At 60.5% G+C, this 57671-nt stretch carries 51 protein-coding genes (1 of these 51 cut by a window edge); 19 read left to right on the forward strand and 32 right to left on the reverse strand.

The genetic code is table 11. The features are described 5' to 3' along the window. Window positions 1-122: 122 nt before the first annotated feature. The 7 genes from phaC to E3W21_RS10805 form a co-directional block, all read right to left on the reverse strand. A complete protein-coding gene (gene phaC, locus E3W21_RS10775) occupies window positions 123-1796 on the reverse strand; it encodes a class II poly(R)-hydroxyalkanoic acid synthase (protein WP_256661542.1) in 1674 nt (557 codons plus the stop codon). 257 nt (window positions 1797-2053) lie between these two features. Further along, window positions 2054-2431 (reverse strand): gamma-butyrobetaine hydroxylase-like domain-containing protein, encoded by a 378-nt coding sequence (locus E3W21_RS10780; RefSeq protein WP_008149540.1) that lies wholly within the window; start codon window positions 2429-2431, stop codon window positions 2054-2056. A gap of 154 nt (window positions 2432-2585) precedes the next feature. Continuing rightward, window positions 2586-3929 (reverse strand): ATP-dependent protease ATPase subunit HslU, encoded by a 1344-nt coding sequence (hslU, locus tag E3W21_RS10785; protein WP_129439172.1) that lies wholly within the window; start codon window positions 3927-3929, stop codon window positions 2586-2588. A gap of 55 nt (window positions 3930-3984) precedes the next feature. Next, on the reverse strand, window positions 3985-4515 hold the full coding sequence (hslV, locus tag E3W21_RS10790) for an ATP-dependent protease subunit HslV (RefSeq protein WP_007899242.1): 531 nt from the start codon (window positions 4513-4515) through the stop codon (window positions 3985-3987). Window positions 4516-4768: 253 nt separating this feature from the next. Then, entirely contained in the window at window positions 4769-5473 is a 705-nt protein-coding gene (locus E3W21_RS10795) for an SPOR domain-containing protein (RefSeq protein ID WP_134419662.1), read from the reverse strand. 1 nt (window position 5474) lies between these two features. Further along, window positions 5475-7211, reverse strand: coding sequence for an arginine--tRNA ligase (gene argS / locus E3W21_RS10800; protein WP_134419664.1), 1737 nt, complete (start codon window positions 7209-7211; stop codon window positions 5475-5477). 221 nt (window positions 7212-7432) lie between these two features. After that, entirely contained in the window at window positions 7433-9652 is a 2220-nt protein-coding gene (locus tag E3W21_RS10805) for a primosomal protein N' (protein WP_134419666.1), read from the reverse strand. A 290-nt stretch (window positions 9653-9942) separates the two neighbouring features. On the opposite strand from E3W21_RS10805, the gene rpmE reads away from it, so the two are divergent. The 3 genes from rpmE (at window position 9943) to E3W21_RS10820 (ending at window position 12443) form a co-directional block, all read left to right on the forward strand. Next, window positions 9943-10176 carry a 50S ribosomal protein L31 gene (rpmE, locus tag E3W21_RS10810; protein WP_028621753.1) on the forward strand — a complete coding sequence of 78 codons (234 nt, stop codon included), beginning with the start codon at window positions 9943-9945 and terminating at the stop codon, window positions 10174-10176. A gap of 14 nt (window positions 10177-10190) precedes the next feature. Further along, on the forward strand, window positions 10191-10991 hold the full coding sequence (locus E3W21_RS10815; protein WP_134419668.1) for a thermonuclease family protein: 801 nt from the start codon (window positions 10191-10193) through the stop codon (window positions 10989-10991). A 183-nt stretch (window positions 10992-11174) separates the two neighbouring features. Then, window positions 11175-12443: a malic enzyme-like NAD(P)-binding protein gene (locus tag E3W21_RS10820; RefSeq protein ID WP_033055361.1), complete on the forward strand. Its 1269-nt coding sequence runs from the start codon at window positions 11175-11177 to the stop codon at window positions 12441-12443. Between the two features lie 241 nt (window positions 12444-12684). Here the strand turns inward: E3W21_RS10820 and E3W21_RS10825 are convergent, their stop codons facing one another. Further along, the gene (locus E3W21_RS10825; protein ID WP_371927075.1) at window positions 12685-15126 is read right to left on the reverse strand and encodes a penicillin-binding protein 1A; all 2442 of its coding nucleotides are present in this window, start codon (window positions 15124-15126) and stop codon (window positions 12685-12687) included. A gap of 219 nt (window positions 15127-15345) precedes the next feature. Between E3W21_RS10825 and E3W21_RS10830 the strand changes: the two genes are divergently transcribed. From E3W21_RS10830 to hemE, 11 genes are all read left to right on the forward strand, one after another. Continuing rightward, complete coding sequence (locus tag E3W21_RS10830) at window positions 15346-16410, forward strand: pilus assembly protein PilM (RefSeq protein ID WP_129439160.1); 1065 nt, start codon at window positions 15346-15348, stop codon at window positions 16408-16410. Next, the gene (locus tag E3W21_RS10835; protein ID WP_134419670.1) at window positions 16410-16976 is read left to right on the forward strand and encodes a PilN domain-containing protein; all 567 of its coding nucleotides are present in this window, start codon (window positions 16410-16412) and stop codon (window positions 16974-16976) included. Before E3W21_RS10830 ends, E3W21_RS10835 begins: the two co-directional genes overlap by 1 nt. Next, on the forward strand, window positions 16973-17596 hold the full coding sequence (pilO, locus tag E3W21_RS10840; RefSeq protein ID WP_134419672.1) for a type 4a pilus biogenesis protein PilO: 624 nt from the start codon (window positions 16973-16975) through the stop codon (window positions 17594-17596). The genes E3W21_RS10835 and pilO overlap by 4 nt, the downstream gene beginning before the upstream one ends. Next, window positions 17593-18120, forward strand: a complete 528-nt coding sequence (locus tag E3W21_RS10845; RefSeq protein WP_008149568.1) for a pilus assembly protein PilP — start codon at window positions 17593-17595, stop codon at window positions 18118-18120. The genes pilO and E3W21_RS10845 overlap by 4 nt, the downstream gene beginning before the upstream one ends. Before the next feature lie 13 nt (window positions 18121-18133). Then, on the forward strand, window positions 18134-20224 hold the full coding sequence (gene pilQ, locus E3W21_RS10850) for a type IV pilus secretin PilQ (protein WP_134419674.1): 2091 nt from the start codon (window positions 18134-18136) through the stop codon (window positions 20222-20224). 4 nt (window positions 20225-20228) lie between these two features. Beyond that, window positions 20229-20747: a shikimate kinase AroK gene (gene aroK / locus E3W21_RS10855; protein WP_010464421.1), complete on the forward strand. Its 519-nt coding sequence runs from the start codon at window positions 20229-20231 to the stop codon at window positions 20745-20747. Between the two features lie 151 nt (window positions 20748-20898). After that, entirely contained in the window at window positions 20899-21999 is a 1101-nt protein-coding gene (aroB, locus tag E3W21_RS10860) for a 3-dehydroquinate synthase (RefSeq protein WP_123366938.1), read from the forward strand. Between the two features lie 10 nt (window positions 22000-22009). After that, on the forward strand, window positions 22010-23605 hold the full coding sequence (locus E3W21_RS10865; RefSeq protein WP_129439152.1) for an SPOR domain-containing protein: 1596 nt from the start codon (window positions 22010-22012) through the stop codon (window positions 23603-23605). Window positions 23606-23957: 352 nt separating this feature from the next. Beyond that, window positions 23958-28403, forward strand: a complete 4446-nt coding sequence (gene gltB, locus E3W21_RS10875; RefSeq protein ID WP_129439150.1) for a glutamate synthase large subunit — start codon at window positions 23958-23960, stop codon at window positions 28401-28403. 33 nt (window positions 28404-28436) lie between these two features. After that, on the forward strand, window positions 28437-29855 hold the full coding sequence (locus tag E3W21_RS10880; protein ID WP_134419676.1) for an FAD-dependent oxidoreductase: 1419 nt from the start codon (window positions 28437-28439) through the stop codon (window positions 29853-29855). A 266-nt stretch (window positions 29856-30121) separates the two neighbouring features. Continuing rightward, complete coding sequence (gene hemE / locus E3W21_RS10890; protein ID WP_129439148.1) at window positions 30122-31189, forward strand: uroporphyrinogen decarboxylase; 1068 nt, start codon at window positions 30122-30124, stop codon at window positions 31187-31189. A gap of 187 nt (window positions 31190-31376) precedes the next feature. Here hemE and E3W21_RS10895 read toward each other — a convergent pair whose 3' ends face one another. Then, on the reverse strand, window positions 31377-32651 hold the full coding sequence (locus E3W21_RS10895) for an MFS transporter (protein ID WP_134419678.1): 1275 nt from the start codon (window positions 32649-32651) through the stop codon (window positions 31377-31379). Window positions 32652-32769: 118 nt separating this feature from the next. Here E3W21_RS10895 and E3W21_RS10900 point away from each other — a divergent pair, with 118 nt between their 5' ends. Both E3W21_RS10900 and E3W21_RS10905 read left to right on the forward strand, forming a co-directional pair. After that, the gene (locus E3W21_RS10900; protein ID WP_134419680.1) at window positions 32770-33672 is read left to right on the forward strand and encodes a LysR family transcriptional regulator; all 903 of its coding nucleotides are present in this window, start codon (window positions 32770-32772) and stop codon (window positions 33670-33672) included. A gap of 511 nt (window positions 33673-34183) precedes the next feature. Next, the gene (locus E3W21_RS10905) at window positions 34184-34450 is read left to right on the forward strand and encodes a DUF6124 family protein (protein ID WP_134419682.1); all 267 of its coding nucleotides are present in this window, start codon (window positions 34184-34186) and stop codon (window positions 34448-34450) included. A gap of 101 nt (window positions 34451-34551) precedes the next feature. On the opposite strand, the gene E3W21_RS10910 is transcribed toward E3W21_RS10905, so the two are convergent. The 20 genes from E3W21_RS10910 to E3W21_RS11010 all read right to left on the reverse strand — a co-directional run bounded on the left by E3W21_RS10910 (window position 34552) and on the right by E3W21_RS11010 (window position 52939). Next, window positions 34552-35778, reverse strand: coding sequence for a beta-ketoacyl-ACP synthase (locus E3W21_RS10910; protein WP_134419683.1), 1227 nt, complete (start codon window positions 35776-35778; stop codon window positions 34552-34554). Beyond that, window positions 35778-36506 (reverse strand): 3-oxoacyl-ACP reductase FabG, encoded by a 729-nt coding sequence (gene fabG / locus E3W21_RS10915; protein WP_134419685.1) that lies wholly within the window; start codon window positions 36504-36506, stop codon window positions 35778-35780. The genes E3W21_RS10910 and fabG overlap by 1 nt, the downstream gene beginning before the upstream one ends. After that, complete coding sequence (locus E3W21_RS10920; RefSeq protein WP_008149597.1) at window positions 36503-36964, reverse strand: hotdog family protein; 462 nt, start codon at window positions 36962-36964, stop codon at window positions 36503-36505. The genes fabG and E3W21_RS10920 overlap by 4 nt, the downstream gene beginning before the upstream one ends. Further along, the gene (locus tag E3W21_RS10925) at window positions 36961-38157 is read right to left on the reverse strand and encodes a beta-ketoacyl-[acyl-carrier-protein] synthase family protein (protein WP_134419687.1); all 1197 of its coding nucleotides are present in this window, start codon (window positions 38155-38157) and stop codon (window positions 36961-36963) included. Before E3W21_RS10925 ends, E3W21_RS10920 begins: the two co-directional genes overlap by 4 nt. Next, window positions 38154-38774: a hypothetical protein gene (locus E3W21_RS10930; protein WP_256661543.1), complete on the reverse strand. Its 621-nt coding sequence runs from the start codon at window positions 38772-38774 to the stop codon at window positions 38154-38156. The genes E3W21_RS10925 and E3W21_RS10930 overlap by 4 nt, the downstream gene beginning before the upstream one ends. Beyond that, window positions 38774-39499, reverse strand: coding sequence for a class I SAM-dependent methyltransferase (locus tag E3W21_RS10940; RefSeq protein ID WP_134419689.1), 726 nt, complete (start codon window positions 39497-39499; stop codon window positions 38774-38776). The genes E3W21_RS10930 and E3W21_RS10940 overlap by 1 nt, the downstream gene beginning before the upstream one ends. Beyond that, entirely contained in the window at window positions 39496-40743 is a 1248-nt protein-coding gene (locus E3W21_RS10945) for an NAD(P)/FAD-dependent oxidoreductase (RefSeq protein ID WP_134419691.1), read from the reverse strand. Before E3W21_RS10945 ends, E3W21_RS10940 begins: the two co-directional genes overlap by 4 nt. Continuing rightward, the gene (locus tag E3W21_RS10950; RefSeq protein ID WP_134419693.1) at window positions 40730-41890 is read right to left on the reverse strand and encodes a sodium:proton antiporter; all 1161 of its coding nucleotides are present in this window, start codon (window positions 41888-41890) and stop codon (window positions 40730-40732) included. The genes E3W21_RS10945 and E3W21_RS10950 overlap by 14 nt, the downstream gene beginning before the upstream one ends. After that, on the reverse strand, window positions 41887-44226 hold the full coding sequence (locus E3W21_RS10955; RefSeq protein WP_134419695.1) for an MMPL family transporter: 2340 nt from the start codon (window positions 44224-44226) through the stop codon (window positions 41887-41889). Before E3W21_RS10955 ends, E3W21_RS10950 begins: the two co-directional genes overlap by 4 nt. After that, the gene (locus E3W21_RS10960) at window positions 44210-44779 is read right to left on the reverse strand and encodes an outer membrane lipoprotein carrier protein LolA (RefSeq protein ID WP_134419965.1); all 570 of its coding nucleotides are present in this window, start codon (window positions 44777-44779) and stop codon (window positions 44210-44212) included. Before E3W21_RS10960 ends, E3W21_RS10955 begins: the two co-directional genes overlap by 17 nt. A 155-nt stretch (window positions 44780-44934) precedes the next feature. After that, window positions 44935-45360 carry a thioesterase family protein gene (locus tag E3W21_RS10965; RefSeq protein WP_033055401.1) on the reverse strand — a complete coding sequence of 142 codons (426 nt, stop codon included), beginning with the start codon at window positions 45358-45360 and terminating at the stop codon, window positions 44935-44937. Further along, entirely contained in the window at window positions 45353-46897 is a 1545-nt protein-coding gene (hutH, locus tag E3W21_RS10970) for a histidine ammonia-lyase (protein WP_134419697.1), read from the reverse strand. Before hutH ends, E3W21_RS10965 begins: the two co-directional genes overlap by 8 nt. Continuing rightward, window positions 46878-47825, reverse strand: a complete 948-nt coding sequence (locus E3W21_RS10975; RefSeq protein ID WP_134419699.1) for a glycosyl transferase — start codon at window positions 47823-47825, stop codon at window positions 46878-46880. Before E3W21_RS10975 ends, hutH begins: the two co-directional genes overlap by 20 nt. Continuing rightward, a complete protein-coding gene (locus E3W21_RS10980) occupies window positions 47822-48556 on the reverse strand; it encodes a glycosyltransferase family 2 protein (RefSeq protein WP_134419701.1) in 735 nt (244 codons plus the stop codon). Before E3W21_RS10980 ends, E3W21_RS10975 begins: the two co-directional genes overlap by 4 nt. Before the next feature lie 131 nt (window positions 48557-48687). Further along, a complete protein-coding gene (locus E3W21_RS10985) occupies window positions 48688-50370 on the reverse strand; it encodes an acyl-CoA synthetase family protein (protein ID WP_134419703.1) in 1683 nt (560 codons plus the stop codon). Next, window positions 50367-50912 carry a membrane protein gene (locus E3W21_RS10990; protein WP_008149624.1) on the reverse strand — a complete coding sequence of 182 codons (546 nt, stop codon included), beginning with the start codon at window positions 50910-50912 and terminating at the stop codon, window positions 50367-50369. The genes E3W21_RS10985 and E3W21_RS10990 overlap by 4 nt, the downstream gene beginning before the upstream one ends. Further along, a complete protein-coding gene (locus E3W21_RS10995) occupies window positions 50909-51163 on the reverse strand; it encodes an acyl carrier protein (RefSeq protein WP_007992314.1) in 255 nt (84 codons plus the stop codon). The genes E3W21_RS10990 and E3W21_RS10995 overlap by 4 nt, the downstream gene beginning before the upstream one ends. Before the next feature lie 9 nt (window positions 51164-51172). After that, complete coding sequence (locus E3W21_RS11000) at window positions 51173-51448, reverse strand: phosphopantetheine-binding protein (RefSeq protein ID WP_129439118.1); 276 nt, start codon at window positions 51446-51448, stop codon at window positions 51173-51175. Then, the gene (locus tag E3W21_RS11005; RefSeq protein ID WP_134419705.1) at window positions 51426-52238 is read right to left on the reverse strand and encodes a 1-acyl-sn-glycerol-3-phosphate acyltransferase; all 813 of its coding nucleotides are present in this window, start codon (window positions 52236-52238) and stop codon (window positions 51426-51428) included. Before E3W21_RS11005 ends, E3W21_RS11000 begins: the two co-directional genes overlap by 23 nt. Further along, window positions 52214-52939: a beta-ketoacyl synthase chain length factor gene (locus E3W21_RS11010; protein ID WP_129439116.1), complete on the reverse strand. Its 726-nt coding sequence runs from the start codon at window positions 52937-52939 to the stop codon at window positions 52214-52216. Before E3W21_RS11010 ends, E3W21_RS11005 begins: the two co-directional genes overlap by 25 nt. A gap of 354 nt (window positions 52940-53293) precedes the next feature. Between E3W21_RS11010 and E3W21_RS11015 the strand changes: the two genes are divergently transcribed. Then, window positions 53294-54064: a ParA family protein gene (locus E3W21_RS11015; RefSeq protein ID WP_134419707.1), complete on the forward strand. Its 771-nt coding sequence runs from the start codon at window positions 53294-53296 to the stop codon at window positions 54062-54064. Between the two features lie 34 nt (window positions 54065-54098). On the opposite strand, the gene trxC is transcribed toward E3W21_RS11015, so the two are convergent. Then, on the reverse strand, window positions 54099-54533 hold the full coding sequence (gene trxC / locus E3W21_RS11020) for a thioredoxin TrxC (RefSeq protein ID WP_134419709.1): 435 nt from the start codon (window positions 54531-54533) through the stop codon (window positions 54099-54101). Window positions 54534-54728: 195 nt separating this feature from the next. Here trxC and E3W21_RS11025 point away from each other — a divergent pair, with 195 nt between their 5' ends. Then, window positions 54729-55025 carry a type II toxin-antitoxin system HigB family toxin gene (locus E3W21_RS11025; protein WP_134419711.1) on the forward strand — a complete coding sequence of 99 codons (297 nt, stop codon included), beginning with the start codon at window positions 54729-54731 and terminating at the stop codon, window positions 55023-55025. Further along, window positions 55022-55423 (forward strand): type II toxin-antitoxin system HigA family antitoxin, encoded by a 402-nt coding sequence (locus E3W21_RS11030; RefSeq protein ID WP_134419713.1) that lies wholly within the window; start codon window positions 55022-55024, stop codon window positions 55421-55423. Before E3W21_RS11025 ends, E3W21_RS11030 begins: the two co-directional genes overlap by 4 nt. Before the next feature lie 6 nt (window positions 55424-55429). On the opposite strand, the gene selO is transcribed toward E3W21_RS11030, so the two are convergent. Next, window positions 55430-56893 carry a protein adenylyltransferase SelO gene (gene selO / locus E3W21_RS11035; RefSeq protein ID WP_134419715.1) on the reverse strand — a complete coding sequence of 488 codons (1464 nt, stop codon included), beginning with the start codon at window positions 56891-56893 and terminating at the stop codon, window positions 55430-55432. Between the two features lie 48 nt (window positions 56894-56941). Next, window positions 56942-57671: the end of a mechanosensitive channel MscK gene (gene mscK, locus E3W21_RS11040; protein ID WP_134419717.1), read on the reverse strand. 2621 nt of this gene lie beyond the right edge of the window; the window shows 730 of its 3351 coding nt (coding positions 2622-3351); its start codon lies off the right edge, out of view; its stop codon occupies window positions 56942-56944.

Genomic DNA, 57671 nt, shown 5'->3' on the forward strand with positions numbered 1-57671 from the left:
ATCCCCTGTGGGAGCGGGCTTGCTCGCGAATGCGTCAGGTCAGTAGACATCACTGTTGAATGATCAATCGCTTTCGCGAGCAAGCCCGCTCCCACAGGAGGGCGAGGTGTGTCAGTTATCGCTCATGCACATAGGTGCCCGGTGCAGCTTCGCCCGCCGGATAAGCCTTGTTGCCCAAACTGCCCGGAGACTTCTTCAGCTTGCCNCGAACGCTCGGCTTGCCATGCCTGCCAGTGCAGCCACCAGGAATCGGTGTGCTTGGTGGAGTTCTCTTGCCACTCCTCAGCCTTGACCGGCATCTCTGTGCTGGTCATGTAGCGCGATTTCGGATTGCCCGGCGGGTTCAGAATGCTCTGGATATGCCCGCTGCTGGACAGCACGAATTCAACCTTGCCACCGAACAGTTGCGCCGACTTGTAGCAGGACTTCCACGGGGTGATGTGGTCGTTGGTGCCGGCCAGGGAGAAGATGTCGGCAGTGACCTGCTTCAGATTGATCGGTGTGCCGCACACTTCCAGTGCATCAGGACGGATTAAAGGGTTAGTTTTGAACAACTCGATCAGGTCGCCGTGGAACGCTGCGGGCAACCGTGTGGTGTCGTTGTTCCAGAACAGGATGTCGAAAACCGGCGGTTCGTTGCCCAGCAGGTAATTGTTGACCCAGTAGTTCCAGATCAGGTCGTTGGGGCGCATCCAGGCGAAAACTTTCGCCATGTCACGGCCTTCCAGTACGCCGGCCTGATAAGAGTGGCGCTTGGCGGATTCGAGGGTTTGCTCGTCGACGAACAGTGCCACGTCGCTGTCCAGGGTGGTATCCAGCACACTGACCAGCAGCGTCAGGGCGTTGACCTTGTTCTCGCCGATCGCGGCGTAGTGGCCCAGCAGGGCAGTGCAGGTGATGCCGCCAGAGCAGGCGCCGAGCATGTTGATGTCTTTGCTGCCGGTGATCGCGGTGACCACGTCGACCGCTTCCTTGAGCGCTTCGATATAGGTCGACAGACCCCACTCGCGCTGCTCCTTGGTCGGGTTGCGCCAGCTGACGATGAACGTCTGCAGATTGTTGCGCAGGCAGAAGCGCGCCAGGCTCTTGTCCGGGCTCAGGTCGAAAACATAGAACTTGTTGATCTGCGGTGGCACCACCAACAGTGGGCGCTCATGCACCTGCTCGGTGGTCGGCCGATAGTGGATCAATTCCAGCACGTCATTGCGAAACACCACCGCGCCTTCGGTGACGCCAAGGCTCTTGCCGACCTCGAACGCGCCCATGTTGACCTGGCTCGGCATACCGCCGTTGTGCACCAGGTCCTTGGCCAGATGGGACAGGCCGTCGAGCAGGCTTTTGCCGCCGGTTTCGAAGAAGCGTTTGACCGCCGCCGGGTTGGCCGCACTGTTGGTCGGGGCCATGGCTTCGGTCATGAGGTTGATCACGAAATGCCCGCGAGCGACGTCCTTGGGCGAGAGGTTGCTGTCGCCGATCCAGTCGTGGAGTTCCTTGCGCCACGCCAGGTAAGTCTGCAAGTAACGTTTGTAGAGCGGGTTCTGGCTCCAGGCCGGATCGGCGAAGCGACGGTCATCGCTTGTCGGTAGAAGCTCGGATTTTCCGAACAACACGTTCTTCAGTTCAAGACCGAAATGGGCGACATGCCTGGCGCTGTGAATCGGTTGTCGGATGGCCTGCCTTAGCACCATTCGAGCAGAAGCCAGTAGATCCTTTCCACGCAGCCCAACGACAGGATTCAGCCCCAAGGTGTTTTCCGAGGCCTGATACTTCAAGTCATCGTTATTCTTGTTACTCATCTACGACGCTCCATTGTCCTGAGACGAGTACCTGGGTCCAGCTGTGCAGTCCACAGCCAATGCCAGGTACTACTGCTCGGGTGACCGTTAATTCTGCATCGCTGCTTTTTAGTTCAGAGAGCACTGCAGGTACCTTGCCAGCTCCATTGGTTACCCGAGTTTAATTTTTTTCGCAAGCAGGCCAATCGTCGGCCCGGAAGCGGAGCATTCAAACAGATGGAATTAGAAAATGCCCTCTAATGAGCGAAAGGCCTGAGCTAGAGCATCAGCTTGACGATGGATTCGTTCGGATCGCGGGTCTTTCCAGCGGCTTTGAGTTCGGCAAGATAATCGTTCCACAGATCCTCTTGGCGCACGCCCAACTGGTACAGATATTCCCAGGTGAACAGGCCGCTGTCGTGGCCGTCGTCGAAGGTCAATTTCAGTGCGTACTGACCGGCCGGTTCTACCTTGGTCAGGCCTACGCCGATCTTGCCAAATTGCAGGATAGGTTTGCCGTGGCCCTGGACCTCGGCGGAAGGAGAGTGCACGCGCAGGAACTCGGCGGGCAGGTGATGTTCCTCACCGGACGCGTATTTCAGCGACAGGGTTTTCGAGGCTTTGTGCAGTTTGATATCGGTGGGGAGTTGGGTCATGACCGGCAATCCATTTGTGTGGGCGAGCTCGGTTCAAATGTGGGAGCGGGCTTGCTCGCGAAGGGGCCATAACATTCAACATCAATGTTGAATGTCAGACCGCTTTCGCGAGCAAGCCCGCTCCCACAGGTCCGCGCTCACTTGTAAGTATGGCTTACAGGATATAACGGGACAGGTCTTCGTTCTGCGCCAATTCGCCCAAGTGGCTGTTGACGTAATCGGCGTCGATCAGGATCGCCTTGTCGTCGTGGGCGCTGGCCAGATCACCGGCGCTGAACGACACCTCTTCAAGCAGACGCTCAAGCAGCGTGTGCAGGCGACGGGCACCGATATTCTCGGTCTTCTCGTTGACCTGCCAGGCGATCTCGGCAATACGCTTGATGCCGTCCGGCAGGAATTCGATCACCAGGCCTTCGGTTTTCAGCAGGGCACAATACTGCTCGGTGAGCGACGCGTGCGGCTCGCTGAGAATGCGTTCGAAATCTTCAGGCGTCAGCGCCTTGAGTTCGACACGAATCGGCAGGCGACCTTGCAGCTCAGGCACCAGATCGCTCGGCTTGCTCAGGTGGAACGCACCGGACGCGATGAACAGGATGTGGTCGGTCTTGACCATGCCCAGTTTGGTGTTGACGGTGCAGCCTTCGATCAGCGGCAGCAAGTCGCGCTGTACACCCTCACGGGACACGTCGACACCACCGGTGTTGCCGCGCTTGGCGACCTTGTCGATTTCGTCGATGAACACGATGCCGTGCTGCTCGACCGCTTCCAGCGCCTTGGCCTTCAACTCTTCTTCGTTGACCAGGCGGCCGGCTTCTTCGTCACGCACCAGTTTCAGTGCTTCCTTGACCTTGATCTTGCGGCTCTTGCGTTTGCCCTTGCCCATGTTGGCGAACAGGCTCTGCAGCTGGTTGGTCATCTCTTCCATGCCCGGTGGCGCGGAGATATCGACACCGGTCACTTCGGCGACTTCGATTTCGATCTCTTTGTCATCCAGCTGACCTTCGCGCAGGCGCTTGCGGAACAGCTGACGGGTGTTGGAGTCGGCCGACGGTGCGGCGTCGTCGTTGCTGCTGAAGCCCATGCGTGCCGGGGGCAGCAGGGCGTCGAGGATGCGTTCTTCGGCGGCGTCTTCGGCGCGGTGGCGAACCTTGGTCATTTCCTGTTCGCGCAGCAGCTTGATCGCTGCGTCGGCCAGGTCACGAATGATCGATTCAACGTCGCGGCCGACATAGCCGACTTCGGTGAACTTGGTCGCTTCGACCTTGATGAACGGTGCGTTGGCCAGTTTGGCCAGGCGACGAGCGATCTCGGTTTTACCGACACCGGTCGGGCCGATCATCAGGATGTTTTTTGGCGTGACTTCAACGCGCAGCTCTTCAGGCAGCTGCATCCGGCGCCAGCGGTTACGCAGCGCGATGGCGACGGCGCGCTTGGCATCGTCCTGGCCGATGATATGGCGATTGAGTTCGTGGACGATTTCACGGGGAGTCATGGACATAGTAATTGGCGGTCCTCAGGTAAAAGTGAGCCGTGGCGTGGTGGCCAAAACAGGCTTACTCAGCGAGGTCCTGCTCCTCAATGGTGAAGGTGTGGTTGGTGAATACACAGATGTCGCCGGCGATGCCGAGGGCGGTTTCGACGATTTCCCGGGCCGACAGATCGGTTTTCTTCAGCAGCGCGCTGGCGGCGGCCTGGGCGTAACCGCCGCCGGAACCCATGGCGATCAGACCTTCTTCAGGTTCGACCACGTCGCCGTTGCCGGTGATGATCAGAGAGGCGTCTTTGTTCGCGACCGCGAGCATGGCCTCGAGGCGGCTGAGGGAGCGGTCAGTGCGCCATTCTTTGGCGAGTTCGACAGCGGCGCGAACCAGGTGGCCCTGATGTTTCTCAAGCTGGCCTTCGAAACGCTCGAAGAGGGTGAAGGCGTCAGCGGTGGCCCCGGCAAAGCCGGCGATCACCTGGCCGTGGTACAGGCGGCGAACTTTCTTCGCGTTGCCTTTCATCACGGTATTGCCGAGAGAAACCTGGCCGTCGCCGCCCATGACGACTTTGCCGTGGCGGCGAACTGAAACGATGGTGGTCAAGGGAGAGTCTCCACGCAGCGGGGCGAAAATGCCTTATGCCAACTCATATGGGGGTGGTGGAGCGTATTTCAACTGTAGGAAGGGAGAGGGGACGAATGGTGCGAGGCGCGTAGGAGCTGCCGAAGGCTGCGATCTTTTGATCTTGGTCTTGATGATGGGTAAGACGGAACACCCTGCAAACCTTGAAAAGATCGCAGCCTGCGGCAGCTCCTACAGGATTCGTGTCTCCTGCGGGAGCTGCGGTGGCAGAGGGTTAGCGGCTTTGGCGTTGTTGTAACAACAGGTTGCTGAACCCTGCGCCGGACAGTTGTTTCTGAGCGGTGGTCAGTTGCTCGCGGTTGCTGAACGGTCCGACCAATACCCGATACCAGGTTTCGTCTTTCACGGTGCCGGATTCAACCGCCACAGCCTGACCGAGCAAGATGATCTGCGCCCGAACCTTGTCCGCGTCAGCTTCCTTGCGGAACGAACCGGCCTGCAGGAAGAACTTGGTCACTGGCGCCGCTTTGGACACCGGTGGCGCAGGTGGCGGAGTAATCCCGGCCAGTGCTGCCTGAGCGCGCGCGGTATCGATCTTCGCCGCTTGCTCTGGCGTAACCGGCGTCGTCGGAATGGCCGGCACTTGTGGCGTCGGCAGGGTTTTCTCCGGCACGGCATCCGGCGGCACGATGACTTCCGATTCCGGCAGCAACGTGTAGAAGTCGTACTTCGGCTTCACCGGTTGCGTCGGGCTCGGCGGGGTCTTGTTGGCCTCGACAATCTTTGCTTTCTGCTGCTCGATCTTCTCGCGCTTGACGCTCTCGCTGCCCTTGCCCGGTTCCAGTTTCATCAGGAAAACGATGAACGCGCCGACCGTCAGGCCGATGGCCATCCACAGCCAGCCCGGGATCGGTTGCTTTGCAGGAGCTTGGTAACGGCTGGCGCCACGCTTGGGTGCAGGTTTTTTCTTGGCAGCCAACTTACATACGCTCCAGAGTTTCCAGACCCAAGAGTTCCAGGCCTTGCTTGAGTGTGCGACCGGTCAGCGCGGCGAGGCGCAGACGACTCTGCATTTGCGCCGGGGTGTCGGCGCTGAGGATCGGGCAGTTCTCATAGAAACTGGAGAACAGGCCGGCGACATCGTACAGGTAGGTGCACAGGATGTGCGGCGTGCCTTTGTCGGAAACGTTGTTCAACACTTCGCCGAACTGCGCGAGCTTCGCCGCCAATTCGTGTTCGTGCGCCGCTTCGAGGACGATCTGGCCTTCGACTTCGCTGAAGTCCTTGCCAAGTTTGCGGAACACACCGGCCACGCGGGTGTAGGCGTACAGCAGGTACGGCGCGGTGTTGCCTTCGAAGTTCAGCATCAGGTCGAAGTTGAAGCTGTAGTCGCTGGTGCGGTGCTTGGACAGGTCGGCGTATTTCACCGCGCCAATGCCCACGACTTTGGCGATGTTGCGCAATTCGTCATCGGCCAGTTCCGGGTTCTTTTCTTTCACCAGCGTGTAAGCGCGTTCCTGAGCTTCGGTCAGCAGGTCGATCAGCTTCACGGTGCCGCCGTCACGGGTCTTGAACGGACGGCCATCTTTACCGTTCATGGTGCCGAAGCCCATGTGTTCCATGTCCATCGGGTGCGTCACGAAGCCGGCCAGGCGCGCGACCTGGAATACTTGCTGGAAGTGCAAGGCCTGACGCTGGTCGACGAAGTACAGCGCGCGATCAGCCTTCAACTTGCCGCTACGGTAACGCACGGCCGCCAGGTCGGTGGTGGCGTAGAGGTAACCGCCGTCAGCCTTGACGATGATCACCGGCAGCGGGTCGCCGTCGGCGTTCTTGAACTCGTCGAGGAACACGCACTGGGCACCGTTGCTCTCGACCAGCAGGCCAGCGGCCTTGAGGTCGTTGACCACGTTGATCAGGTCGTCGTTGTAGGCGCTTTCGCCCATCACGTCGTCCATGGTCAGTTTGACGTTGAGCAGCTCGTAGATTTTCTGGCAGTGGGACAGCGAGATGTCCTTGAACTTGGTCCACAGCGCCAGGCAGTCCGGGTCGCCAGCTTGCAGCTTGACCACCAGGCCACGGGCGCGATCTGCGAACTCTTCGGATTCGTCGAAGCGTTGCTTGGCGGCGCGGTAGAAGTTTTCCAGGTCCGACAGCTCGTCGCTGGTGATCGGGTTTTCCTGAAGGTAAGCCATCAGCATGCCGAACTGGGTGCCCCAGTCGCCGACGTGGTTCTGCCGGATGACTTCGTCGCCGAGGAACTCCAGCACCCGGGCAACGCCGTCGCCGATGATGGTCGAGCGCAAGTGGCCGACGTGCATCTCTTTGGCCAGGTTCGGTGCCGACAGGTCGACGACAGTGCGCTGCGCCGGGCCGGCCTTGCGCACGCCGATGTGGGCGTCGGCCAGGGCGGCGTCCAGGCGAGTGGCCAGGGCTTGGGTGTTCTGGAAGAAGTTCAGGAAGCCGGGACCGGCGATTTCGGTCTTGGTGACGTTTTCATCAGCCGGCAGCGCGGCGATGATTTTCTCTGCCAGGTCGCGCGGCTTCATGCCGGCCGGTTTGGCCAGCATCATCGCGATGTTGCTGGCGAAATCGCCGTGAGTCTTGTCACGGGAGTTTTCCACCTGGATCGCCGGCGACAGGCCTTCAGGCAACACACCTTCGTTGACGAGTTGGGTGATGGCTTGTTGGATCAGCTGGCGAATGGTGTCTTTCATGGTGTTCTCTTTCGACCGCAAGCGCGGCGGCGCCTGGATGCGCTAGTGGAAAAACTGGGCATTATCCGTTGCGAAGACGGGCTTGCCAACTATAGCGGGCAGGTTATGGATATGTGGTGACTATTAGGGCCTCTTCGCGAGCAAGCTCGCTCCCACATTGATCGGGTGAGCGCCGCAGATCCCCTGTGGGAGCGAGCTTGCTCGCGATAGCGATCGACCAATCAATACAAATCCACGGGATCGACATCCAGCGACCAACGCACCGCCCGCCCGCTCGGCATCTGCTCCAACACCAGCAGCCAGCTGCTTAATAGTCGATGCAGCGGCGCCCGAGCCGTCGCTTGCAGCAACAACTGCGCACGATAACGCCCGGCCCGGCGTTCCATCGGTGCAGGCACCGGCCCGAGCAGTTCGATACCGGTCAGGTTCTGTTCGGCCAGCAAACGCTCGGCCTCGCTGCACGCCTCATCAAGAAAACCTTCAGCTTGCCCCGGTTTGTGCGCTTCGGCCCGCAGCAGCGCCAAGTGCGCAAACGGTGGTAACCCCGCCGAGCGACGTTCGCTCAACGCCTGTTCGGCAAAGGCGAAATAACCCTGTTCAGTCAATTGCACCAGCAGCGGATGGTCGGCCAAGTGGGTCTGGATGATCACTTTGCCCGGCTCTTCAGCCCGGCCCGCGCGTCCGGCAACCTGGACGATCAACTGCGCCATGCGCTCACTGGCGCGGAAGTCGCCGGAAAACAGCCCGCCGTCGGCATCGAGAATCGACACCAGCGTCACCCGCGGGAAGTGATGCCCTTTGGCAAGCATTTGCGTGCCCACCAGAATGCAGGGCTGGCCCTTCTGAATGGTCGCGAACAGTTGATTCATGGCGTCTTTGCGCGAAGTGCTATCGCGGTCGACCCGCAGCACCGGGACGTCCGGAAACAAAATCCCCAATCGTTCTTCGGCGCGCTCGGTGCCGGCGCCGACAGGCCGCAAATCGACCTTGCCGCACTTCGGGCAATGCCGAGGGACGCGTTCGACGTAGCCACAATGGTGACAACGCAGTTCGCCTGAGCGCTGGTGCACGGTCATTCGCGCATCGCAGCGCTGACACTCTGACATCCAGCCACAGTCATGGCACAGCAGCGTGGGCGCAAAACCTCGACGGTTGAGGAACACCAACACTTGTTGGCCAGCGGCCAGCGTCTGACCGATGGCCTGCTGCATCGGCCCGGAAATGCCGCTGTCCAGCGGACGACTTTTCACGTCCAGGCGCAGGAACCGCGGCTGTTTGGCGCCACCGGCACGCTCGTTCAAGCGTAAGAGTCCGTATCGACCGGTGTAGGCGTTGTGCAGGCTTTCCAGCGAAGGCGTGGCGGAGCCGAGGACAATCGGGATGTTTTCTTGGCGTGCGCGGACCAATGCCAGGTCGCGGGCGTGATAGCGCAGGCCTTCCTGCTGTTTATAGGAGCCGTCGTGCTCTTCATCGATGATGATCAGGCCGGGGTTCTTCATCGGCGTGAACAGCGCCGAACGGGTGCCGATAATAATGTCGGCGTCACCGTCCCGGGCGGCGAGCCAGGCTTCGAGGCGTTCGCGGTCGTTGACCGCCGAGTGGATCAGCGCGATGCGTGCATTGAAGCGCTGCTCGAAACGCGCCAGGGTCTGCGGGCCGAGGTTGATCTCCGGGATCAGTACCAGCGCCTGCTTGCCGGCCTCAAGGGTTTCGCGGATCAGTTGCAAATAGACTTCGGTCTTGCCGCTGCCGGTGACGCCGGCCAGCAGGAACGCGTGATAACTGTCGAACCCTGCGCGAATCGCCTCATAGGCCGCACGCTGCTCGGGGTTGAGCGGCAATTCCGGTTGCGCCAGCCAGTGTTCGTGGCGGGCGTCGGGGGCGTGTTTGCGGATTTCGACTTGCACCAGATCCTTGGCCAGCAGCAAATCCAGGCTGTCCTTGCTCAGCATCAGTTTGCTCAACAACTGATGGGCGACGCCGTGGGGATGCTGGGCCAGAGTCGCCAGTGCCTCCCGTTGACGCGGGGCGCGAGCGATGCGCGGGTCATCAAGGCTGGCGCCGGGCGCGGCGGACCAGAAGCGCTCCTGCCGTGCTTCGGCCAGTTCACCCTGACGCAGCAATACCGGCAGCGCCCAGCTCAAGGTGTCGCCGAGGCTGTGCTGGTAGTACTGAGACGTCCACAGGCACAGTTTGAACAGCGCTGGCGGCAGGGGCGGCGTGGCATCGAGCAGTGCCAGGGCCGGCTTGAGCTTCTCTGCCGGGACTTCACTGGTGTCGGTGACCTCCACCAAAATCCCGATCATCTCCCGCCGGCCGAACGGCACCCGCAAGCGCATGCCGGGGTGCAACTGGGCGCGCAGGACACCGGCCGGGGCACGGTAGTCGAACAGGCGGCGCAGGGGCGAAGGCAAGGCGAGGCGCAGAATGGCGTTGGGCACGCGGGGGGATCTCGATAAGCGGGCAGTAAAAGAAGTCGGACGCCTATTAATTGTGGGAGCGGGCTTGCTCGCGAATGCGGTGGATCAGACACATCATCGTTGCCTGACACACCGTATTCGCGAGCAAGCCCGCTCCCACAAAGGGCGCGTATTAGGCCGGGAGCCTAGCAGACGGTCGGTCTCAGTGACAGCTTGCGTGATTGGCATTGTCTGGTAGAATCCGCGGCCTAATTATGTGCGGTATTCAACAATAGTGTTGAGTGGCGGCACACTAGCCTGAGGAATACACCATGAAAGCCGATATCCATCCAGCGTACGAAACCATCGAAGTAACTTGCAGCTGCGGCAACAAGTTCGAAACTCGTTCGAACCTGTGCAAGCCACTGGGTACTGACGTATGCAACGAGTGCCACCCGTTCTACACCGGTAAGCAGAAGACTCTGGATACTGGCGGCCGTGTACAGCGCTTCGCAGACCGTTTCGGTGCTTTTGGCAAAGCCAAAGCTCCTGCTGCTGCAGAGTAAGGTTGCAAAGCCCCATGGGCTTTACCTTGCTGATGAAAAAGGCGTCCCTTGCGGGCGCCTTTTTTATGTCTGCGATATGGCTTTCCGCTGCCCAGGCCTTCTGCCCGGCGCCGAGCGGGCTGACACCCGTTGTGGTGCAACGGGTGGTGGATGGTGACACGCTGCGTCTGAGCGATGGTCGCAGCGTGCGCATGATCGGTTTGAATACGCCGGAACTGGGCAAGAAAGGCCGCTCCGACGAGCCGTTCGCGGTGGCGGCACGCCAACGCCTGGAAGCACTGGTGGCTGCCAGCGACGGACGGGTCGGTTTATTGCCCGGTAAAGAAAGCACAGACCATTACGGCCGTACCTTGGCCCATGTCTACAGCGCCGATGGCGCCAACCTTGAAGCGCAGATGCTCGCTGAAGGACTCGGTTTCCAGGTGGCAGTCGCGCCGAATGTCGATCTGGTCGACTGCCAGCAAGCGGCGGAACACAGCGCCCGTCAGGCCGGACTCGGGTTGTGGCGTCAATCCCCTGTACTGAAAGCGGAGCAGATCAGCGCTTCCGGTTTCGCTGTGCTCAGCGGTCGTGTGAGCAAGGTTCAGCGCAATCGCGGCGGGGTTTGGATCGAGTTGCAGGATTCGGTTGTACTGCGCGTTGCACCCAATGTGTTGGGCCAGTTCGATATTGCGAATCTTGAGCGGTTGAAGGGCAAGCAGATAGAGGCGCGCGGCTGGGTACTGGACCGTTCGCGGCGTGGCGGACTGAAAGAAGGGCAGGCGCGCTGGCTTCTGCCATTGACCGACCCGGCGATGCTTCAGATGGCGCAGTGATAAAAAATTGTAGACATTTTTAATGTAGATTGTAAACAGTCAATCCCTTGTGTTCCGCGGCTCTTGGTCCAAAGTCGTAGGGCCGGGTGCTTGACAGGGGTGACCGGTCAGTCTTGTAGGGACTTTGCGACACGAGTATCCTCGGCGGTCCGTCTGTCCCACAGTAAAAAGCGGAATGCCCATATGTCTGATTTGAAAACTGCCGCTCTCGAATATCATGCCCATCCTCGTCCAGGGAAGCTGAGCGTCGAGCTCACCAAAGCCACCGCTACCGCCCGCGACCTGTCGCTGGCCTACAGCCCCGGTGTAGCCGAACCAGTCCGCGAAATCGCCCGCGACCCTGAACTCGCCTACAAGTACACCGGCAAGGGCAATCTGGTTGCAGTCATTTCCGATGGCACCGCAATTCTCGGCCTGGGTAACCTCGGCCCATTGGCTTCCAAACCAGTGATGGAAGGTAAAGGCGTGCTGTTCAAGCGCTTCGCCGGCATCGACGTTTTCGACATCGAAGTCGACTCCGAAAGCCCGCAAGCCTTCATCGACACCGTCAAGCGCATCTCCATCACCTTCGGTGGCATCAATCTGGAAGACATCAAGGCGCCTGAGTGCTTTGAGATCGAACGCGCTCTGATCGAGCAGTGCGACATTCCGGTATTCCACGATGACCAGCACGGCACCGCGATCGTTACTGCGGCCGGCATGATCAACGCCCTGGAAATCGCTGGCAAAACCCTCGCTGACGCCAAAATCGTTTGCCTGGGCGCCGGTGCTGCCGCCATCTCCTGCATGAAATTGCTGGTGAGCATGGGTGCCAACATCGAAAACATCTTCATGGTTGACCGTACCGGCGTGATCCACTCCGGCCGTGACGACCTGAACCAGTACAAGGCTGTTTTCGCTCACGCGACTGAAAAACGCACACTGGCCGACGCCCTGAAAGGCGCGGACGTGTTCGTTGGTCTGTCCGGCCCGAACCTGCTGAGCGCTGAAGGCCTGAAGTCCATGGCGGCCAGCCCGATCGTGTTCGCGTGCTCCAACCCGGACCCGGAAATCTCCCCGGAGCTGGCTCACGCCACTCGTGATGACGTGATCATGGCGACCGGCCGTTCGGACTACCCGAACCAGGTCAACAACGTGCTGGGCTTCCCGTTCATCTTCCGTGGTGCCCTGGACGTTCGCGCCAAGCGCATCAACGAAGAAATGAAAGTGGCTGCGGCCAACGCCCTGCGTGAACTGGCCAAGCTGCCGGTTCCACAGGAAGTGTGCGACGCCTACGGCGGCATCAAATTGGAATTCGGTCGTGAGTACATCATTCCGAAACCAATGGATGCCCGTCTGATCACCGTGATCTCCGATGCCGTGGCCAAGGCTGCGATCGAGACCGGCGTAGCGACCCTGCCGTATCCGAAGAACTACCCGCTGAAAAGCGTGGATGACGTGTTCAACGGCTAAGTCGTTGTAGCGCTTCAACACAAAGCCCCGGCTCTTGCGAGTCGGGGCTTTTTTTTGCCTGTGGGTTTTGCAGCGGTTGTGCTGGCCTCTTCGCGAGCAAGCCCGCTCCCACAGGGGTACGCATTCCAATGTGGGAGCGAGCTTGTTCCGGGCGGCGATCCGACGATGGCGGTCTGACAGGCGCCACAATAAAAAGCCCCGCTCTTCTTTCGAAGGTGGGGCTTTTTGCAGCTTCAGGCGATCAGAACAAATCGATCGGCGCCGCTTCATCCGCAGGCAGTGGGCTGCCCGGCGCAGTGCCGTTGCCCAGCTCGTTCGCTGACGGTGGCGTGTCTTCGGCCTTGAACAGCTCGAAGTAGGCGCCTGGCGTGCCTGGGGTGGCTGCACGGCCGCTGACCGGGTCGACTCGCAGGCTGAGGATGCCTTCCGGCTCTGCCTGCGTATGGGGCGGCAGGCCTTTGAGTGCGGCGCCCATGTAACTCATCCAGATCGGCAGGGCGACGGTGCCGCCGAATTCCTTGCGGCCCAGGCTTTCAGGCTGGTCGAAACCGGTCCAGACAGTGGTCACATAATCGGCGTTGTACCCAGAGAACCAGGCGTCCTTGGACTCGTTGGTGGTACCGGTCTTGCCCGCAATGTCGCTGCGGCCCAAGGCCAGGGCGCGGCGGCCGGTGCCGAGTTTGATCACGTCCTCGAGCATGCTGTTGAGGATGTAAGTGGTACGGCCATCGACGATGCGTTCGGCCACGGCCGGCGTTTGTGGCGCTGGCTGAGCGGTCAAGGCTTCGCCCGGGGTTGCGTTGACGGTGAAAGCGTTAGCCGCGACAGGGGCGGCGATGCCGTCGGTGGCGACGTTGCCTTTCGGGACGCTCGGCGGGTTGGCGACGAACAGCGTGTCGCCATTGCGGCTTTCGATCTTGTCGATGATGTAGGGGCTGATCTTGTAGCCGCCGTTGGCGAAGGTGCTCCAGCCGGTGGCGATTTCCATTGGCGTCAGCGTCGCGGTGCCCAGGGCCAGGGACAGGTTGCGCGGCAGGTCCTGCTTGTTGAAGCCGAACTTGCTGATGTAGTCGATGGTGCGGTCAACGCCCAGCGCCTGCAGCAAGCGGATCGACACCAGGTTGCGCGACTTGTAGAGCGCCTCACGCATACGGATCGGGCCGAGGAAGGTGTTGGTGTCGTTCTTTGGACGCCAGACCTTGTCCAGGTACTCGTCGACGAACACGATCGGTGCGTCGTTCACCAGGCTGGCGGCGGTGTAGCCGTTATCCAGTGCGGCACTGTAGACGAACGGTTTGAAGCTCGAACCCGGCTGACGCTTGGCCTGCATGGCGCGGTTGTAGTTGCTCTGTTCAAAGGCGAAGCCGCCGACCAGGGAGCGAATGGCACCGTTTTGCGGATCAAGGGAAACCAGTGCGCCCTGAGCCTGCGGGATCTGGCTGAATTTCAGCGAGTTGTCCGGCTGGCGTTGCACACGAATCAGGTCGCCGACCTGGGCGACGTCCGAAGGCTGCTTCGGGTTGGCACCCATGCTGTTGGTGTTGAGGAATGGGCGCGCCCATTTCATGCTGTCCCAGCCGACGTGTTCGTCACCGGTACGGGTCATCACTTGCAGGCCGGTCTTGTCGACCTGGGTGACGATGGCAGGTTCAAGGCTGCTGATGGTGCGCTGTTTGGTCAGCTCGGTTGTCCAGGCCTCGCGAGTCTTGCCCGGCAGGCGCGACTCGGGGCCGCGATAACCATGACGCTGGTCGTAGGTCATCAAGCCTTCGTGGACCGCGGTGTTGGCCATTTCCTGCAGGTTGCTCGGCACCGTGGTGGTGACGCGGAAACCCTCGGTATAGGCGTCGCTGCCATAACGGCCGACCATTTCGGCGCGGGCCATTTCAGCGATGTACGGCGCATTCACTTCCGGGGTCGGCACGTGATAACTGGCGTTCAGCGGCTCGTTGATCGCGGTGGTGTAGTCGGCTTCGGTGATTTTGCCGAGCTTGTACATGCGCCCAAGGATCCAGTCGCGACGTTCCTTGCTGCGGGCCGGATTGGCCAGCGGGTTGAAGCGCGAAGGGGCTTTTGGCAGGCCGGCGATCATCGCCATCTGCGCCAGGCTGACGTCACGAATCGACTTGCCGTAGTAAACCTGCGCGGCGGCCTCGATGCCGTAGGCGCGGTTGCCCAGATAGATCTTGTTGACGTACAGCTCAAGAATCTCGTCCTTGGTCAGCTGCCGTTCAATCTGCAGAGCCAGGAGGATTTCGGTGGTTTTGCGCGAGAAGCTGCGTTCGCTGGTCAGGAAGAAGTTCTTCGCCACCTGCATGGTGATGGTGCTGCCGCCGGACTGAATGTGTCCGCTTTTTACCAACTGGGTGGCCGCGCGCATCAGACTGCTGGGGTCGACACCGTAGTGATTGGCGAAGTTGTCGTCCTCAGCACTTAGTAACGCATTAATGAAATTGGGGGGAATGTCGGCGAACCGGATCGGTGTGCGGCGCATTTCGCCAAATTCTGCGATCAGCTTGTTGTCGCTGCTGAAGACCCGCAAAGGAATCTGCAACTGGATGCTTCTCAGCGCCTCCACGGATGGCAAACCCGGACTAAGGTAGAGAAAGGCGCCGCTAAGACCGAGGAGCAGTCCGCAGAAAACGGCGACGATGGACCAACCGAAAAATTTCAGCAGACGAATCAAGGCTTTTGGACATCCAGGGCAAAGAATGAATTTGGCATCAGGGTTCAGATAAACAGGGAACGACCCGCGCTTGAAAGTAAAAACCGGAAAAAAACGCTGGGCATTATAAGCATTTTTCCGTCGAGGGCGTCATTTGCGCTGCTGTCAAGACGGGTGGTTTGAACGCAACGGATATTACAGAGTCCGTAAGACACGGATAGTCATAGGGAATTGGTAGTGCTAGGACTCTTCAATAAAAAGGCCAACACGCTTCTGGGGATCGACATCAGCTCCACGTCGGTCAAGCTTCTGGAGCTAAGCCGCCAAGGCGACCGCTATCGGGTCGAGGCCTATGCGGTGGAACCTTTGCCCACCAACGCGGTGGTCGAGAAAAATATCGCCGAGCTCGAAGGCGTAGGGCAGGCACTCGCGCGCGTGCTGCTCAAGGCCAGAACCAACCTCAAGAACGTCGCCGTGGCCGTGGCCGGTTCGGCGGTGATCACCAAGACCATCGAGATGGACGCCGGTCTTTCCGACGACGAAATGGAAAACCAGCTGAAGATCGAGGCCGATCAATACATCCCTTATCCATTGGACGAAGTGGCCATCGACTTTGAGGTCCAGGGCGTTTCTGCGCGCAACCCCGAGCGAGTCAATGTGCTGCTGGCGGCCTGTCGCAAGGAAAACGTCGAGGTGCGGGAAGCGGTCCTGGCCCTGGCCGGCCTGACAGCCCGCGTGGTCGACGTCGAGGCCTATGCGCTGGAGCGTTGCTACGGATTGCTGGCGAGCCAACTGGCTGCTTCTCAGGAGCGTCTGACGGTAGCGGTGGTCGATATCGGCGCCACCATGACCACCCTGAGCGTGCTGCACCAGGGGCGGATCATCTACACCCGCGAACAATTGTTCGGCGGTCGTCAGCTGACGGAGGAAATCCAGCGACGTTATGGCCTGACCCTTGAACAGGCGGGGCTGGCGAAGAAACAGGGTGGTTTGCCGGACGATTACGTCAGCGAGGTGTTGCAGCCGTTTCGCGATGCGCTGGTGCAGCAGGTGTCGCGTTCATTGCAGTTTTTCTTCGCCTCCGGTCAGTACAACTCGGTTGATCACATTCTGCTGGCCGGCGGTACCGCGTCGGTCCCGGGGCTTGATCGGTTGATCGAGCAACGATTGGGTACACCAACGCAAGTGGCCAACCCATTCTCCGACATGACCTTGGGCAGCAAGGTCAACGCCGGTGCCCTGGCCAGCGATGCGCCGGCACTGATGATCGCCTGCGGGCTGGCCCTCAGGAGTTTCGACTGATGGCGCGGATCAATCTTTTACCCTGGCGCGAAGAGCAGCGTGAAGTCCGCCGCAAACGCTTTTTGCTGGTGTTGGTCGGTGTGCTGGTGGGGTCAGTGGGGGCGGTGCTGATCGCGAACCAGGCCATCAGTGGCGCTATCGATCGGCAAGTGGCTCGTAACGATTACATCGGCAAACAGATTGCCATGGTCGATGAGCGGATTAAACAGATCAGCGATTTGAAGGCCCGTCGCCAGCAACTGGTCGAGCGCATGCGCATCATCCAGGACCTGCAAGGCAACCGGCCGATCAGCGGGCGTATTTTTGATCAACTGGCACGTACGCTGCCTGACGGCGTGTATTTCACCGAGGTGAAAATGGCCGGCAAGTCCTTGTCCATCACTGGAGCGGCGGAGTCCAACAATCGTGTGTCAGACCTGATGCGCAATCTGGATGCGTCCGATTGGTTTGATGCGCCCACCCTCACGGAAGTCAAAGCGACGACCGCCGGTCAGCTGGATCAGGCCAACGTCTTTCAGCTGACCGTTCGTCAGACTCAGCCCGCCGCTGCGGAGGGCGGCAAATGAGGCTGTCTGACTGGTTCGAAGGCCTGCGCAAGATCGACATCAACGACCTGGACACCAATAACATGGGTTCCTGGCCGCCAGCCATAAAGGCACTGGCGGGAGTCCTGCTCATGATCCTGGTGCTTTCGCTGGGCTACAGTTTTTCCATCAGCGACCTTCAAAGCCACCTCGAACTCAAGCGCGAGGAAGAGTCGACCCTCAAGGAGCAATTCGCCAACAAAGCCCATATGGCGGCGAATCTGGAGCTGTATACGCAGCAGATGAAGGAAATGGAGAACTCCTTTGGCGTACTGCTGCGGCAATTGCCCAGTGACACCGAAGTGCCCGGTCTGCTGGAGGACATCACTCGCACCGGCCTGGGCAGTGGCCTGGAGTTCGAAGAGATCAAACTGCTGTCGGAGAACACGCAGCAGTTCTACATCGAGTTGCCGATCCAGATCACCGTCACCGGTGCCTATCACGACCTTGCCACCTTCGTCAGCGGCGTCGCCGGGCTGCCAAGGATTGTCACCCTGCATGACTTCGACCTTGCGCCGGCCAACCCGGAGGGTGGTCCGAAGTTGCGTATGAGCATCCTCGCCAAGACCTACCGCTACAACGACAAGGGGCTGCAAAAATGAGCCCGATTCGTTGTTTTTCGATGGTTGTGTTGGTCGCAGGCCTGGCTGGTTGCGGCAGCGACAATGACTTCAGCGACCTGGACGCGTACATGAACGAAATGCGTTTACGTGCGCCCGGCAAGATTGAACCAACGCCGACATTTCGGTCTTACCCAACATTCACCTACAGTGCCGCCAACCTGCGAAGCCCGTTTTCCCGACAGATCAGAGTCGATCTGGCCGGCCAGAAACACGGCTCGCGCAACGTCAAACCTGATCCGAATCGGGTCAAGCAGTACCTCGAAGGTTTCAACATCGAGCAGTTTGAAATGGTCGGAACGATCGCCAATGCGACCGGCTCCTTTGCGCTGTTGCGCGGGGCGGGCGGGGTGCATCGGTTGAAAGTCGGCGATTACCTGGGGCGTAACGATGGGCGGATCGTCGCCATCAGTGGCTCGCAGGTCGATGTGGTCGAAATCGTTCCCGACGGCGAAGGCGCCTGGCTGGAACGGCCGCGGACCATCCCTTTGAAAGAGCACTCATAGTGGAACTCGAATAATGAACAGGATTTTCTCAACCTTCGGTATTTCGCTATGGATAGCGTTGCTGTCGCCGATGGTACTAGCGGCCAACCTCAAAGCGCTGGATGTCGCCGCGCTGCCGGGAGACCGCGTCGAGTTGAAGTTGTCGTTCGATGGGCCGCCACCGCCGCCCCACGGTTACACCACGGAATCGCCTGCACGGATCGCGCTGGATCTGCCTGGCGTCGTCAGTCAGCTAAAAAGCAAAAATCGTGACCTGGGCGGCGGAAATGCCCGTAGCGCCACGGTGGTGGAAGCCAAGGACCGTACGCGACTGATCATCAATCTGACCCAGTTGACGCCGTATAACGCACGGGTCGAAGGCAACACGCTGTTCGTGGTGGTCGGCCAAGGTGCCAACAAAACGGCCTCCAGCCCGGCGCCCAAAACACCGCGCGCCGCGACGGCAACGCCAGCCCCGGCGAAAGCCTATACGCCAGTGGGCAAGGCCATCCGGGGTGTGGATTTCCAGCGCGGCACTCAGGGCGAAGGCAATGTGGTCATCGATCTGTCGGATCCCTCCATCGCCCCGGACATTCAGGAGCGCGACGGCAAGATCATCCTCGGTTTCGCCAGGACTCAATTGCCTGAGCCGTTGCGTGTACGTCTGGACGTCAAGGATTTCGCCACGCCGGTGCAGTTCGTCAACGCCAGCGCCACGGGCGATCGGGCCACGATCAGCATTGAGCCCAGCGGCGCCTTCGATTATTCGACTTACCAGACCGACAACAAGCTGACCGTCAGCATCCGGCCGATGACCGTCGATGACTTGCAGAAACGCAACACCGAGCGTTTCGCCTACACCGGCGAAAAGCTCTCGCTGAATTTCCAGGACATCGACGTGCGTTCGGTGCTGCAACTGATTGCCGATTTCACCAACCTCAATCTGGTGGCCAGCGACACAGTGCAGGGCGGCATCACGCTGCGTTTGCAGAACGTACCGTGGGATCAGGCACTGGATCTGGTGTTGAAAACCAAGGGCCTGGACAAGCGCAAGATCGGCAACGTTTTGCTGGTGGCGCCGGCCGATGAAATCGCTGCCCGCGAGCGCCAGGAGCTTGAGTCGCAGAAGCAGATTGCTGACCTGGCGCCCCTGCGTCGCGAATTGTTGCAGGTCAACTACGCCAAAGCTGCCGATATCGCCAAGCTGTTCCAGTCGGTGACCAGTGCCGAGGCAAAAGCCGACGAGCGGGGCTCGATCACGGTGGATGAGCGGACCAACAACATCATTGCCTACCAGACCCAGGATCGCCTCGATGAGCTGCGCCGTATCGTCGCGCAACTGGATATCCCGGTGCGTCAGGTGATGATCGAGGCGCGCATCGTCGAAGCCAACGTCGACTATGACAAAAGCCTCGGCGTGCGTTGGGGTGGTTCGTTGCAGAACAAGGGCAACTGGAACACCTCGGGCGTCAGCAATAATGGGGCTAATGCTTCGTCGACCATCGGTACGCCTGGCAGCACCAGCACCAACTCGCCGTTCGTCGACCTGGGTACCGCCGCCAACACCTCGGGGCTCGGCATCGCGTTCATCACCGACAATGTGCTGCTGGATCTTGAGCTGACGGCGATGGAGAAGACCGGCAACGGCGAAATCGTCTCGCAGCCCAAGGTGGTCACCTCGGACAAGGAAACCGCGAAAATCCTCAAGGGCACGGAGATTCCCTATCAGGAAGCCAGCTCCAGCGGCGCTACCTCGGTGTCGTTCAAGGAGGCTTCGCTGTCTCTGGAGGTGACGCCGCAGATCACCCCGGACAACCGGATCATCATGGAGGTCAAGGTCACCAAGGACGAACCGGACTACCTGAACAAGGTGCAGGATGTACCGCCGATCAAGAAAAACGAGGTCAATGCCAAGGTCCTGGTCAACGACGGTGAGACCATCGTGATTGGCGGGGTTTTCTCAAATACTCAGAGCAAGGTTGTAGATAAGGTGCCATTTCTCGGTGATGTGCCGTATCTTGGCCGCCTTTTCCGGCGTGACGTGGTTTCGGAGAAAAAATCCGAGCTGCTGGTATTTCTCACTCCGCGTATCATGAATAACCAGGCGATTGCTGTGAGTCATTGATTCTGTGCGAAATTTGATTCTTGTTGGACCGATGGGGGCTGGAAAAAGCACCATCGGCCGGTTGCTGGCCAAAGAGCTGCGCCTGCCGTTCAAAGATTCCGATAAGGAAATTGAATTGCGCACGGGCGCCAATATCCCGTGGATTTTCGATAAGGAAGGCGAGCCGGGCTTTCGTGACCGCGAGCAGGCGATGATTGCCGAGCTGTGCGGCTGCGACGGCGTGGTGCTGGCGACCGGTGGCGGCGCGGTGATGCGCGAGGCCAATCGTCGGGCGCTGCACGCTGGGGGGCGGGTGGTCTATCTGCATGCGTCTGTCGAGCAGCAGGTGGGTCGCACTTCCCGTGATCGCAATCGACCCCTGTTGCGTACTGCCGATCCGGCCAAGACCCTTCGGGATCTGCTGGCGATCCGCGATCCGCTTTATCGGGAAATCGCCGATCTGGTGGTGGAAACCGATGAGCGGCCGCCGCGAATGGTCGTACTCGATATTCTTGAACGCTTGCAGCAGCTACCTCCCCGTTAAAGCGCAGCGCGAAATGCGCTATCCTCGGCGTCCTGTCATGGCCGCTCAAGGTTGTGGCGGATGGCTACCGAACGGCGTCACACCAGCAGACGCCGTGGACATTCGTTAACTCAAGGCAGGACGCCTGATTCCATCTTCACTGTGGGGACACATGCAGACACTCAAGGTCGATCTAGGCGAGCGCAGCTACCCGATTCATATTGGCGAAGGTTTGTTGGATCAGCCTGAGCTGCTGGCCCCGCATATACGCGGACGGCAAGTGGCGATCATCTCCAACGAGACCGTTGCGCCGCTCTATCTCGAGCGTCTGACCCGCAGCCTCGCACAGTTCTCGGTGGTTTCCGTGGTGCTGCCGGACGGCGAAGCCTTCAAGACCTGGGAAACCCTGCAGCTGATTTTCGACGGTCTGCTGACCGCGCGGCACGACCGCCGTACCACGGTCATCGCCCTCGGTGGCGGTGTGATTGGTGACATGGCCGGTTTTGCGGCCGCCTGCTACCAGCGTGGTGTCGATTTCATCCAGATCCCGACCACGCTGCTGTCGCAAGTCGACTCTTCGGTGGGCGGCAAGACCGGGATCAACCATCCGCTGGGCAAGAACATGGTTGGCGCTTTCTATCAGCCGAACGTGGTGCTGATTGATACCGCTACCCTCAATACCCTGCCGGCCCGCGAACTGTCCGCCGGGCTTGCTGAAGTCATCAAGTACGGGCTGATCTGCGACGAGCCGTTCCTGACCTGGCTTGAAGACAACGTCGATCGTCTGCGCGCCTTGGACCAGGTCGCCCTGACTTATGCCATCGAGCGCTCTTGCGCGGCCAAGGCTGCGGTGGTGGGTGCCGACGAACGGGAGACCGGTGTTCGCGCCACGCTCAACCTGGGTCACACCTTCGGTCACGCCATCGAAACCCACATGGGCTATGGTGTCTGGCTACATGGTGAGGCGGTCGCTGCTGGCACCGTAATGGCCTTGGAAATGTCCGCGCGCCTGGGCTGGATCAGCGAGCAAGAGCGCGATCGCGGCATTCGTCTGTTCCAGCGTGCCGGCCTGCCGGTCATCCCGCCTGAAGAGATGACTGAAGCCGATTTTCTCGAACACATGGCAATTGACAAGAAAGTGATCGACGGTCGTTTGCGCCTGGTGCTGTTGCGCCACATGGGCGAAGCGGTGGTGACCGACGATTATCCGAAAGAGGTTTTACAGGCCACGCTGGGAGCGGATTACCGCGCTCTGGCTCAGCTTAAAGGTTAATAAGATCCCGATGACTAGTTTGCACGCCGACGAGGCTTTCCTCGGCCATTACCAGTTGAGTCATGACCCTTTTTCTCCACGGGTGCCTGGCTTCAAATTCTTCCCGGCCCAGCGCAAACCGGTGCTGGGGCAACTGCATCACCTGGCACGCTACAGTCAGTTGCTGCTGGTCGTCACCGGCCCGCAAGGCAGTGGCAAGACGCTGTTGCGTCAGGCCCTGGTGGCCAGCACCAACAAGCAGTCGGTGCAGAGCGTGGTGGTTTCCGCCCGTGGTGCCGGTGATGCGGCCGGCGTGCTGCGTCAGGTGGCTCAGGCGCTGAACGTTGCCCAGGCCGAGATCGGCGCGATTCTGGCTCAAGTGGTGCAACTTGCGTTGACGGGGCAGGAAGTCTATTTGCTGGTGGATGACGCCGAGCAACTCGACGAATCCGCGCTGGAAGCCTTGCTGGCCCTGGCCGCTGGTGCACCGGAAGGTCGCCCGCATGTGTTCCTGTTCGGCGAGTCGTCGCTGATTGCTCAACTGGAGGCGCTGAGCCTCGAGGAAGAGCGTTTCCACGTCATCGAATTGCAGCCTTACACCGAAGAAGAAACCCGCGAATATCTGGACCAGCGGCTCGAAGGCGCCGGCCGGGGTATCGAACTTTTCACCGCAGATCAGATCTCTGATATTCACGAAAGCTCCGACGGTTGGCCTGGCACCATCAACCAGGTTGCCCGCGATGCAATGATCGAAGCCATGATTGCCAGCCGCTCAGCGGTGAAGCGTCCAAGTATGGGGTTCAACATGCCGAAGAAACACGTATTGGCGATTTCCGCCGTTGTCGTGGTCGCGGTAGCCGCCGCCTGGTTGATGCCGGGTCGCAGCAAAGCACCGACCACTGGCGCACCTGTCAACGAACAGGCGCAACTGCCGCTCGGCCAGGGCACGCCGCAACCTAACAGCGGCGGCGCGCCTGCCGTCGAATTCGCCGGTAACTCGCAACCGATGCCATTGCCGCTGGTCGGCAACTCGCAGCCGGTCATGCGTGGTCCGTTGGCCGAAGCCGCCGGTGGCATCACCGAAGGCGACGACGGCGTGCCGGTCGAAGGTTCGAGCGCTACACCGCCGACCGTGACCACTACCGCGCCTCCAGCAGGTCTGTCGGCCGGTCCCGCACCGACGCCAGCCACCAAACCTGTGCCTGCGCCGACTCAGGTCGCGACTGCCAAGCCAGCCCCGGTTGCGCCTGCCGTGAAGCCAGCTCCAGCGCCAGCCAAGCCCGCCGCCGCGGCTGCTGCCAAGCCTGCCGAGAAACCAGCCGCTGTGGCCAAAGCCGCTGGCGGCACCTGGTACGCAGGGCAAGCACCGGGTAACTACGTGGTGCAGATCCTCGGCACCAGTTCCGAAGCGGCCGCGCAATCCTTCGTCAAGGAGCAGGGCGGCGAGTACCGTTATTTCAAGAAAGTCCTCAACGGTAAGCCGCTTTACGTCATCACTTACGGTAGCTTCGCCAACCGCGATGCAGCCGTTACCGCCATCAAGGCCTTGCCAGCGAAGGTTCAGGCTGGTAAACCTTGGCCTCGCTCCGTCGCCAGCGTCCAACAGGAACTGGCTACAGCTCGCTGATGATTCGGCGGCCTTACCCAGGCCGCCTCTCCCGGCACCTCAAAATTTTCCGCAAGTAGCATGCTGTCTCTACAGACCGCGTGCCTTGTGGTGTCTGCGTCACAGTAGTCTTTGAGTCGTTGCGGTCAAAATTAAAAAAGTTTTGACTAGCACAGCATATCGCTTTAAACCTTTCACAAATGCGACATAGATTTGCGACATTTCGTCGTCAAATTTGTGAGCCTCTGTGTCGGTGTGTACAATGACCTCCCTTTTGCCCCCGCAAAGCTGGCGTACGTTCGGCGCGGATGGTAAGTGGTTGAATTGAAAAGAAATTTGCCTCGACAAGAGGCAGCCTGGTGAGAAAGTGTCTATGAAAGCAGGTCTGTACCAACCAGATGAATTCAAGGATAACTGCGGTTTCGGCCTGATAGCCCATATGCAGGGCGAGCCCAGTCATACCCTTTTGCAAACGGCCATCGAGGCCCTGACCTGCATGACCCACCGCGGTGGGATCAACGCCGACGGCAAGACCGGTGACGGTTGCGGTCTGCTGATTCAAAAGCCGGATGTGTTCCTGCGAGCCATCGCCCAGGAAACCTTCGGCGTCGAACTGCCCAAGCAATATGCGGTGGGCATGGTCTTCTTCAACCAGGACCCGGTCAAAGCCGAAGCCGCTCGCGAGAACATGAACCGCGAGATCCTCGCTGCTGGCCTGACCCTCGTCGGCTGGCGCAAAGTGCCGATCGACACCAGCGTCCTCGGTCGCCTGGCCCTTGAGCGCCTGCCGCAGATCGAGCAAGTGTTCATCGCCGGTGATGGCCTGAGCGATCAGGACATGGCCGTCAAGCTGTTCACCTCCCGTCGTCGCTCGTCTGTGGCCAACGCCGCCGACGCCGATCACTACGTCTGCAGCTTTTCGCACAAGACCATCATTTATAAAGGCCTGATGATGCCGGCGGATTTGACCGCCTTCTATCCAGACCTCAGCGACCAGCGCCTGCAAACCTCGATTTGCGTGTTCCACCAGCGCTTCTCGACCAACACCCTGCCGAAATGGCCGCTGGCTCAGCCGTTCCGCTTCCTCGCCCACAACGGCGAGATCAACACCATCACCGGTAACCGCAACTGGGCCGTGGCCCGTCGCACCAAGTTCACCAACGATCTGATGGATCTGGAAGAACTCGGCCCGCTGGTCAACCGTGTCGGTTCTGACTCCTCCAGCATGGACAACATGCTCGAGTTGATGGTCACCGGTGGTATCGACCTGTTCCGTGGCGTGCGGATGATCATTCCGCCTGCGTGGCAGAACGTCGAAACCATGGACCCGGACCTGCGTGCGTTCTATGAATACAACTCGATGCACATGGAACCGTGGGACGGCCCGGCCGGCGTGGTAATGACCGACGGTCGCTACGCAGTGTGCCTGCTCGACCGTAACGGTCTGCGTCCGGCGCGTTGGGTCACCACCAAAAACGGCTTCATCACCCTGGCCTCGGAAATCGGTGTCTGGAACTACCAGCCTGAAGACGTGATCGCCAAGGGCCGCGTTGGCCCGGGCCAGATCTTCGCCGTGGACACTGAAACCGGCCAGATCCTCGACACCGATGCGATCGACAACCGCTTGAAGTCCCGTCATCCGTACAAGCAATGGCTGCGCAAGAATGCCCTGCGCATTCAGGCGACCATGGAAGACAACGACCACGGTTCGGCGTTCTACGACGTCGATCAGCTCAAGCAGTACATGAAGATGTACCAGGTCACTTTCGAAGAACGTGATCAGGTGCTGCGTCCGCTCGGCGAGCAAGGCTACGAAGCCGTTGGCTCGATGGGCGATGACACGCCGATGGCCGTGCTGTCCCAGCGCGTGCGCACGCCGTACGACTATTTCCGTCAGCAGTTCGCGCAGGTCACCAACCCGCCGATCGACCCGCTGCGTGAAGCCATCGTCATGTCGCTGGAAATCTGCCTCGGTGCCGAGCGCAACATTTTCCAGGAGTCGCCGGAACACGCCTCGCGCGTGATCCTCAGCTCGCCGGTCATTTCCCCGGCCAAGTGGCGCTCGCTGATGAACCTCGATCGTCCGGGCTTCGAGCGCGCGATCATCGACCTCAACTACGACGAAAGCGTCGGCCTCGAAGCGGCGATCCGCAACGTCGCCGATCAGGCTGAAGAAGCCGTGCGCTCCGGTCGTACCCAGGTCGTGCTGAGTGACCGTCACATTGCCCCGGGCAAGTTGCCGATCCACGCCTCCCTGGCCACCGGCGCGGTGCACCACCGCTTGACCGAAAAAGGCCTGCGTTGCGATTCCAACATCCTCGTGGAAACCGCCACCGCTCGCGACCCGCACCACTTTGCAGTGTTGATCGGTTTCGGCGCCTCGGCGGTCTATCCGTTCCTGGCGTACGAAGTGCTGGGCGATCTGATCCGCACCGGTGAAGTCCTGGGCGACCTCTACGAAGTGTTCAAGAACTACCGCAAAGGCATCACCAAAGGTCTGCTGAAGATCCTGTCGAAGATGGGTATCTCGACCATCACGTCTTACCGTGGTGCGCAGTTGTTTGAAGCCATTGGCCTGTCTGAAGAAGTCTGCGACCTGAGCTTCCGTGGCGTGCCAAGCCGCATCAAGGGCGCGCGTTTCGTCGACATCGAAGCCGAGCAGAAAGCCCTGGCCGCCGAAGCCTGGAGCCCGCGCAAGCCGATCCAGCAAGGTGGTTTGCTGAAATTCGTCCACGGCGGCGAATATCACGCCTACAACCCGGACGTGGTCAGCACCCTGCAAGCCGCTGTGCAGCAGGGCGACTACAGCAAGTTCAAGGAATACACGGCGCTGGTGGACAACCGTCCGGTGTCGATGATCCGTGACATGTTCAAGGTCAAAACCCTGGACACGCCGCTGGACATCAGCGAAATCGAACCGCTGGAGTCGGTGCTCAAGCGCTTTGACTCCGCGGGCATCTCCCTCGGCGCCTTGTCGCCGGAAGCTCACGAAGCCCTGGCCGAAGCCATGAACCGCCTCGGTGCGCGTTCCAACTCCGGCGAAGGCGGCGAAGACCCGGCGCGTTACGGCACCATCAAGAGCTCGAAAATCAAACAGGTTGCGACTGGCCGTTTCGGTGTGACCCCGGAATACCTGGTCAACGCTGAAGTGTTGCAGATCAAAGTCGCTCAGGGCGCCAAGCCCGGCGAAGGTGGTCAGCTGCCAGGCGGCAAGGTCAACGGTCTGATCGCCAAACTGCGTTACGCAGTGCCGGGCGTGACCCTGATCTCGCCTCCACCGCACCACGATATCTATTCGATCGAAGACTTGTCGCAGCTGATTTTCGACCTGAAACAAGTCAACCCGAAGGCGCTGGTTTCGGTGAAGCTGGTTGCAGAAGCGGGCGTCGGCACCATCGCCGCCGGTGTGGCCAAGGCCTACGCGGACTTGATCACCATCTCCGGCTACGACGGCGGCACCGGTGCATCGCCGCTGACCTCGATCAAATACGCGGGCGCTCCGTGGGAACTCGGCCTGGCCGAAACTCACCAGACCCTGCGCGGCAACGACCTGCGCGGCAAAGTGCGGGTACAAACCGACGGCGGCCTGAAAACCGGCCTCGACGTGATCAAGGCTGCCATCCTCGGCGCTGAAAGCTTCGGCTTCGGCACCGCGCCGATGATCGCGCTGGGCTGCAAATACCTGCGTATCTGTCACCTGAACAACTGCGCCACCGGCGTCGCGACTCAGAACGAGAAGCTGCGCAAGGATCACTACATCGGCACCGTCGACATGGTGGTGAATTTCTTCACCTACGTCGCCGAAGAAACCCGTGAGTGGCTGGCCAAGCTGGGCGTGCGCTCCCTCGAAGAGCTGATCGGTCGTACCGATCTGCTGGACATCCTCGAAGGCCAGACCGCCAAGCAGCAACACCTGGACCTGACGCCATTGCTGGGCAGTGATCACATCCCGGCAGACAAACCTCAGTTCTGCCAGGTCGACCGCAACCCACCGTTCGACAAAGGCCTGCTGGCCGAGAAAATGGTCGACATGGCCACCTCGGCCATCAACGACATGAGCGGCGCCGATTTCGCCCTGGATATCTGCAACTGCGACCGTTCCATCGGCGCGCGGATCTCCGGTGAAATCGCTCGCAAACACGGCAACCAAGGCATGGCGAACGCGCCGATCACCTTCCGCTTCAAAGGGACGGCTGGTCAGAGCTTCGGCGTGTGGAACGCTGGCGGCCTGAACATGTACCTGGAAGGCGACGCCAACGACTACGTCGGCAAAGGCATGACCGGCGGCAAACTGGTCATCGTTCCGCCGAAGGGCAGCGTCTACAAGACTCAGGACAGCGCCATTATCGGCAACACCTGCCTGTACGGCGCCACTGGCGGCAAGCTGTTCGCCGCCGGTACCGCGGGCGAGCGTTTTGCGGTGCGTAACTCCGGTGCTCACACCGTAGTGGAAGGCACGGGCGATCACTGCTGCGAGTACATGACCGGTGGTTTCGTCTGCGTATTGGGCAAGACCGGTTACAACTTTGGCTCAGGCATGACCGGCGGTTTCGCCTACGTGCTCGACCAGGACAACACCTTCGTTGACCGGGTCAACCACGAACTGGTGGAAATCCAGCGGATCAGCGGTGAGGCGATGGAAGCCTATCGCAGCCACCTGCAACGCGTGCTGAACGAATACGTCGAGGAAACCGACAGCGAGTGGGGTCGTAACCTCGCTGAAAACCTCGATGACTATCTGCGTCGTTTCTGGCTGGTCAAGCCCAAGGCTGCCAACCTGAAATCGTTGCTTTCCAGCACCCGTGCCAACCCGCAGTGATATGCGCCTGAAGAGTTTGATGAGGTTTTAACAATGGCTGAACGTCTGAATAACGACTTCCAGTTCATCGATGTCGGGCGCAAGGATCCGAAGAAGAAACTGTTGCGTCAACGCAAGAAAGAGTTCGTGGAGATCTACGAACCCTTCAAACCCCAGCATTCGGCCGATCAGGCCCACCGCTGCCTGGGTTGCGGTAACCCGTATTGCGAATGGAAGTGCCCGGTGCACAACTTCATTCCGAACTGGCTGAAGCTGGTGGCCGAGGGCAACATCCTCCAGGCCGCCGAGCTGTCGCACCAGACCAACACCCTGCCGGAAGTCTGCGGCCGGGTGTGCCCGCAGGATCGTCTGTGCGAGGGTGCCTGCACCCTCAACGACGGTTTCGGCGCGGTGACCATTGGTTCGGTCGAGAAGTACATCACTGACACCGCGTTCGCCATGGGCTGGCGCCCGGACATGTCCAAGGTCATACCGACCGGCAAGCGTGTTGCGGTGATCGGCGCAGGCCCGGCAGGCCTGGGCTGTGCCGACGTGCTGGTACGCGGCGGCGTGACCCCGGTGGTGTTCGACAAGAACCCGGAAATCGGCGGTCTGCTGACCTTCGGCATCCCCGAGTTCAAGCTGGAAAAGACCGTGCTGAGCAATCGTCGCGAAGTCTTCACCGGCATGGGCATCGAGTTCCGCCTGAACACCGAAGTGGGCAAGGACGTGACCGTCGAGCAACTGCTCGAAGAATACGATGCCGTGTTCATGGGCATGGGCACCTACACCTACATGAAGGGCGGCTTTGCCGGTGAAGATTTGCCGGGCGTGCATGACGCGCTGGACTTCCTGATCGCCAACGTCAATCGCAACCTGGGCTTTGAAAAGTCGCCGGAAGATTTCGTCGACATGAAAGGCAAGAAGGTCGTGGTATTGGGTGGCGGCGACACGGCGATGGACTGCAACCGTACGTCGATTCGCCAGGGCGCCAAGTCGGTGACCTGCGCTTATCGTCGTGACGAAGCGAACATGCCGGGCTCGCACAAAGAGGTGAAGAACGCCAAGGAAGAAGGCGTGAAATTCCTCTATAACCGCCAGCCAATCGCGATCGTCGGTGAAGACCGCGTCGAAGGCGTGAAGGTGGTCGAGACCCGTCTCGGCGAACCGGACGCCCGTGGCCGTCGCAGCCCCGAGCCGATTCCGGGTTCCGAAGAGATCATCCCGGCTGATGCCGTGGTCATCGCGTTCGGTTTCCGTCCGAGCCCGGCGTCGTGGTTCGAACAGCACAGCATCCAGACCGACAGCCAGGGCCGCGTTGTAGCCCCGGAGCAAGGTCAGTACAAGCACCAGACCAGCAACCCGAAAATCTTCGCCGGTGGCGACATGGTTCGCGGTTCTGACCTGGTTGTGACGGCGATCTTCGAAGGCCGTAATGCCGCCGAAGGGATCCTGGATTACCTGGGCGTCTGATCACTTTCCAAAATTGGAATGCGATCAAATGTGGGAGCGGGCTTGCTCGCGAAGGCGGTTTGTCAGTCAACATCTCTGTTGAACGTAACGACCTCTTCGCGAGCAAGTCGAATCGTCGCACCGCCGCTCCCACATTGGTTTTTCGGTGTTGCAAAGACCGTGTTCCACCGCGACAAATTGACCCGATAGACAAAAGGCACGGCTCTTGCCGTGCCTTTTGCGTCGCGCTCTGAGAAAATGCCCGCACTTTTTTTCCGGATGCCGACATGACTGCCCTGAAGAACGACCGTTTCCTTCGCGCCCTGCTCAAGCAACCCGTAGACGTCACGCCTGTCTGGATGATGCGTCAGGCCGGTCGCTACCTGCCGGAATACCGCGCCAGCCGTGCCAAGGCCGGTGACTTCATGAGCCTGTGCATGAACCCGGAGTTCGCTTGCGAAGTCACGATGCAGCCGCTCGACCGCTACCCACAACTGGACGCGGCGATCCTTTTCTCCGACATCCTGACCATCCCGGACGCTATGGGCCAAGGCCTGTACTTCGAAACCGGTGAAGGTCCGCGCTTCAAGAAAGTCATCAGCACGATGGCTGACATCGAAGCGCTGCCGATTCCTGATCCGCACAAAGACCTGGGCTACGTCATGGACGCGGTCAGCACCATCCGCCGCGAACTGAACGGCCGCGTGCCGCTGATCGGCTTCGCAGGCAGCCCATGGACCCTGGCCACCTACATGGTCGAAGGCGGCTCGTCGAAAGACTACCGCAAGACCAAAACCATGCTCTACGACAACCCGCAAGCCTTGCACCTGCTGCTGGACAAGCTCGCGCAGACGGTCACCAGCTACCTCAACGGCCAGATCATGGCCGGCGCGCAAGCGGTGCAGATCTTCGACAGCTGGGGCGGCAGCCTTTCGGCGGCGGCGTACCAGGAATTCTCCCTGGCCTACATGCGCAAAATCGTCAGCGGCCTGATCCGCGAACACGAAGGGCGCAAGGTGCCGGTCATTCTGTTCACCAAGAACGGTGGCCTGTGGCTGGAAAGCATCGCCGACGCTGGCGCTGATGCCCTCGGCCTGGACTGGACCTGCGACATCGGCAACGCCCGTGATCGCGTCGGCAGCAAAGTCGCGCTGCAAGGCAACATGGACCCAACCGTGCTGTACGCCAAGCCGGAAGCGATTCGTACCGAAGTCGGCCGCATCCTCGCCAGCTATGGCAAAGGCAGCGGTCACGTGTTCAACCTCGGCCATGGCATTACGCCTGAAGTCGACCCGGAACACGCCGGCGCCTTCCTGCGCGCGGTGCACGAACTGTCGGCGCAGTATCACGAGTGATCGTCGCCCAATAAAAAACGCCCGGCTTGTGCCGGGCGTTTTTGTATGAGGTACCAGATCGTACCCGGTCAATGTGGGAGCGGGCTTGCTCGCGAAAGCGGTTGATCATTCAACATCGATGCCGACTGACCCACCGCTTTCGCGAGCAAGTCGAATCGTCGCACCGCCGCTCCCACAGGGTTGTGCGTCACGCCTTCACATTTTCCAGCGGTGGCAACTTCGCCAGTTTCAACGCCACCAGCAGCGCAATCACCAGCAACCCGCCAATGAACAACCCGATCCCGTTCCACCCCCCCATGTGCCAGAACACCCCGCCCGCCGTCCCGGCGATGCTCGAACCGGCGTAATAGCTGAACAGATAAAGCGACGACGCCTGCCCCTTGGCTTTGATCGCACGACGCCCAATCCAGCTACTCGCCACCGAATGCGCGCCGAAGAAGCCGAAGGTGAAGATCAGCATGCCGATGATCACCACTGGCAGCGGCGTGAGCATGGTCAGGGCGAGGCCGGCGATCATCAGCACGATGGTTGCCCAGAGTACTTTGCGACGACCGAGCTGGTCGGCCAGGGCGCCGATTTTCGCTGAGCTGTAGATACCCGACAGATACACCACCGAGAGCAGCCCGACGAAGGCCTGATCCATGTGGTACGGCTCGGCCAGCAGGCGATAACCGATGTAGTTGAAGAGGGTGACGAACGCGCCCATCAGCACGAAAGCTTCAAGGAACAGCAGCGGCAGGCCGGCGTCGCGAAAGTGCATGGTGAAGCCGTCAATCAAGCTGCGCGGGTGTAATGAACGGGCGCGGAAGTTGCGCGATTCGGGGAGGATTTTCCAGAACACCGCCGCCGCGATCAGCGCCAGGCCGCCGATCACCAGCATCGCCGTGTGCCAGCTGACGAAGTCGATCAACACGCCAGTGATCAAGCGTCCGCACATCCCGCCAATCGCGTTGCCGCCAATGTACAAACCCATGGCAAGGCCGATGTGCTGCGGGTGGATCTCTTCGCTCAGGTAAGTCATGGCGACCGCCGCCAAGCCGCTCAACGACAACCCTGTCAGCGCGCGCATCACCAACACGCCGTGCCAGCTCGGCATCATGGAACTGGCGATTGTGCAGAGCGCGGCGGCGAACAACGCGGCGACCATCACCGGTTTGCGCCCGATGCGATCAGAGATCGGGCCAGTGATCAGCAGACCGATGGCGAGCGTGCCCGTAGCGACCGACAGGATCAGGCTGCTCTGCGCCGCATTGATTGAGTACTCGTGGGACAGCAACGGCATCATTGGCTGCACGCAGTAGAGCAAAGCGAAGGTCGCGAAGCCGCCGGAGAACAGCGCCAGCACCGTGCGCATGAACATCGGCGTGCCTTTTTCGATGTAGATCTCTTTCAGTTCGGCGACAACATCGTCCACCGCTGCGGGCGGGACTTCATGGGCAAGTGGAGCGACAGCAGTTTTCACTTCGGACCTCGGAGGACGCAGCCGGTCAGGCAATGAAAAAAGCATATAGCTGCCTAATGATTCAATCCAATATATTGTTCGACCTGTTTGATAGGTTTAACGACCTAATGGAGTTTTCATGGAATTGCGTCACCTGCGCTACTTCATTGCTGTTGCCGAAGAACTGCACTTCGGCCGCGCCGCCCAGGTGCTGGGCATCTCGCAACCACCCCTGAGCCAGCAGATTCAGGCGCTGGAGCAGGAGGTGGGCGCGCGGTTGTTCGAGCGGACCAATCGTCGGGTCGAACTCAGTGAAGCCGGTCGGCTGTTTCTGGAAGAGGCGCGGCTGGTGTTGGCGCAGGTCGACAAGGCGGCGGATGTTGCACGGCGTGCGCAGTTGGGTGAATTGGGCGAACTGAAGATCGGCTTCACCTCGTCGGCGCCGTTCAACTCGACCATTCCACAGGCGATTTTTTCGTTTCGCCAGCGATTTCCGGCGGTGCACCTGAACCTGCGGGAGATGAGCAGCACCCAGGTCGCCGATGCGTTGGTGGATGAGTCGATTGAAGTCGGGATCATGCGGCCGCTTGGGTTGCCGGACTCGCTCAGCGTGGTGGAGTTGATGCGTGAGCCGCTGGTGGCGGTGCTCAGCTCGAAGCATCCGTTGGTGACCGGTAGCGAAGAAGGCTTGTTTCTGTCAGCTCTGGCGCTCGAACCCTTCGTATTTTTCCCACGCAGTTATGGCAGTGGTCTGTACGCGCAATTGCTCAGCCTGGCGCGGGATGCGGGGTTTAGTCCGCACTTTGCACAGGAGGCGGGCGAGGCGATGACGATCATTGGTCTGGTGGCGGCGGGGTTGGGTGTATCCGTGCTGCCGGCGTCCTATCAGCGGATGCGCATCGAAGGGGTGGTCTATCGGCCTCTGCTCGATCCAGAGGCGGTGTCGGCAGTGTGGCTGGTGCAGCGTAAGGATCAGAAGTCGCCAATGGCCAGGGCGTTTGTGGAGTTGTTGACGCGTAAGGTTGAGCCGCTGAAGGCGTGACTGCTTCGCAGTCAATCGCGGGCAGGCCCGCTCCCACAGTGGATAGGGGGTGGAACAAAAATCGGTTCACACCGCAAATCCCTGTGGGAGCGAGCGAGCTTGCTCGCGAAAGCGTCCGCAAGTTCACCAAAAAAGGAGCAGTTACCGATGCCATAGCGGACGCTTCGCTGAAGGGTGTAAGACATTTCCGAACTACCTTGAACAGGCCACAGCGCCTTGCGGCATTGCCTACAATTACTCCAGAATCCGCCGGCTTGTGCGCTTTGGGGGCCATCGGTAACTTGATTCGCGTCACTGATTTCCAGTGATCGGGTTTAGTAGCCCGTGTTTACACGATGCGCATTTGCATGCCGGATAGTCAGGTAATTTCATGCCTGCACTTTGATGGTAGCTGTGCGTAGGGCGCTCTCGGGCGCGCCGGTTCGTGTTTCCCGGTCTACTAACCTGCGTACGGCTGCCACCCTTTTGATTAGTAGCGACTCGGTGGCTCCACTTTGTAGGTAGCCGAAACATGACGAATACAACAACAAACCTACCGGACACCGATCCGGATGCTCCACGCCAACCAAGCAAAATCTTCCTCATCGCCCCCAATATCGACAACCACACCCTACTGGAATACGCCTGTGAATCCCTGGCATCAGCCAACGTCATGGCGAGCGATTTCGCGAGGTATCTGGAAGGATCGCAAAGCAACACACTGCTGGGGATTCAGCAGTCGATCATGTTGGGGGAACTGGCAGTAAACCGTGTGTTGGATAACCTCGATTCACCCTAGTGGATACCTTGAACATCAAAAGATCGCAGCCTTCGGCAGCTCCTACAGATGTACACGCTCTCCTGTAGGAGCTGCCGAAGGCTGCGATCTTTTGATTTTGCTTACGACCAGCGCTTAAAAATCAGCGAAGTATTAACCCCACCAAACGCAAAGTTATTGTTCATCACGTACTGGTTGCTCATCTGCCGGAACTCGCCGCGCAGGTAATCGAGTTTGCCGCAGTGCGGGTCGACGTCGTCGAGGTTGAGGGTGTGGACGTACAGGTCGCGGTTCATCATTTCGATGCTGAACCAGGATTCCAGCGCACCGCAGGCTCCGAGGGTGTGGCCAAGGAAACTCTTCTGCGAGCTGATCGGCATGTGTTCACCGAACAACGCGCTGGTTGCGAGTGTTTCGGCAATGTCGCCCTGTTCAGTGGCCGTGCCGTGACCATTCACGTAGCCAATGTCAGAAGGTTGCAGCCCGGCGTCTTCCAGGGCCAGTTCCATGGCCCGGCGCATGGTGACCTGTTCTGGACGGGTGGCGTGCTGGCCGTCGGCGTTGCTGCCGAAACCGACGAGTTCGGCGTGGATGTGCGCACCGCGAGCCAAGGCGTGTTCGAGTTCTTCGAGCACCAGCATGCCGCTGCCTTCGCCGATCACCAGGCCATCGCGGCCGCTGTCGTAGGGGCGTGGGGAAGTCTGCGGCGCATCGTTTTTCAGGCTGGTGGCGTAGAGCGCGTCGAAGACCATGGCTTCGGTGGGGCACAGTTCTTCGGCACCGCCGGCGAGCATCAATGGCAGGCGACCAAACTTGACCGACTCGTAGGCATAACCGATGCCCTGACTGCCGCTGGTGCAAGCGCTGGAGGTCGGGATCAATCGGCCGGTGAGGCCGAAGAAGATGCTGATATTCGCCGCCGTGGTGTGCGGCATCATGCGCACATAGGAGTTGGCGTTCAGGCCCTCGGCCACCGAGTTGAGCAGCATGTTGCCGAACGCCTTGATCTCGTCGGTGCTGCCGGTGGATGAGCCGCAGGAAACGCCCATGCGCCCGTCCTTGATCGACGGGTCACCCAACAGACCAGCATCGGCCAATGCCTGTTCTGCCGCGCCGACCGCCAGGCGCGAGACCCGGCCCATGCTGCGCAATTGCTTGCGGGTCCAGTGGCTCGGCACTTTGAAGTCATCGATTGGCCCGGCCAAGCGTGTGTTGAGTTCGGTGAAACGATCCCACTCGTCCATGCGGCGTATGCCGCTGCGGTTGGCCGCAAAGTTAGCGGCGATGGTGTCCCAATCGCTGCCCAGTGAGGTGATGCCGGCCATGCCGGTGACGACGACGCGCTTCATCAGCACAGGCCTCCGTTGACGGCCAGAACCTGCCGGGTGATGTACGACGCTTCCGCCGACATCAGGAAATTCACCGCGCTGGCCACCTCTTCCGGGGTGCCCATGCGTTGTGCGGGGATCATTTTCATCATTTCTTCCACCGGCACGTTTTCATCGAGCATCGCGGTGTCGATCAAGCCGGGTGCGACACAGTTAACGGTGATTTTGCGCTTGCCCAACTCGATCGCCAACGCCTTCGCCGCGCCGATCAAACCGGCCTTGGAAGCGCTGTAGTTGACCTGGCCACGGTTGCCGATCAACCCGGAAACCGAGGTGATGCAAACAATCCGCCCGGCGGCGCGACGGCGAATCATTGGCATCATCACCGGGTGCAGCACGTTGTAGAAACCGTCGAGGTTGGTGCGCATCACCATGTCCCAATCATCCTCGCTCAAGGCCGGAAAAGCACCGTCGCGTGTCAGGCCGGCGTTCAGCACCACGCCGTAATAGGCACCGTGGGTTTCCACGTCGGCTTCGAGAATGGCTTTGCAGCTGGCACGGTCGGATACGTCGAATTGCAGAATGCGCACGTTGCGCCCCAAGGCTTCGATTTCGGCCTTCACGGCTTCAGCGTCCGCCAGGCCGCTGCGGCAATGCAGCACGATGTCATGCCCGGCCTGGGCCAGACGCAAAGCGATAGCGCGGCCGATGCCACGGCTGGAACCGGTGATCAGTACGGATTCAGTCATGGCTGGGTTCCTTGGGTTTCATGAAGGTATTGAGCGGCCTGAGGCGGACGGAACACGTTCAGACGAGCGGTGGCGTGAATGCCGGGCGCGGTGATGTGGCATTCGAACACGCCCATGCCGTTGTCGTCTTCCAGCGAGCGGATGCCGTGGATGGTCAGCTCGGTGCCAGCAGGGAAGTGCTCGACGTTGCATTCGAATTTGCGGGTGCCAAGCAGAAACCCCAGCTCCACTGCATCGCCTCGCTGGCGCGCATGGCAACCGGCGTAGGCGGCGACGCTCTGGGCCATCAGTTCGATGCCGACCCAGGCCGGCAGGCTGCCGTCCGGGCGGTTGAACAGGCCATCGGGTTTGACCGTGAGGCGGGTGTAAATCTGCTCGTCATCGAACGACAGGATCTGCTCGATAAAGATCATGTCGCCAGCGTGCGGCAGCAGTTCGGCGATCGGCCAGTCAATCATGGGGCGTCTCCGATAATCAGGCTGACGTTGTTACCACCGAAGGCAAAGGAATTGCTCATCAGATAGCGAGGTGCAATGGACGTCAGGCGATCGGCCGGGGTCACCCAATTCAGGGCTGGCAATTTGGGATCCGGTTGGCCGTCCCAGACGTGAGGCGGCAGGGCGTGCTCGCGATTGCCTGCACTCAGGCTCAACCAGCAGAACGCCGCTTCCAGAGCGCCGGCCGCACCGAGGGTGTGGCCGGTCATGGGTTTGGTCGACGAACACGACACACCCGTCGGGAACAACGTCGCCACCGCCAGGCTTTCCATGGCGTCGTTGTGTTGGGTGGCGGTGCCGTGCAGGTTCAGGTAATCGATCTGTTGCGGTTGCAGTTGTGCTCGGATCAAGGCTTTGCGCATCGCTTGCAGGGCGCCACGGCCAGTCGGTTCCGGTGCGGAAATGTGGTGTGCATCGGAGCTGGCGCCGCTGCCGAGCAGGGCAATTGGTTGGCTGTTGCCGACATTTTTGCTCATCAAAAACAGCACCGCCGCTTCGCCAATGTTGATGCCGTTACGGTTCACCGAAAACGGGTTGCAGCGTTGCCCGGACACCGCTTCCAGCGCCGAGAACCCATTGAGGGTCAGCTTGCACAGGCTGTCGACACCGCCGCACAGCACCGCATCGCAAATGCCCAGGTCCAACAGTCGCTGAGCACTCATCAGCGCCCGAGCGCTGGAGGTGCAGGCCGTGGAGATCACATAGGCCGGGCCGCTCAGTTGCAGCCAGTCGGCAAGGAAGTTCGCCGGAGCGCCGAGCTCCTGTTGCTGGTAGTCGTAATCGGCCGGGAACTGATGTTCGCGGATGTAATGGGCCAGGCCGCGACTGGCTTCGTCGATGCCCGAGGTGCTGGTGCCCAGAACGATACCGATGCGGTCGCGGCCGTAGGTCTGGATCGCGTGGTCGATGTCTTCGCGAATTTGCAGCGCGGCTTCCAGCAGCAATTGATTATTACGAGTGTCTTGCGGCGCAAGCTCAGCCGGGATCGACGCCAGTTCGCCGCGAACCGCGGCCACGGGCAACGACCGTTCCGCCACCCAGCCGGCCTCATTGCGCATGCCCGAACAGTCACCGGCAAACAGGTTGCGAGCGACTTCGGACTTGTCACGGCCCAGGGCGCAGATCACCCCGAGGGCATTCAGGTAGGCGGTCATGGCGCGTCCCCGCTGAGCGGCGTGACTTGATATTTCGGGCCTTTGGGCAGGTTCAATTCAAAGCTCATGGGTTGTGAGTAACGGACTTCCCAGTGCGCTGGCAAGGATCGTTGCGAGCCATGCTGCCACGCGGCGGGATAGTTGCCCGACAGTTCATCTTTAGGGGTCAGCGCAAACAGCAGCGCGGCGAACAGCTCTCGCGCTTCCGGATTGGGCGGCAGCAGACCGTCAGCCTGCCACTCGCCATCGACCAGTTTCTGGCGTGCCTGTGGAATGCCCAGCAAGTCCATCATCGACCAGCGAATGCCTAGGCCTTCACGCTGGATCACCAGCACCCAGTCCTGCCGTTGGTCGGCCACCAGACGCTGGATGTGCAATTGCAGCGGCAACGACAGGTTCGGGGTTTGCTCGGGCAGCGGCGCCCGGCTGGCGCAGGCGCTCAGCAACAGGACCGCGCCAAGTAGCAGAAATCGCAGAATGGTTGCAGTCCCTGTGGGAGCGGGCTTGCTCGCGAATGCGGTCTTACATTCACCCATGATGTCGACTGACACTCCGCATTCGCGAGCAAGTCGGATCGCCGCACCGCCGCTCCCACAGGTTTGAATTACGCTATACATCAAACAGCACCTTCAAGGGGTTTGCGCGCGACCACATTGACCAAGGTTTCTTCCCGTTGGCCGAAGGGCTTTGGCTGGCGCAGACCCAAGCGTTCAAGCAGGCCGAAATCCTTGGCGCGGCTCCACCACAAGTATGGATAAGACACGTTTTTCGGGCCGAGTTCGAAACCCTGCTGGCGAATCATGTCCAGGTACCCGGCGGCGCTCTTTTGCACGTGCATCGGATGGCGGAACAACCAGCGGATCACCCAGGTATCAATGTAAGCCTCGGTGGATTCGGCGAACAGCAGATAGCCACCGGGCTTGAGCACGCGGTAGAACTCGGCCAGAGCCTGTTCCTGCTGCACCAGATGATGGAAGGTCTGGTGACAGAACAGCAAATCGACGCTGGCGTCCGGGACGTTGATGCTCGCGCAGTCGCTGCCGATCAACTCCACCGCCATGCCCTGACGGACGGCTTCTTCGCCGGCCAGGCTCAGGCTGTGAGGATCGGCGTCCAGACCGATCAGGCGCTGGGGGGCAAAGGTCTGGCGCAGGTACTGGAACGATTTGCCCTGACCGCAACCGGCATCCAGCAGCACCGGGTTGCTCGGCGGTGTTTCGCTGAACAGGCTACGCAAATCGGTGATTGCCACTCGCAGTACATGGTGCTGCCAGGTGTGGCTGCGCAGGAACCAGAAACCGAAACGGGTTTCTTCGACGTAGGTGTCGCTCAAATAGCTCATGTGGCATCCCTTGCACAGAGCTCTGAGAGCATCCGCAGCCGGCGCTTGGGTTCGGCGACGAACGGATTACGCTCGTCCCAGGCATACCCGGCGAGGATCGAGCTGATCATGCGGCGAATATCGGGCGAGCCGCCCTCATGGTAAATCACATCCTGGAACGTCCCGGCGTACCAGCCTTCAACGTAGCAACGGAACGTGTCGACGCCGCGCTTGAGCGGGATGGCGAACTCAGTCTGCCAATCGACACTTTCGCCTTGCAGTTGGCGGTGCAGAACCCCGGCGGCCATGCTCGCCGAGCGCATGGCGATGGTCACGCCAGAAGAGAACACCGGGTCGAGAAATTCCGCCGCGTTGCCGAGCAGGGCAAAGCCTGGCCCGTGGAGGGTTTTAACGTTGGCCGAGTAGCCGCCGATGGTTCGAGCCGGCGTATCCCACACGGCGTTGTTCAACACGCTGGCCAGGCTTGGGGTTTCAGCGATAAACCCACGCAGGCACTCGTCCAGGTTCTCCATGCGGCCTTCGAAGTGTTCGGCTGCCGCGACCACGCCCACCGAACAACGGCCGTTGCTGAACGGGATGGTCCAGAACCAGATGTCGCGGTGGATCGGATGGGTGGTGATGAGGATTTTTTCCCGCTCGAAGGCCGGGTTGTCGATGTGGTCTTCGACGTGGGTGAACACGGCCTGGCGCACCGGGAAATCCGACGGCGCTTCAAGGTCGAGCAAGCGCGGCAGCACACGGCCGTAGCCGCTGGCATCCAGCACGAAATCGGCTTCGACGCGGTACTGGCTGCCGTCTTCGCGAAGCACGTCGAGCTGCGGTTTGGGCAGGGTGAAATCGACGCTGACGATGGCTTCGCCGTAGCGAACCTCCACACCTTGCAGCGCGGCCTGATCGGCCAGCAGCTTGTCGAAATCGGCGCGCAGGACCTGGAAGGTGGTCGGCTTGCCGTTGCTGAAAGTCTCGCCGAAATCAAAGGCGCTGTACTGCTCGCCCCAGGCGAATGCTGCACCGTTTTTCAACTGGAATCCGGCGGCGTTCACCGCCTCGAGCATGCCGGCCTCTTCGACGAAATCCAGGCAGTGGGACAGCAGGCTTTCACCGATGGAAAACCTTGGGAAATGCTGGCGTTCGATCATCAGTACGTCGTGACCCTTGCGCTTGAGCAACGCGGCGGCGATGGCGCCCGACGGACCTGCACCGATCACCACGACCTGGCGATGTTCCATTTCAACTGTTGGCACGGGGGCTCCTTGCCGGGACGGCGATGTTCAAAGGGGTTCGGTGCATGCCGGCGAGTGCCGGCAGCAGTGTCGCGATCAGGCCCATCACCATCAGCGCGAAGTACAGCGCCGGGCTGATGAGTTGTTGTTGCAGCAGCAGGTTGAGAAAGACGATCTCGCTCAAGCCACGAATATTCAGCAAGACACTTTCCCGCCAGCGACTGGCGCCTTCAAACGAGGCGCCGGCCCAACCGAGGCCCAGCCAGTTGCCCAGCAGTTTACTGGCAATCGGGAACAGCAGCAGTGCGGCCAGTTGCACCCAGCCGAGGCTGGTCATGGCCGCGTGGACGTTGATTTGCACAATGCCGAACGTGAGGATCAGCGGGATCGCGATATACGTCTGCAAGTGACTCATCCAGATCACCGGCAACGGCAGCACCAGCGGCACTTTGAGTGCGGCCATCCACAACAGGTAACCGATGCCGAAAATCAGCGCATTGAGCTTGAAGTGTTCCGCCACGACCAGCAGTGCGAAGAAGCAACCGCTGTGCAGCAACGGCTGGCGCAAGCGGAGCAGACGCAGCAGCAACGGCAGGCAGGCGCCGGCCAGCGGCAGCAGGAGGCTGCTCAGGTGCAGGCTGCCCTGGGCGATGGCGAACAGGGTCCAGCAAGTGAGGTCGATGAGGATCGCGGTCTGCACCAGTCGCCGGGTAGCGGCAGGCGGGTACTTGATGTGCCGCAGGTACAGATACAACACCGGGATCGCGGTGATAGCGAACACCAGACCGACCGCCAGTGAACTGATCCACGGTTGCGGCGGTAACAGCCAGACCGCTGTCGCGAGGCCGCAGGCAAACGGAAGGGAGAAACTCGGCAGGGCGATTTTCAGGCTTTGACGGTCGAGTCGCAGGTCGATCACGTCACTGAGAATGTGCCCCAGCAACAAGGCAAAACTCAGGCTGTAGACGTTTTTCAGCCAGCCCGGCGCGACCAGCGTTGCGCCGCTCAATTGCCACTGGGGTTCGATCCAGAAATACATCAGCAGCGGCAGGCCGAAGGTGGCCAGCAACAACTGGCTGACAATCGGGATCACGCCGAAGTGTCGACCGACGCGAGTGGCCACGGCGAACAGCACCAGGGCCATTGCCCAGAACAAAGCGATCATCATGTTGCCGACTCCGTGACCGGGGCGGCGTGAATCTGGCGTCCGGCCCACGGCGCAAGAATGAAGCTGAACGCCAGCCCCAGGCTCACCGACAGACCGAAGTTGCTCACCGCCGGCGTGCTGGACACCGCCAGCAAACCGAACGACAGCCAGGTGGTCAGCGCCGCCAGCAAGGTGCCCAGCAGGCTCACGGCTGCGCCGCCGACCTGTTCACGCATGAGGATCGCGTAATCGACGCTGATGGCCGTCACCAGCAGCAGGCCGAACAGGCTGAACAGCGTCAGCGGTTGCCCCATCCAGCCGAGACTGGCCAGGCTGCACAGTGCGGCCAGCAGCGGCAGCGCGACGATTCGCAGCGCGCCGCCGAAACCGAACGGCAGGATCAGCACCAGCACGATCAGCACACAGGAAGCGAGTTTCAACTCTGCGGCACTGATCTGGGTGTCGGCGAACACTTTGTTCAACTCACCAAGGCGATCCACCAGTTCCACGCCCGGCAAATCCAGCGCCTGGACGCGTAGCAGAGAGGGGTTGTTCAGGCCTTGCAGACTGACCATCGCCGCTACGCCGTCATCGGTCGGTCCCAGCCACAGCGCGCGGTAGGGTTCCGCCAACGGACCGACCAGCGCCGCGTCGACGTCTTCGGTGGGCAGTGCCTGCAACTTCGTGAGCTCTGCTTGCAGCGCCTCGGCCGGCACGCCGACATCGAGTAGCGGTTGCCAGAATTGCGGCAACTTGTTCAACGCTTCGCGCACTTGCCGCTGTTCGGTGGGTTGGCTGACCAATTGATTGAGCGACAGATAACCCTGGAGTTTTTCCAGGTTGACCAACTGATCCAGCCGCTCGTTCAGCGCGGTTTGGCGTTCCAGCAGTTGCTGTTGATTGGCGGCGCGCACCAGGAAGAACTGGCTGGTAGGTTGATAGCCGGTGATGCGTGCAATGGTTTGCGCTTCGTCAGTCAGTTGCTGCGGTGCACCGACCCACTGGCGAATGTCGTTTTTGGTGTCGAGCTGCAACAGGCCGCCCACACAAAAGGCAATCAGCAGCGCCAGCAGCACCGGCGTACTCGCGAGTTTGAGCAACGCTTCACGGCGCCCCAGCAAAAACTCGGACACCCGCAGCGGCCACTGCGCTGGCCGCAAATCTGTGCCCTTGAGCAGTGCCGGCAGCAGGCACACGGCGGACAAATAAGCGCCGAGCAGACCGGCGGCAGAGAACACGGCAATTTGGGTCAGCGCCGGGAACGGTGTCCAGGCCAGGGCCAGGTAACCGATGCAACTGGTGATCAGGCTCAGCGTCAGGCCCGGCAACGTCAGGCGCAGGGCCGGCCAACTGTGCCAGGGTTTCAGGCTCCAGCTCTTGGACAGGTAGTGCAGCGGGTAATCGACCGCCACGCCGATCAGGCTCGAACCGAGCACCAACGTCATCACGTGCATATGGCCGAACAGTGCCACGCAGGCCACCGCACCGAAGAGCATGCCGACCAGCACCGGGACGAAGGCCAGCAACACCCGCCAGCGCCGGAAGGCCAGCAGCAACAGCAATAGAATGCCCGCCGTGGCGCCGCCACCGACCCAGGTCATTTCCCGGGTGGCTTGCTTTTGCCCACTGGCCGCATAGAGCAAGCCGCTGGCGGCAAGCAATTGAACGTTTGCCTGGGCGGCTTGTTCACGGCTGTGCTGGAGCAGGTCGGCCACTTGCAGCGGCAAGTTCATGTCGAAGGCGTTGCCCGTGGTGCGCGAGCGCAGCAACACCCAACTCTTGCCGTCGGCATCGGCGACCAGCGCACCGCTGCCGATGTCCAGTTGCACCGACCCGTGCTGCGGCTGGCTGTTCTGAATGCGCCCGGTCAGGCCCAGCCAGTCATCCTGGCTCGGCACCAGACTGAAGCCGGTGAAGGGGTCGAACAGCGCTTGTACTCGCTGCTGGATAAAGGCGTCGGGATGTTCAATGAGTTGCTGCCGGTCAGCCGCTGACAACATCGCGAGTCGACCATTGAGCAATTGAGTGCGCAGCGCCGGGAGGTCAGCTTGGAGGTTCCATTGGACCTTTTCGAACAAACCGCTGGCCTGCCACTGTTCACCCAGTTTCTGCGCCATCGCGACGGCTTGCTGGCGATCGGTGTGGCCGACCAGCACCAGCATTTCGCGGTTCAGCGGTTCTTGCATGCGTTGTTCGGCGCGCAGTTCCAGCGCGTCCGGCGCCGTGCCTGGCACCAGTTCCATCAGGTTGGCCGACAGCGGGGCGCCGTCACGCCATTGCCAACCGGCGAGCGCGAACACCGCCAGCAGCAGGATCAGAAACAGCCGTGGAAGCCTCCGTTCACTCGGCAAAGTCATGTTGCTCCGCATCGCTCAACGGTTGGAAGCGGGTGCTGTCCTGCATGCGCAAGAGGGTGCTGTCACCCTGGGTTTCGAGCAACTCGATGCTGTGCACCAGTTCGCCGCCGTCAATGTTGATCTGAGTGAACACCTGCTTGAGCAGCATGGACCGCGGGGTCAGCGTCAGCTTCCAGTTCTGTGCATCGCCGCTCAGTGAAAGCTCGAAATCCCGTTGCAGCCCACTGCTGTCGCCTTGCAGTACGGCGAGGAACAAACGGTTCTGCTCGGCGCCGGCACTCTTGCTTGGCAGCATTTGCCAGCCGTTGGCGTCACGCCGGGCAATGCCTTTGGCGCTGATGCGGTAATCCTGTTGCAGCGGGGTTTTCAGCAGCCAGAGCAAGCCGTGATTTTTAGCGAGGACGAAAGAGCCCTTGCTGGTCAGCGGCTGAGGCAGTGCGCGCAGGTGTTTTTCCTGGATGAAATTGCCGTGGATCACGTCAGGTTTTGCCAGTTGATCACTCAACTGCTGCAAATCAAAAGCCTGCGCCAGCGAAGAAAACCCCAGCGCCATCACGAACAGGTAGCAGCTGCCGAGCCCGCGAGGCTGCGTTCGGCGGCGAAGCCGTCGTAAAACCTGCGCTTGTGGTGCATCAGGAGAAACGCAGGGCGACTGCTGCGCAATCGAACGCAGGCTTCGCCAGCTGCTACAGACGGTTTTCAGCAGGTTCATGCGAGCATCCTTTCAACAGCGTCGGTGAAAACCTTGGGTGAGGCCAACTGCATTTCGCGGCTGCTCATGTCGACGGCGACCTGCACGGAACTGGCGCGGGTCAAGCGTTCGCCGGTTTCCAGATCGCTGATCAGGTAGCTGATCTTCAGACGGTTCTCCCATTCCACCAGATTGGCGCGCACGTTCAGCTTTTGGCCGAACACGGCGCCGCGCACATAACGCAATTGCAGATCGATCACTGGCCACGCGTAACCCGACTCGACCATGGCCGTGTAGTTGTGGCCGATCTTGTCCAGCAGCGCGCAGCGGGCGACTTCCAGGTATTTGATGTAATGGCCGTGCCAGACAACGTTCATGGTGTCGACATCAAAGAACGGCACGAGGATTTCCGTATCGGTATGAAGCACTCCCTTGCTACGCATGCAGCCTCCAGTGTTGCTCGGCAATACGCTTCAGGCACAGGCGCAGTTCGCCTTCCAGCGCGCGGTCTTCGATGACCGGCGGGAAGTCCTTGGTCAACTCCTCGTGCATGGCGGCCAGGGCCGGCGGCAATGGACGTGCATCCTCGGCCTTGCTGCGCAGCCAGACGCCTTGGTTGGCGGCCAGCAGGGTGGCAGCGGCGACCTGTTCGGTCAGTTCCAGCACACGGATCGCATCGCGGGCGGCGATGGTGCCCATGCTCACTTTGTCCTGGTTGTGGCACTCGGTGGAGCGCGAGAAGACGCTGGCCGGCATGGTGTTTTTCAGCGCTTCGGCGGTCCAGGCACTGGTACCGATCTGCACGGCTTTGAAGCCGTGATTGAGCATCGCCCGGTCAGCGGTGGCGCCGGACAGGTTGCTTGGCAGGCCATGGTTGTAACGCTCGTCCACCAGCAGGGCGAGTTGACGATCGAGCAGATCGGCGACGTTGGCTACCAGGTTTTTCAGGCTGTCCATGGCGAACGCAATGTGGCCGCCGTAGAAGTGCCCGCCGTGCAGCACGCGCTCGGCTTCGGCGTCGATAATCGGGTTGTCGTTGGCACTGTTGAGCTCGATCTCGATGAACGAGCGCAGCCAGTTCAGGCTGTCGGCCAATACGCCGAGGACGTGGGGTGCACAACGCAGGGAATAACGGTCTTGCAGGCGATGCAGCGGCGCGGTCGGCGCGTCGATCGCCAGATCCTTGCGCAACCACGCGGCGACTTGCATCTGCCCCGGATGCGGTTTGGTGGCGAACAGGCGCTCGTCGAAGTGCTCGGGGTTGCCTTGCAGGGCGACCACGTTCAACGCGGTGATGCGCGTGGCCAGTTGCAGCAGGTAATCGGCGCGGGCGTAGGCCAGGCAGGCGAGGCCAGTCATGACGGCGGTGCCGTTCATCAGCGCCAGCGCTTCTTTCGGGCGCAGTACCAGCGGTTCCCAACCCAGTTCGCGGTGTACGTCGGCAGCTTGCCAGCGTTCGCCACGGAACATCACTTCACGCTCGCCGGACAAGGTCGCGGCGACGTAAGACAACGGCGTCAGATCACCGCTGGCACCCACCGAACCTTCTTCCGGGATCAGCGGCAGAATGTCGTGTTCGAGGAAGGCTTGCAGGCGTTCCAGCAGTTCCACGCGCACCCCGGACACGCCGTGGCACAGCGACTGCAAACGCGCCGCCAGTACCGCGCGAGTGGCTTGTGCATCAAGCAGTTTGCCCAGACCGCAGCCGTGGAACGTATACAAATGACGGGGCAACGCCTCGACGTGATGCAGCGGCACCGCGACCACGCAAGAATCGCCGTAACCGGTGGTCACGCCGTAGATCACGCCTTCCTTGCCCAGCAGGGAGTCCAGGAATCGCGCACCCTTGGCGATACGCTCGCGGTACGCAGGGTCGCCTTGCAACTGCGTCGGCACCTGACGGTTGGCCAGGGCCAGCACGTCTTCGATGCGCAAAGGGAGTTCGCCGAAGGTTACCGGCTCAAGCGTTGGCGTCGTCATCGGTCTTCCAGAAAGGGTAAAAGTTGAACCATTGTTGGGGCGCTTCAAGGCAATAGTGACCCAAGCGTTCGGCATAGCGGGAGGCCCACTGATGAATGACCTGCTCGCGGTCGCTGCGCTTCCACACCACGGCCTCGGCGAACGGTTCGAGGGTCAGTCGATAGTCGCCCGTCGGCTTCTTCAGGCACAGCATCAGGTTGATCGGGCATTTCAGCAGACCGGCCAGCAACCATGGCCCCTGAGGGAACGCGGCTTGATGGCCGAGGAAGTCCACCGTCACGCTGCGCCCGCCATGCAGCGGCACGCGGTCGCCGGCAATCGCCAGCCATTCGCCGCGTTCAAGGCGCTCATGGAGTTGCAGCATGATCAGCGGGTCCAGCTCGCTGACCTGAATCAGCCGCAGATTGGTCGCGCCGGCTTCGCCGAGCAAGCGGTTGAATTGTTCGGCGTGCTTGGTGTGTACCAGCACGTTCATCGTGACTTTTTCGCCGATCTCGGCCAGCGCACGGCAGACCTCGAGATTGCCCAAATGCGCACCTACCAGCATCTGCCCGCGGGTGCCGCGCAGTTGATTGCGCAGCAATGCCGGGTCGATGATTTCAATCTGCTCGATGCTCAGCTTGCCGTTCCATACGTCGAGCTTGTCGAGCATGGAGTCGGCGAAGGCCATGAACTGGCCGAACACTCGCCAATGGGTCGGGCGCAATTCGTTGCGACCATTCCAGTCGGCGAGCCGTTGCTGGTATTGCCAGGCGCTGTGACGGGCGCTGCGCCCGAACAGGAAAAAGTACAGAACGATGCCGTACAGCAGCGGGCTCAGCAGCCGCCGGCCCAGCACTTTGGCGCAGAGTGCGGTGAATTTCATCAGCCAGAAGCTGCCGCGCTCTTCGCGGTCGGCCCAGTGTTTTTTGTCCGTCTCAGTGCTCATGCCCGCCACCGTCGCCAGAGGATGACCGGAGCACGCAGCAACATGCCGAAGAACAACCGGGTGTGCATGCTCGTAATCAGCACGTTGTCGTGGAACAGGCGAAAATGCGAGACGCCATCCAGCGGGTAGTGGACTTTGGTTTGCAGCCATTGCATGGGGAGATTGCGCCAGGCCAGCCGCACGAGAATGTCCGAGTCGAAGTCCATGCGCTTGCCGATCTTCGCCGAATCGATCAGCGCCAGGGTCGGTGGCAACGGATAGACACGGAAGCCGCACATGGAATCGCGAATCTGCAACGACAGGGTGTTGATCCAGACCATGACGTGAGTCAGGTAACGGGCGTACAAGCGACCTTTCGGCACGCTGGCGTCGTATCGCGGATAGCCGCAGATCACCGCCTCGGGATGGGCGCGTGACAGTTCGATGAAGGTCCGGACGTCTTGCAGATCATGCTGACCGTCGGCGTCCACCTGCAAGGCATGGCTGAAGCCCAGGCGCGAGGCTTCGCGAAAACCGGTCATGACCGCGCCACCCTTGCCCTGGTTGGCGCCGAGCCGGATCAGGAACACCTTGTCGCGCTGGGCCAGTTGATCGAGGACCTTTGCACAGGCCGGGCTACTGGCGTCGTCCACGAGAATGCATGGCAGGCTGCTGGCGAGCAGCGCATCAACCACCGTGGTGATGGCGGTTTCGTGGTTGTAGACCGGGATGATTGCGCAGGGGTTATGCATGTTGGTGTTCACCTGAAGGACCGAGGTGCCTGCATCGCGAGCAAGCTCGCTCCCACATTGGATCTCTGTTAACCACGAATCCCCTGTGGGAGCGAGCTTGCTCGCGATTGAGTGCGCAGCACTCACCAAAGTTATGCATCGCTTGAGGCCTCCAGCAAGATCCGCCCACTGGAGCAGGTCGCGGTCTCGTTGCGATAGGCGAAATACAACTTGCTGCGCGTCGGATCGAAGCGCAGGTGCAGCTGGACTTCATCGCCGGGGCGCACCAGTTGCTGGAATTTCAGCACTTCCATGCCAGCGAATTTTTCCGGCAGGTCCATCAATTGCTGGCCCAGCATTAACGCCCACTCCACTTGCACCACGCCGGGCAATACCGGCGTTTGGGGGAAGTGGCCGCTGAAGTAGGCGAGGTCGGGTGGTACCGCCAGTTGCAGGCTCCACTCGCCATCGACTTCGACCTGATCCAGCACTTCCGGCGCCTTCGGACGCGGCGCCAGCAGCAGGGCTTCAACGATGGCCTGGGGCAGTTTGCCCTGTGCGTTCAGCGGTAGTTGCCGCAGCAGGCGCCAGCGTCGTGGCAACGCCAGGGCTTCGCAATGCTGGCTCAAATGCTGACGCAATTCTTGCGTGAGGGTGCGTCGACCCTGATTGCGCAACGCATGCAGGCCTGACTCGGTCAGCACCAGCAGCGCACCCAATGAAGCGCGGTTTTCCTGAACCACGCCAAGACGCGCTTCGGCGACCCAGTCGTGGGCCATCAGGGCCTGTTCCAGCATCGGTAGTGAGATACGTTTTTCTTCCAGTTTGACGATCCGGTCCAGCCGTCCGAGCAGTTCGAATCGGCCGTCGGCAGCGATTCGCGCGGCATCCGCGGTGTGTTCGATATGCCCGGGAGGCAAGTACGGCGAAGCAATGAGCAGGGCGCCGTCGCTGTCCTGGCTCAACTCGATGTCAGCAAAGGGCTGCCAGAGCGCGTGGCCCTGACGCCAGGCGATGCCGCCGGTTTCCGAGCTGCCGAGGATTTCCGTAGGCCACTGCTGTAGGCGTTGATGCAGGCTTTGTGCGGCCTCGGCCGGCAAGGCGCCACCGGAGGAAAACACCCGGCGAACCGCACTTAATGCGGGCCAGTCGAGGTTGTCGCCCATGCGCTTGAGCAGCGCCGGGCTGGCGACCCAGGCGAACGCCGGGTGTTCGCGGCTGGCGCGCTGCAGATCTTCAGGGAATGCCAGCTGCTTGCGCACAAACGAGCGCCCGGCGCACAGCGGCCACAGCACTCGAAACAACAATCCGTAAATATGCTGAGTGGCGACGCTGCCGATGATGCAAGCCGTACCAAGATCGGCGCCCCAGAGCAGTTCCAGCGCTTCGACTTCATTGGCCAGTTGGCGCAGGGTTTTGTCGATGCGCTTGGGCTCGCCACTGGAGCCGGACGTGCACAGGCTCAGCGAACAGCGATCCAGATCCAGTGCGGCCGCCATCAACGGCGGATGCCGGTAATCGCTCAGGTGTGCGTCATCGGCCTGATCGGTCAGCCACAGATCGACTTCGGTCGACCAGCGCTGGCGAGTCTGGGCTTGCAGGTCTGCGGGCAGCAGCACGCTGACCCCGGCACGCCAGGCACCCAGCAGGGCAATCGCCAGGTCAGCGGCGTCCTCAAGGTGCACGGCAATACGCCGTGCACCCTGGGCTTGCAGGCCCGCGGCGAGGCTTAAAGCCTGTTCGCAAAGCTGTGCGTGATTCAGTGCCGGTTCGGCCGTCACGGCACGTTCCGGTTGAGCCTTGAGCAACAATTGCTCAAGTTTTATCCAATTCATGGGTGGCCTCGTACCCGTTGTCGTATAAGCCATTCAATGGCAAATAGCAGGCCCATCAATCCGTAGGAAATCAGGCCGGTGTACAACATCCACCAACTCAGCGGCGCCCAGAGGGTCAGGGCGGCGGCGAGCAAACCGTTACAGAAGAAAAACACGCACCAGACAATCGTCACCTGGCGGGTATAAACAATCGCCTTGGCCGGCAGTTGCGGTTCGCGCAAACGCGCCAGGCGTTCGATGATTGGCGGGCCAACGATCAAGCTCAGGCCGAACAGCCCGAGCATGAACGCGCTGATCAGCACCGGGTACCAGCGCAGCAGCAGCGGGCTGTCGAACAACGCCAGCAACAGGCAAAAAGCAATCGCGGTGACTGCCATCCACAAACTGCCGGGCTTGCGCGTACCGAGCAGTGCCCGGGCCAGCCACAGGCTGCCCAGCAGCAGACCAAACTGCCACGGCGCGAAATGTTCCATGCCGAAATACACCGCGAAGGGGTACAGCAGGCCCGCCAGCAGCAGGCCGAGGCCGATCAGTCGGCTCATGCGGCCGGCTGAACCAGACGGTAGACCGCCTCGACCACGTCGCTGACGGTACGCACCGATTTGAACTCTTCGGCAGCGATTTTCTTACCGGTCTGGCGTTTGATGTGATCGATCAGGTCGACCGCGTCAATGCTGTCGATTTCCAGGTCCTGATACAGGTTGGATTCGAGGCTCACGCGCTCGGGGTCCAGCTCGAAGAGTTCGACCAGAGCATCGCGCAGGGTGTTGAAGATGTCGTCACGAGTTTGCATGGTCCGGTCTCAAGCTGCCTGTTTTGCAGTGACGAACGCCGCAAGGCTCGCCACGTTGCTGAAGTGATTGCGGGTGTCTTTGGCGTCGGCGTCGATTTTGATGCCGTACTTTTTCTGGATTGCCAGGCCGAGTTCCAGAGCGTCTACCGAATCCAGGCCCAAGCCTTCGCCGAACAGCGTCTGGTCGTCGCCGATGTCTTGTGCGCTGATGTCTTCAAGGCCCAGGGCGTCGATGATCAGTTCTTTGATTTCCTGCTTGAGACTAAGAGTGTGCAGATCGCTCATCTTCGGCGAGCTCCTTAATGTAGTAATGATGCAAATAGTCATTGAGCTTACGCGAGGCCTGAGGAGCAGGGCCCTGCGAGGCGAAGGCTTGTGGGTCTATATCGGCCCCGACACGGAAACTGAAGTGCACGCGGCGTTTGGGGATCCGATACCAGGGCTCGGCCTTGGTCAACGTGGTCGGGCTGACCTTGATAATCACCGGGGTGAGGATTTTCGCACCGCGCAGAGCGATTGCCGCAGCGCCCCGATGGAAGGCTGGCGTCTGACCGGGCCGAGTGCGGGTGCCTTCAGGAAAGATGATCAGGGTCTGGCCGCTTTTCAGCGCGTCGGCAGCGGCATCGAGCATGTCCATACTGCCGTCGTTGCTGATGTATTCGATGCAGCGCAGCGGGCCGCGGGTAAAAGGGTTCTCCCAGAGGCTTTTCTTGACCACGCAGTTGGCGTGGCGCACCAGGCCGATCAGGAACACCACATCAATCAGCGACGGGTGATTGGCAATGATCATTTGCCCCGGTCGACCAAGTTTTTCGGCGCCCTGGATGTCGTAAGTCAGCACACCGGTGCGGGCCATGAACCGCACAAAAAACCAGAACAGGCGGGCGACGGTGTGCCGCGCTCGCCGCCGGTGTGTCCGGGCATCGCCGGGCAGGCAGTTCAGTAGCGGGAAAACCACAAGCCGCAGGCACAGCCCGCCCAACCCGAACAGGGTGAAGCTTGCGGCGGTAGCCAGCAGGCGCCAGTAATAGGCGTCGCGGTTTTTTTCGGTTACAGGTTGCGTTGCCAGGTCCATACACGATTTTTCCAGGCATGTTGGCAGGTTGTCTGCTGGCCGAGCAGGGTACTCAATAGGTTCAGGGCATGGGGCCAGTGGGCTTTGGACAACTCATCCGAGGCGCTGTTCAGGGACAACTGCCAGTCGTTTCCGGGGGTGATCAGCAGGCCGACCGCGTAAGGGAACGGCACGTCGTCGATCCAGGTCGAGTAGGCCTCGGGCGGTTGCTCTTCGGTGACGATCAGCAGTACCGCGGGAGCGCCCTCGGAAAGCAAAGCCGCGGCCTCTAGCATGCCGTGTTCAAGGCCATCGCCGGCTGCAGCGAGGGCAGTCATTTCGCTGGTTTCGCCGCGCATGATCGACCACAGGCCTATGATCGCGTTGTGCACGGACAGGCTGAATTGAGTCGGCGACAGCGGCTGATCGGCAGCCAGATCGCTGAGGATATCGAAGGTGCGCGGGGTTTCGCCGTGGCGAGAAATAAAGACCAACGGTAGGTCCTGGCGGCCATCGGCCAAGGGCCAGCCGACACTGAACGCCATCCGCGCGAGACGACTGAGTCGCCGGCGCTGCATGGCCGGCAGAAACGAGACGTCGGGTGCGGCATCGCTGCTCGCAAGCACGACCGGTTGTCGGCTCCAGGCCTGCCAATCGTCCACGCTTTCGAGCCCAGGGGCCCACGCGCGCCATTGGGCGATGTTGAAATTGATCACAGACATTCATCCCGCCCTTGCGGGCTTCCTTGACGCGGAGAGTCGCAAAAAACGCGAACTACCTGACGTAGCGCTTAGCGCCGAGTGGCGCGCATTATCCCGTTGCGGCGGGCGCGTAGCAAATGATGGTTACATTTTGCTCAATGAAATGTACCGGTTGGTTCGTGCATGGCTGTCGTTTGGCCATTATCCACATCGTGGTGGGCATGTCTGTCGGCTCTGTCAGTGGTCAACGGCAGAGTTAGCGGCTTTTTTATTGAGAGATTGCCGATGACTGTGTAGTCCCTATGCCGGCGAGGTAGCTAAGCAGCGCGGTGGACTACTACACTCGATCATTCTTTGATACACGGAGGTTTTGACATGCGGCGCGTGGTATTCAATCAGAAAGGTGGCGTAGGCAAATCCAGCATTGCCTGCAATCTGGCTGCGGTCAGTGCCAGCGAGGGTTATCGCACGCTGTTGGTGGATCTCGATGCCCAGGCCAACTCTACTCAGTACCTGACGGGCCTCACCGGTGGTGACATTCCGATGGGGATCGCCGATTTTTTCAAACAGACCCTGTCATCCGGACCGTTCTCCAAGAAAAACCAGGTCGATATCTACGAAACCCCGTTCGACAACCTCCACGTTATCACTGCCACTGCCGAGCTGGCTGACTTGCAGCCCAAGCTTGAGGCCAAACACAAGATCAACAAGCTGCGCAAATTGCTCGAGGAACTGGACGGCGATTACGATCGGATCTACCTCGATACCCCGCCAGCGCTGAATTTCTATGCGGTATCTGCGTTGATTGCTGCTGATCGTGTGCTGATTCCCTTCGACTGCGACAGCTTTTCGCGTCAGGCGCTGTACGGTCTGTTGGCGGAAATCGAAGAATTGAAGGACGACCACAACGAAGGGCTGGAAGTCGAAGGGATTGTCGTCAACCAGTTCCAGGCTCGCGCCAGTCTGCCTCAGCAAATCCTCGATGAATTGATCGCCGAAGGCCTGCCGGTATTACCGGTGTATTTGGGCAGCTCGGTGCGCATGCGCGAATCCCACCAGGCCAACACGCCGCTGATTCACCTCGATCCGCGGCATAAACTGACGCAGCAATTCGTCGATCTGCACAACCTCCTCGAAAACACCTGATTCCTGCAAACAACACCGAACCACTGTGATAGTTCTAAATCCCTTGGCTACGTAACCAGCTCATCAACTGCGGTAACGGGAAGGCGCCGCTCTGACGCGCCACTTCCCGGCCGTTCTTGAACAGAATCAGACTCGGGATCGAACGGATCCCCAACTGCGCCGACAACTGCTGGTTTGCCTCGCTGTCCAGCTTGGCCAGTCGACACTTACCCGCCAATTGCACCGCCGCCTGCTCGAACACTGGCGCAAACGACTTGCACGGTCCACACCAGTCCGCCCAAACGTCCACCAGCAACGGCAGATCACCTTTGATCTGGCTGGGGTAATCGCTTTGCTTTAACTCAAAGGGTTTATTCAGCAGAACTTCGGCTTTGCAGCGACCGCATTTTGGATGGTCGTTGAGGCGTTCGGCGGGGATGCGGTTGAGGCCGTTGCAGTGGGGGCAGGGGATGAGGAGTGGGTCGGTCATGCGGATGATCCTGTTAAAGAAGCCGATCACTTCTATTTGGAGACGTTTACTCATATTTTCAATCGTGCAGCGACCGGCGATGAAACTAGGCTGAGTCGTACTGAGCGACACCGTTGGTCTGCTCAGAGTTATCGCATCTTGCGATATTTTTGATCTGTGATTAACTCCCATAGCAGAATGCGATAAGGATGTTGCATGCATGTGTTCACCGAAAAACCAATCCATGAGGCCAAGGAAAAGTGGCCGCGGGCAGCCAATGCACTGGAGCAATGGTATCGACTTGCCAAAGGGAGTAACCCGGGAGATTTCGCGGCGATGAAGTCGATTTTCCCCGCGACTGACAAAGTCGGCGAGTTTCATGTGTTCGACATCGGTGGCAACAAGTTGCGGCTGATCGCTTTTGTCAGGTATCGGTCTCAAAAGCTTTATATAAAGCATGTGCTGGATCACCGCGAATATGACCGCGGTAAATGGAAGGAGGGAAGGGCATGAGTGTTCTAATCAAAAAAGCTGCCGAGCATTGGGAGTTCGTCTCGCCATTGCTTCGAAAACCGAAAAACGAAGACGACTATGACATTTTGGCGCAGGCACTTGATGAATTGCTTGAGATGACCGGGGATGATGAGTCGCACCCGTTGATGAGCTTGGTGGACATCATCGGTGACTGGATTGCAGAGTGGGATCGTGAGCATCACCCCATGCGCGAAGCCTCTGGTGCAGAGGTTCTCGGCTACATGATGCGCGAACACGGATTGAGTCAAAGCGAGCTGCCCGGCGTCGGCACCCAATCGGTGGTATCCGAGATCTTGAGCGGCAAGCGTCAGCTCAACCTGCGGCAGATCCGCTGGTTGGCCGAGCGCTTCGGAGTGTCGGTGGAGACCTTTATCTGATCGGATTCAGGAAGAGCAACTGATCTCCAGATGCTTGCCCCACTCCGGCGGCCGCTCGGCATAACTCTCCATCCCCGGCTGCTCCTCGAACGGATTACTCAGCACCGCGTGCAGCCGACGAACCTCTGAATAGTCGCCGCTCTCCGCGGCATCGATGGCTTTCTGTGCCAGGTAGTTACGCAAGATGTACAGCGGATTGACGGCGTGCATCCGTTTGCGGCGTTGTTCTTGATCCACCTCGCCTTCACGCGTCACCCGGGCGATGTAGAGCTCGCCCCAGGCATCGAAGCCTTTGATGTCGACGAAGTCATCGCGCAAGCGGGCGACGGCCAGTTCCGGTGATTCTTCCCCCAAACGGCGGAAGAACAGGCTGTAGTCGACGCCACTGTTCTGCATCAGTTGCAGCAAGTGCTCCAGCAGTTTCTGGTCATCGTCTTCGGCCGTGGTGAACCCGAGGCGGCGGCGCATCAGGTCCAGGTAATGGGCCTGGTAAAGCGGGAAGTACAGGCCGAGCGTTTCACGCAGGGCTTCGACGCTGATGAACGGCGTCAGGGCCTGAGCGAGGGCGCTGAGGTTCCACTGGCCGATCGGCACCTGGTTGCTGAAGGAGTAACGGCCCTGATCATCGGAGTGGTTGCAGATGAAGTGGGCGTCGAAGTCGTCGAGGAAGGCGAACGGGCCGTAATCGAAGGTAATGCCGAGGATCGACATGTTGTCGGTGTTCATCACGCCGTGGCAGAAACCATAGGCCTGCCATTTGGCGATCAGCTCGGCATTGCGCTCGACGATTTCGCGAAACATCGCCAGGTACGGTTCCGGCTGTTCCAGGCATTCCGGGAAATGCATGGCCAGCACGTGGTCGCCGAGTTCTTTCTGTTTCTCGGGACGTTTGGTGTAGTAGAAATATTCGAAATGCCCGAAACGCACATGGCTCGGCGCCATGCGCAGGACCATGGCCGCGCGTTCCTGCTTCTCGCGCCACACCGGCGTGTCGGAGCCGATCACGCATAGGGCGCGGGTGGTCGGGATGTTCAGGGCATACAGCGCTTCAGAGGCAAGAAATTCGCGGATCGAGGACCGCAGGACCGCCCTCCCATCACCCATGCGCGAAAAGGGCGTCTGGCCGGCACCCTTGAGGTGCAGGTCCCAATGCTCGCCGGCCTCGTTGTAGACCTCGCCCAGCAACAGACCGCGACCATCGCCCAGTTGTGGGTTGTAGGAACCGAACTGATGACCTGAGTAGACCATCGCCCTCGGTATCGCGTCAGCCCAGAGCTTATGGCCGCTGAACAGTTCGGCGAACTCCGGGGTTTCGGCCACGGTAGGGTCGAGATCGAGCAGCGCCATGGCGGCGGGGCTGGCCACCACCAGGCGCGGGTTGTCGATCGGCTCGGGCAGCACGTGGGCAGAAAACGTATCGCCCAGGCGGGCGAAACGATTATCGAAGGTCAGTTCGTCGAGGGCTTTCAAGGGCCATCTCCAGCAGAATGTCCGAGCATTCTGCTAGGGATAAGCCGCTTAGTCGAGCTTGGCCGGTGGTGGCTCTTGCGGCGATTTGCCATCAACCAGCGGCACGATGGTTTTGGCTTCCGGATCGACGGGCACCATCCTGTATTCCTGACCCTGGATGTTCTTGAGGTAAACCTCCATCTGCCGGAACGAGATGTTGATGTGATGTTTCTTGAACTCGCGGTTGATGAAGCGGTTGACCTCATCAAGCACCGGGTTACGGTCGCCGAGGTCGCGCACATGCATGCGCAACTCATGGTCGAGGGTGCTTTCGCCGAAGTTCAGGAAGTACACATGAGGCTCGGGATCCTTCAGCACACGTGGGTTTTCACGGGCAGCCTTGAGCAGCAACTCCTTGACCAGGTCCAGGTCCGAGCCGTAATCGACACCGAGCTTGAGGGTCACTCGGGTGATGGTGTCGGTCAGGGACCAGTTGATCAGTTGCCCGGTGATGAACGTCTTGTTCGGGACGATGATGTCCTTGCGGTCGAAGTCGGTGATGGTCGTGGCGCGGATGCGGATCTTGCTCACGGTGCCGGACAGGTTGCCGATGGTGATGGTGTCGCCAATCCGCACCGGACGTTCGAACAGGATCATGATCCCGGAGATGAAGTTCGCGAAGATTTCCTGCATCCCGAAGCCGAGCCCCACCGACAGCGCCGCCACCAGCCATTGCAACTTGTCCCAACTCACGCCGAGTGTCGACAGGGTCGAGACGAAACCGACGCCAGCGATCACG

Source organism: Pseudomonas sp. F01002 (assembly GCF_004402115.1).
Taxonomy (GTDB): domain Bacteria; phylum Pseudomonadota; class Gammaproteobacteria; order Pseudomonadales; family Pseudomonadaceae; genus Aquipseudomonas; species Aquipseudomonas frigoris.

Coding starts and splice junctions, on each gene's coding strand:
- E3W21_RS10780 (WP_008149540.1), bottom strand. CDS start 2,431: ATGACCCAACTCCCCACCGATATCAAACTGCACAAAGCCTCGAAAACC.
- hslU (WP_129439172.1), bottom strand. CDS start 3,929: ATGTCCATGACTCCCCGTGAAATCGTCCACGAACTCAATCGCCATATC.
- argS (WP_134419664.1), bottom strand. CDS start 7,211: ATGAAAGACACCATTCGCCAGCTGATCCAACAAGCCATCACCCAACTC.
- rpmE (WP_028621753.1), top strand. CDS start 9,943: ATGAAAGCCGATATCCATCCAGCGTACGAAACCATCGAAGTAACTTGC.
- E3W21_RS10815 (WP_134419668.1), top strand. CDS start 10,191: ATGGGCTTTACCTTGCTGATGAAAAAGGCGTCCCTTGCGGGCGCCTTT.
- E3W21_RS10820 (WP_033055361.1), top strand. CDS start 11,175: ATGTCTGATTTGAAAACTGCCGCTCTCGAATATCATGCCCATCCTCGT.
- E3W21_RS10835 (WP_134419670.1), top strand. CDS start 16,410: ATGGCGCGGATCAATCTTTTACCCTGGCGCGAAGAGCAGCGTGAAGTC.
- pilO (WP_134419672.1), top strand. CDS start 16,973: ATGAGGCTGTCTGACTGGTTCGAAGGCCTGCGCAAGATCGACATCAAC.
- E3W21_RS10845 (WP_008149568.1), top strand. CDS start 17,593: ATGAGCCCGATTCGTTGTTTTTCGATGGTTGTGTTGGTCGCAGGCCTG.
- pilQ (WP_134419674.1), top strand. CDS start 18,134: ATGAACAGGATTTTCTCAACCTTCGGTATTTCGCTATGGATAGCGTTG.
- aroB (WP_123366938.1), top strand. CDS start 20,899: ATGCAGACACTCAAGGTCGATCTAGGCGAGCGCAGCTACCCGATTCAT.
- E3W21_RS10865 (WP_129439152.1), top strand. CDS start 22,010: ATGACTAGTTTGCACGCCGACGAGGCTTTCCTCGGCCATTACCAGTTG.
- gltB (WP_129439150.1), top strand. CDS start 23,958: ATGAAAGCAGGTCTGTACCAACCAGATGAATTCAAGGATAACTGCGGT.
- E3W21_RS10880 (WP_134419676.1), top strand. CDS start 28,437: ATGGCTGAACGTCTGAATAACGACTTCCAGTTCATCGATGTCGGGCGC.
- hemE (WP_129439148.1), top strand. CDS start 30,122: ATGACTGCCCTGAAGAACGACCGTTTCCTTCGCGCCCTGCTCAAGCAA.
- E3W21_RS10900 (WP_134419680.1), top strand. CDS start 32,770: ATGGAATTGCGTCACCTGCGCTACTTCATTGCTGTTGCCGAAGAACTG.
- E3W21_RS10905 (WP_134419682.1), top strand. CDS start 34,184: ATGACGAATACAACAACAAACCTACCGGACACCGATCCGGATGCTCCA.
- E3W21_RS10910 (WP_134419683.1), bottom strand. CDS start 35,778: ATGAAGCGCGTCGTCGTCACCGGCATGGCCGGCATCACCTCACTGGGC.
- fabG (WP_134419685.1), bottom strand. CDS start 36,506: ATGACTGAATCCGTACTGATCACCGGTTCCAGCCGTGGCATCGGCCGC.
- E3W21_RS10920 (WP_008149597.1), bottom strand. CDS start 36,964: ATGATTGACTGGCCGATCGCCGAACTGCTGCCGCACGCTGGCGACATG.
- E3W21_RS10925 (WP_134419687.1), bottom strand. CDS start 38,157: ATGACCGCCTACCTGAATGCCCTCGGGGTGATCTGCGCCCTGGGCCGT.
- E3W21_RS10930 (WP_256661543.1), bottom strand. CDS start 38,774: ATGTATAGCGTAATTCAAACCTGTGGGAGCGGCGGTGCGGCGATCCGA.
- E3W21_RS10940 (WP_134419689.1), bottom strand. CDS start 39,499: ATGAGCTATTTGAGCGACACCTACGTCGAAGAAACCCGTTTCGGTTTC.
- E3W21_RS10950 (WP_134419693.1), bottom strand. CDS start 41,890: ATGATGATCGCTTTGTTCTGGGCAATGGCCCTGGTGCTGTTCGCCGTG.
- E3W21_RS10955 (WP_134419695.1), bottom strand. CDS start 44,226: ATGACTTTGCCGAGTGAACGGAGGCTTCCACGGCTGTTTCTGATCCTG.
- E3W21_RS10960 (WP_134419965.1), bottom strand. CDS start 44,779: ATGGCGCTGGGGTTTTCTTCGCTGGCGCAGGCTTTTGATTTGCAGCAG.
- E3W21_RS10965 (WP_033055401.1), bottom strand. CDS start 45,360: ATGCGTAGCAAGGGAGTGCTTCATACCGATACGGAAATCCTCGTGCCG.
- hutH (WP_134419697.1), bottom strand. CDS start 46,897: ATGACGACGCCAACGCTTGAGCCGGTAACCTTCGGCGAACTCCCTTTG.
- E3W21_RS10975 (WP_134419699.1), bottom strand. CDS start 47,825: ATGAGCACTGAGACGGACAAAAAACACTGGGCCGACCGCGAAGAGCGC.
- E3W21_RS10980 (WP_134419701.1), bottom strand. CDS start 48,556: ATGCATAACCCCTGCGCAATCATCCCGGTCTACAACCACGAAACCGCC.
- E3W21_RS10985 (WP_134419703.1), bottom strand. CDS start 50,370: ATGAATTGGATAAAACTTGAGCAATTGTTGCTCAAGGCTCAACCGGAA.
- E3W21_RS10990 (WP_008149624.1), bottom strand. CDS start 50,912: ATGAGCCGACTGATCGGCCTCGGCCTGCTGCTGGCGGGCCTGCTGTAC.
- E3W21_RS10995 (WP_007992314.1), bottom strand. CDS start 51,163: ATGCAAACTCGTGACGACATCTTCAACACCCTGCGCGATGCTCTGGTC.
- E3W21_RS11000 (WP_129439118.1), bottom strand. CDS start 51,448: ATGAGCGATCTGCACACTCTTAGTCTCAAGCAGGAAATCAAAGAACTG.
- E3W21_RS11005 (WP_134419705.1), bottom strand. CDS start 52,238: ATGGACCTGGCAACGCAACCTGTAACCGAAAAAAACCGCGACGCCTAT.
- E3W21_RS11010 (WP_129439116.1), bottom strand. CDS start 52,939: ATGTCTGTGATCAATTTCAACATCGCCCAATGGCGCGCGTGGGCCCCT.
- E3W21_RS11015 (WP_134419707.1), top strand. CDS start 53,294: ATGCGGCGCGTGGTATTCAATCAGAAAGGTGGCGTAGGCAAATCCAGC.
- trxC (WP_134419709.1), bottom strand. CDS start 54,533: ATGACCGACCCACTCCTCATCCCCTGCCCCCACTGCAACGGCCTCAAC.
- E3W21_RS11025 (WP_134419711.1), top strand. CDS start 54,729: ATGCATGTGTTCACCGAAAAACCAATCCATGAGGCCAAGGAAAAGTGG.
- E3W21_RS11030 (WP_134419713.1), top strand. CDS start 55,022: ATGAGTGTTCTAATCAAAAAAGCTGCCGAGCATTGGGAGTTCGTCTCG.